Origin of the sequence: Bacillus sp. V2I10, assembly GCF_030817055.1 — a bacterium.
Lineage (GTDB): Bacteria > Bacillota > Bacilli > Bacillales > Bacillaceae > Bacillus_P.
This window is the reverse complement of sequence record NZ_JAUSYV010000001.1, coordinates 3,392,874-3,450,544: the sequence shown is the minus strand read 5'-3', so window position 1 is coordinate 3,450,544 and position 57,671 is coordinate 3,392,874. Positions and strand designations below refer to the sequence as shown.

The 57,671-nt window shown below is 36.9% G+C and carries 52 protein-coding genes and 6 pseudogenes (1 of these 58 only partly in view); 51 read left to right on the top strand and 7 right to left on the bottom strand.

Features of this window, described 5'->3' with window-relative positions:
• Nucleotides 1-51: 51 nt before the first annotated feature.
• Nucleotides 52-192, bottom strand: coding sequence for a hypothetical protein (locus tag QFZ72_RS17440; protein WP_307435646.1), 141 nt, complete (start codon nucleotides 190-192; stop codon nucleotides 52-54).
• A 465-nt stretch (nucleotides 193-657) separates the two neighbouring features.
• On the opposite strand from QFZ72_RS17440, the gene QFZ72_RS17435 reads away from it, so the two are divergent.
• A complete protein-coding gene (locus QFZ72_RS17435) occupies nucleotides 658-936 on the top strand; it encodes a hypothetical protein (RefSeq protein WP_307435643.1) in 279 nt (92 codons plus the stop codon).
• A 680-nt stretch (nucleotides 937-1,616) separates the two neighbouring features.
• On the opposite strand, the gene QFZ72_RS17430 is transcribed toward QFZ72_RS17435, so the two are convergent.
• Complete coding sequence (locus tag QFZ72_RS17430) at nucleotides 1,617-2,756, bottom strand: helix-turn-helix domain-containing protein (RefSeq protein WP_307435640.1); 1,140 nt, start codon at nucleotides 2,754-2,756, stop codon at nucleotides 1,617-1,619.
• 728 nt (nucleotides 2,757-3,484) lie between these two features.
• On the opposite strand from QFZ72_RS17430, the gene QFZ72_RS17425 reads away from it, so the two are divergent.
• From QFZ72_RS17425 to QFZ72_RS17355, 15 genes and pseudogenes are all read left to right on the top strand, one after another.
• Nucleotides 3,485-5,140 carry an FAD-binding dehydrogenase gene (locus tag QFZ72_RS17425; protein WP_307435638.1) on the top strand — a complete coding sequence of 552 codons (1,656 nt, stop codon included), beginning with the start codon at nucleotides 3,485-3,487 and terminating at the stop codon, nucleotides 5,138-5,140.
• A 51-nt stretch (nucleotides 5,141-5,191) separates the two neighbouring features.
• Nucleotides 5,192-6,589 carry an MFS transporter gene (locus tag QFZ72_RS17420; protein WP_307435635.1) on the top strand — a complete coding sequence of 466 codons (1,398 nt, stop codon included), beginning with the start codon at nucleotides 5,192-5,194 and terminating at the stop codon, nucleotides 6,587-6,589.
• 149 nt (nucleotides 6,590-6,738) lie between these two features.
• Nucleotides 6,739-9,036 carry a beta-glucosidase gene (locus QFZ72_RS17415; protein ID WP_307435632.1) on the top strand — a complete coding sequence of 766 codons (2,298 nt, stop codon included), beginning with the start codon at nucleotides 6,739-6,741 and terminating at the stop codon, nucleotides 9,034-9,036.
• 853 nt (nucleotides 9,037-9,889) lie between these two features.
• The gene (locus QFZ72_RS17410) at nucleotides 9,890-10,351 is read left to right on the top strand and encodes a MarR family winged helix-turn-helix transcriptional regulator (protein WP_307435629.1); all 462 of its coding nucleotides are present in this window, start codon (nucleotides 9,890-9,892) and stop codon (nucleotides 10,349-10,351) included.
• 1 nt (nucleotide 10,352) lies between these two features.
• Nucleotides 10,353-10,685 (top strand): luciferase domain-containing protein, encoded by a 333-nt coding sequence (locus QFZ72_RS17405; RefSeq protein ID WP_307435626.1) that lies wholly within the window; start codon nucleotides 10,353-10,355, stop codon nucleotides 10,683-10,685.
• Nucleotides 10,678-11,553, top strand: coding sequence for a haloalkane dehalogenase (locus tag QFZ72_RS17400; protein WP_307435623.1), 876 nt, complete (start codon nucleotides 10,678-10,680; stop codon nucleotides 11,551-11,553). The genes QFZ72_RS17405 and QFZ72_RS17400 overlap by 8 nt, the downstream gene beginning before the upstream one ends.
• A gap of 503 nt (nucleotides 11,554-12,056) precedes the next feature.
• Nucleotides 12,057-12,569, top strand: a complete 513-nt coding sequence (locus QFZ72_RS17395; RefSeq protein ID WP_307435621.1) for a hypothetical protein — start codon at nucleotides 12,057-12,059, stop codon at nucleotides 12,567-12,569.
• A 205-nt stretch (nucleotides 12,570-12,774) separates the two neighbouring features.
• A pseudogene (locus tag QFZ72_RS17390) lies at nucleotides 12,775-12,912 on the top strand (DUF6262 family protein); the annotation flags it as partial.
• Between the two features lie 272 nt (nucleotides 12,913-13,184).
• Nucleotides 13,185-13,517 (top strand): ArsR/SmtB family transcription factor, encoded by a 333-nt coding sequence (locus QFZ72_RS17385; protein ID WP_307435297.1) that lies wholly within the window; start codon nucleotides 13,185-13,187, stop codon nucleotides 13,515-13,517.
• Nucleotides 13,518-13,565: 48 nt separating this feature from the next.
• Nucleotides 13,566-14,021, top strand: coding sequence for a DoxX family protein (locus tag QFZ72_RS17380; protein WP_307435618.1), 456 nt, complete (start codon nucleotides 13,566-13,568; stop codon nucleotides 14,019-14,021).
• Between the two features lie 30 nt (nucleotides 14,022-14,051).
• The gene (locus QFZ72_RS17375) at nucleotides 14,052-14,531 is read left to right on the top strand and encodes an SRPBCC family protein (RefSeq protein WP_307435292.1); all 480 of its coding nucleotides are present in this window, start codon (nucleotides 14,052-14,054) and stop codon (nucleotides 14,529-14,531) included.
• Nucleotides 14,532-14,683: 152 nt separating this feature from the next.
• Nucleotides 14,684-15,193 (top strand): annotated as a pseudogene (locus tag QFZ72_RS17370) (SRPBCC domain-containing protein); the annotation flags it as partial.
• Nucleotides 15,194-15,226: 33 nt separating this feature from the next.
• Nucleotides 15,227-15,700, top strand: a complete 474-nt coding sequence (locus tag QFZ72_RS17365; RefSeq protein ID WP_307439822.1) for an SRPBCC family protein — start codon at nucleotides 15,227-15,229, stop codon at nucleotides 15,698-15,700.
• A gap of 54 nt (nucleotides 15,701-15,754) precedes the next feature.
• Entirely contained in the window at nucleotides 15,755-15,883 is a 129-nt protein-coding gene (locus QFZ72_RS17360; protein ID WP_307435615.1) for a hypothetical protein, read from the top strand.
• Nucleotides 15,871-16,143 (top strand): annotated as a pseudogene (locus QFZ72_RS17355) (VOC family protein); the annotation flags it as partial. The gene QFZ72_RS17360 and the pseudogene QFZ72_RS17355, both read left to right, overlap by 13 nt.
• Nucleotides 16,144-16,500: 357 nt before the next feature.
• Here the strand turns inward: QFZ72_RS17355 and QFZ72_RS17350 are convergent.
• Complete coding sequence (locus QFZ72_RS17350) at nucleotides 16,501-17,016, bottom strand: DUF2269 family protein (RefSeq protein WP_307435611.1); 516 nt, start codon at nucleotides 17,014-17,016, stop codon at nucleotides 16,501-16,503.
• Nucleotides 17,017-17,119: 103 nt separating this feature from the next.
• On the opposite strand from QFZ72_RS17350, the gene QFZ72_RS17345 reads away from it, so the two are divergent.
• Nucleotides 17,120-17,794, top strand: coding sequence for a TetR/AcrR family transcriptional regulator (locus tag QFZ72_RS17345; RefSeq protein ID WP_307435285.1), 675 nt, complete (start codon nucleotides 17,120-17,122; stop codon nucleotides 17,792-17,794).
• 356 nt (nucleotides 17,795-18,150) lie between these two features.
• On the opposite strand, the gene QFZ72_RS17340 is transcribed toward QFZ72_RS17345, so the two are convergent.
• Nucleotides 18,151-18,570, bottom strand: a complete 420-nt coding sequence (locus tag QFZ72_RS17340) for a hypothetical protein (protein ID WP_307435608.1) — start codon at nucleotides 18,568-18,570, stop codon at nucleotides 18,151-18,153.
• 358 nt (nucleotides 18,571-18,928) lie between these two features.
• Between QFZ72_RS17340 and QFZ72_RS17335 the strand changes: the two are divergent.
• Nucleotides 18,929-19,149 (top strand): annotated as a pseudogene (locus QFZ72_RS17335) (radical SAM protein); the annotation flags it as partial.
• A gap of 158 nt (nucleotides 19,150-19,307) precedes the next feature.
• Here the strand turns inward: QFZ72_RS17335 and QFZ72_RS17330 are convergent.
• Nucleotides 19,308-20,759, bottom strand: a complete 1,452-nt coding sequence (locus QFZ72_RS17330) for a YfcC family protein (protein ID WP_307435605.1) — start codon at nucleotides 20,757-20,759, stop codon at nucleotides 19,308-19,310.
• A 522-nt stretch (nucleotides 20,760-21,281) separates the two neighbouring features.
• Here QFZ72_RS17330 and QFZ72_RS17325 point away from each other — a divergent pair.
• The 21 genes and pseudogenes from QFZ72_RS17325 (at nucleotide 21,282) to QFZ72_RS17225 (ending at nucleotide 41,190) form a co-directional block, all read left to right on the top strand.
• Nucleotides 21,282-21,428, top strand: a complete 147-nt coding sequence (locus tag QFZ72_RS17325) for a hypothetical protein (protein ID WP_307435602.1) — start codon at nucleotides 21,282-21,284, stop codon at nucleotides 21,426-21,428.
• 205 nt (nucleotides 21,429-21,633) lie between these two features.
• Nucleotides 21,634-22,881 (top strand): MFS transporter, encoded by a 1,248-nt coding sequence (locus QFZ72_RS17320; protein WP_307435599.1) that lies wholly within the window; start codon nucleotides 21,634-21,636, stop codon nucleotides 22,879-22,881.
• Nucleotides 22,878-24,458 (top strand): gamma-glutamyltransferase, encoded by a 1,581-nt coding sequence (gene ggt / locus QFZ72_RS17315; RefSeq protein WP_307435597.1) that lies wholly within the window; start codon nucleotides 22,878-22,880, stop codon nucleotides 24,456-24,458. The genes QFZ72_RS17320 and ggt overlap by 4 nt, the downstream gene beginning before the upstream one ends.
• 100 nt (nucleotides 24,459-24,558) lie before the next feature.
• Nucleotides 24,559-25,008, top strand: a complete 450-nt coding sequence (locus QFZ72_RS17310) for an Lrp/AsnC family transcriptional regulator (RefSeq protein WP_307435594.1) — start codon at nucleotides 24,559-24,561, stop codon at nucleotides 25,006-25,008.
• 887 nt (nucleotides 25,009-25,895) lie between these two features.
• Nucleotides 25,896-26,471 (top strand): chromate transporter, encoded by a 576-nt coding sequence (locus tag QFZ72_RS17305; protein WP_307435591.1) that lies wholly within the window; start codon nucleotides 25,896-25,898, stop codon nucleotides 26,469-26,471.
• Nucleotides 26,468-26,998, top strand: a complete 531-nt coding sequence (locus QFZ72_RS17300) for a chromate transporter (RefSeq protein WP_307435589.1) — start codon at nucleotides 26,468-26,470, stop codon at nucleotides 26,996-26,998. The genes QFZ72_RS17305 and QFZ72_RS17300 overlap by 4 nt, the downstream gene beginning before the upstream one ends.
• Nucleotides 26,999-27,089: 91 nt before the next feature.
• Nucleotides 27,090-27,842, top strand: a pseudogene (locus QFZ72_RS17295) (type I restriction endonuclease subunit R, EcoR124 family); the annotation flags it as partial.
• 386 nt (nucleotides 27,843-28,228) lie between these two features.
• Nucleotides 28,229-28,414: pseudogene (locus QFZ72_RS17290) on the top strand (ATP-binding cassette domain-containing protein); the annotation flags it as partial.
• A 143-nt stretch (nucleotides 28,415-28,557) separates the two neighbouring features.
• Nucleotides 28,558-28,899: a Na-translocating system protein MpsC family protein gene (locus tag QFZ72_RS17285; protein ID WP_307435586.1), complete on the top strand. Its 342-nt coding sequence runs from the start codon at nucleotides 28,558-28,560 to the stop codon at nucleotides 28,897-28,899.
• A gap of 221 nt (nucleotides 28,900-29,120) precedes the next feature.
• Nucleotides 29,121-30,173 carry an aromatic ring-hydroxylating oxygenase subunit alpha gene (locus QFZ72_RS17280; protein WP_307435583.1) on the top strand — a complete coding sequence of 351 codons (1,053 nt, stop codon included), beginning with the start codon at nucleotides 29,121-29,123 and terminating at the stop codon, nucleotides 30,171-30,173.
• Between the two features lie 73 nt (nucleotides 30,174-30,246).
• Nucleotides 30,247-31,242, top strand: a complete 996-nt coding sequence (locus QFZ72_RS17275; RefSeq protein ID WP_307435580.1) for an NAD(P)/FAD-dependent oxidoreductase — start codon at nucleotides 30,247-30,249, stop codon at nucleotides 31,240-31,242.
• Nucleotides 31,243-31,268: 26 nt separating this feature from the next.
• Entirely contained in the window at nucleotides 31,269-31,517 is a 249-nt protein-coding gene (locus tag QFZ72_RS17270; RefSeq protein WP_307435577.1) for a ferredoxin, read from the top strand.
• A 253-nt stretch (nucleotides 31,518-31,770) separates the two neighbouring features.
• Nucleotides 31,771-32,595 (top strand): creatininase family protein, encoded by an 825-nt coding sequence (locus tag QFZ72_RS17265; RefSeq protein ID WP_307435575.1) that lies wholly within the window; start codon nucleotides 31,771-31,773, stop codon nucleotides 32,593-32,595.
• A gap of 78 nt (nucleotides 32,596-32,673) precedes the next feature.
• A complete protein-coding gene (locus tag QFZ72_RS17260) occupies nucleotides 32,674-33,411 on the top strand; it encodes an ABC transporter ATP-binding protein (RefSeq protein WP_307439835.1) in 738 nt (245 codons plus the stop codon).
• A gap of 14 nt (nucleotides 33,412-33,425) precedes the next feature.
• Entirely contained in the window at nucleotides 33,426-34,760 is a 1,335-nt protein-coding gene (locus QFZ72_RS17255; RefSeq protein ID WP_307435572.1) for an FAD-binding oxidoreductase, read from the top strand.
• A gap of 18 nt (nucleotides 34,761-34,778) precedes the next feature.
• Nucleotides 34,779-35,621 (top strand): ABC transporter permease, encoded by an 843-nt coding sequence (locus QFZ72_RS17250; RefSeq protein WP_307435569.1) that lies wholly within the window; start codon nucleotides 34,779-34,781, stop codon nucleotides 35,619-35,621.
• A gap of 25 nt (nucleotides 35,622-35,646) precedes the next feature.
• Complete coding sequence (locus QFZ72_RS17245) at nucleotides 35,647-36,657, top strand: ABC transporter substrate-binding protein (protein ID WP_307435567.1); 1,011 nt, start codon at nucleotides 35,647-35,649, stop codon at nucleotides 36,655-36,657.
• Nucleotides 36,658-36,661: 4 nt separating this feature from the next.
• On the top strand, nucleotides 36,662-37,984 hold the full coding sequence (locus QFZ72_RS17240; protein WP_307435564.1) for an amidohydrolase family protein: 1,323 nt from the start codon (nucleotides 36,662-36,664) through the stop codon (nucleotides 37,982-37,984).
• Nucleotides 37,985-38,006: 22 nt separating this feature from the next.
• Nucleotides 38,007-39,266: an amidohydrolase family protein gene (locus QFZ72_RS17235; RefSeq protein WP_307435563.1), complete on the top strand. Its 1,260-nt coding sequence runs from the start codon at nucleotides 38,007-38,009 to the stop codon at nucleotides 39,264-39,266.
• Between the two features lie 286 nt (nucleotides 39,267-39,552).
• Nucleotides 39,553-40,209 (top strand): GntR family transcriptional regulator, encoded by a 657-nt coding sequence (locus QFZ72_RS17230; RefSeq protein WP_307435560.1) that lies wholly within the window; start codon nucleotides 39,553-39,555, stop codon nucleotides 40,207-40,209.
• 6 nt (nucleotides 40,210-40,215) lie between these two features.
• Nucleotides 40,216-41,190, top strand: coding sequence for a DMT family transporter (locus QFZ72_RS17225; RefSeq protein WP_307435557.1), 975 nt, complete (start codon nucleotides 40,216-40,218; stop codon nucleotides 41,188-41,190).
• A 351-nt stretch (nucleotides 41,191-41,541) separates the two neighbouring features.
• Here the strand turns inward: QFZ72_RS17225 and QFZ72_RS17220 are convergent, their stop codons facing one another.
• Nucleotides 41,542-42,408 carry a LysR family transcriptional regulator gene (locus tag QFZ72_RS17220; RefSeq protein ID WP_307435554.1) on the bottom strand — a complete coding sequence of 289 codons (867 nt, stop codon included), beginning with the start codon at nucleotides 42,406-42,408 and terminating at the stop codon, nucleotides 41,542-41,544.
• 157 nt (nucleotides 42,409-42,565) lie between these two features.
• Here QFZ72_RS17220 and QFZ72_RS17215 point away from each other — a divergent pair, with 157 nt between their 5' ends.
• Both QFZ72_RS17215 and QFZ72_RS17210 read left to right on the top strand, forming a co-directional pair.
• A complete protein-coding gene (locus tag QFZ72_RS17215) occupies nucleotides 42,566-43,657 on the top strand; it encodes an oxidoreductase (RefSeq protein ID WP_307435551.1) in 1,092 nt (363 codons plus the stop codon).
• 293 nt (nucleotides 43,658-43,950) lie between these two features.
• Entirely contained in the window at nucleotides 43,951-44,856 is a 906-nt protein-coding gene (locus tag QFZ72_RS17210; protein ID WP_307435548.1) for an aminoglycoside phosphotransferase family protein, read from the top strand.
• An 878-nt stretch (nucleotides 44,857-45,734) separates the two neighbouring features.
• Here the strand turns inward: QFZ72_RS17210 and QFZ72_RS17205 are convergent.
• On the bottom strand, nucleotides 45,735-46,979 hold the full coding sequence (locus QFZ72_RS17205; RefSeq protein ID WP_307435546.1) for a glutamate-5-semialdehyde dehydrogenase: 1,245 nt from the start codon (nucleotides 46,977-46,979) through the stop codon (nucleotides 45,735-45,737).
• A gap of 131 nt (nucleotides 46,980-47,110) precedes the next feature.
• On the opposite strand from QFZ72_RS17205, the gene QFZ72_RS17200 reads away from it, so the two are divergent.
• The 10 genes from QFZ72_RS17200 to QFZ72_RS17150 form a co-directional block, all read left to right on the top strand.
• Nucleotides 47,111-47,707, top strand: coding sequence for a TetR/AcrR family transcriptional regulator (locus QFZ72_RS17200; protein WP_307435543.1), 597 nt, complete (start codon nucleotides 47,111-47,113; stop codon nucleotides 47,705-47,707).
• Between the two features lie 308 nt (nucleotides 47,708-48,015).
• Nucleotides 48,016-48,798 carry an SDR family oxidoreductase gene (locus QFZ72_RS17195; RefSeq protein WP_307435540.1) on the top strand — a complete coding sequence of 261 codons (783 nt, stop codon included), beginning with the start codon at nucleotides 48,016-48,018 and terminating at the stop codon, nucleotides 48,796-48,798.
• 66 nt (nucleotides 48,799-48,864) lie between these two features.
• Nucleotides 48,865-49,290, top strand: coding sequence for a TetR family transcriptional regulator C-terminal domain-containing protein (locus QFZ72_RS17190; protein WP_307435538.1), 426 nt, complete (start codon nucleotides 48,865-48,867; stop codon nucleotides 49,288-49,290).
• Entirely contained in the window at nucleotides 49,274-50,557 is a 1,284-nt protein-coding gene (locus QFZ72_RS17185) for an MFS transporter (protein WP_307435536.1), read from the top strand. Before QFZ72_RS17190 ends, QFZ72_RS17185 begins: the two co-directional genes overlap by 17 nt.
• A 29-nt stretch (nucleotides 50,558-50,586) precedes the next feature.
• On the top strand, nucleotides 50,587-51,015 hold the full coding sequence (locus QFZ72_RS17180; protein WP_307435534.1) for a PaaI family thioesterase: 429 nt from the start codon (nucleotides 50,587-50,589) through the stop codon (nucleotides 51,013-51,015).
• Nucleotides 51,016-51,547: 532 nt separating this feature from the next.
• Nucleotides 51,548-52,783, top strand: a complete 1,236-nt coding sequence (gene fabF / locus QFZ72_RS17170) for a beta-ketoacyl-ACP synthase II (RefSeq protein ID WP_307435531.1) — start codon at nucleotides 51,548-51,550, stop codon at nucleotides 52,781-52,783.
• Between the two features lie 1,060 nt (nucleotides 52,784-53,843).
• Entirely contained in the window at nucleotides 53,844-54,365 is a 522-nt protein-coding gene (locus QFZ72_RS17165; RefSeq protein ID WP_307435528.1) for a sigma-70 family RNA polymerase sigma factor, read from the top strand.
• Complete coding sequence (locus QFZ72_RS17160; protein WP_307435526.1) at nucleotides 54,362-55,261, top strand: hypothetical protein; 900 nt, start codon at nucleotides 54,362-54,364, stop codon at nucleotides 55,259-55,261. Before QFZ72_RS17165 ends, QFZ72_RS17160 begins: the two co-directional genes overlap by 4 nt.
• A gap of 535 nt (nucleotides 55,262-55,796) precedes the next feature.
• On the top strand, nucleotides 55,797-56,960 hold the full coding sequence (locus QFZ72_RS17155; protein ID WP_307435523.1) for an MFS transporter: 1,164 nt from the start codon (nucleotides 55,797-55,799) through the stop codon (nucleotides 56,958-56,960).
• Between the two features lie 244 nt (nucleotides 56,961-57,204).
• Nucleotides 57,205-57,671: the 5' end (the start) of an MFS transporter gene (locus tag QFZ72_RS17150; protein ID WP_307435519.1), read on the top strand. It continues 787 nt past the right edge of the window; 467 of the gene's 1,254 nt are visible here — the first part of the coding sequence; its start codon is at nucleotides 57,205-57,207; its stop codon lies beyond the right edge, outside the window.

Sequence of the window (57,671 nt, the reverse complement as noted above, 5' to 3'; positions counted from 1 at the left end):
TTCCTGGTTATATGCATTTGAATTACTATGATTGATCTTTTTAATAATTTACTACTCGTTTTCTTGGTTTTGTTCTTCAGAATGTTCTTCAGTTGGATCTGGTTCATCTTCATCAACGCCATTACATCCAAATAGAAATCCTAGGGATAAAACAGAAGACATTAGTAAAAGTAAGTATTTTTTTCTTTTCAAAGTTTATTTCTCCCTTCAAGTAATATATTCTTTTTTCAGTATCTACCTGATCAAAAAAATTATTCCCTTTTTAAGGTGATAACAACAATGATGTTAAGAATTTGTGGGTCATTCCCGAAAGTTTAGAAAGGGAAGGATTTAAGTTTAAATTTGACAAAACTGAAAAAGCTCTTCAGTAAATTCTAGTAAACTAAAATTCATTTCATGCGGTGGAACATCATAATTCCATAATCGGGGGGCGTTTCTCCAATATCTGCTCATCACAGATATTGGAGAACGATCTTCCATTATCGGGCGCAATACACAAATAGTGGATCGTGTCCTTTATTCAACAATCGGGGGCTTTAGCTGAAGATTGGAGCTGCCTTTAAGGCAGCATTTTCTTTATGTAACTAGCTGGCAAGTTAATTGAATAAAGATGAGTTATAATTAGGGTACGATACTTAGAGGAGATAACGGTGAACTATGTTTAGTATTATATTTGAATTAATTGCAGGATTATTCGGCAGCATTGGATATAGTGACACTTTAAACACGAAAAAAATTGATCAAAATATTGAACGGTTAAATCAACACGATTGGTTTAATAAGATATTCGAAGATGAAAAATATCATCGTTTGTTTTTTGTAAATAAACGCATAAGACGTTATTTGCAAAGTACAATTCGAGTTAGAAAAATTATTCGTAGTAAAGAAGCACAAAGAAAGTTACTGCTCCTTATTGAGAAACAAATAAAATCGTAATTTCGATTTTGAACGAACGCAATTTTAGGACAGAGGCCATATTGTAGTAGTTATTCTATTAAAGGGGGCTTTAATGGAATAAGAAAAGGAGCCTTACAGTATAAACCGCAGATCCCATGCGAAATCCAACCTTGCTTGAAGGTAACAATTTATTATAAAATAAAAATCTTCATTATCTGCTAGTTTGCATGGAGAGCATAAAGTAGTTAATGAATCTTGACTGACCTACTTGCCATGGGTCAGTTTTTTTGTCAATATTGCTTACCTCAAGAATAGGGTAGGAAATTTACATTGGTATAACTTGGAGAAAATAAAGAGCTCGAAAGTAAAATGAAGAACCTACTACATAGTTATTGAAAATCTGTACTTACCATTATGACACACTATCTTCAACTATCAGGGGCTTATCAGGAATAACTGGTAAGCCTCTTAAGTATTAATTGATCTTCCGCAATCGGGCCAGTTAATTGAATAAGGCTTATTGAGATAAAAGGCAGGTTAATGGTGGAAGAAGGAATGAAATTTTTATTCATTTTTCCTAAGTCCTATAAAACGCCAAAATCACAGGGGGTAAAATTATTAGGATCAATATGAACTTTCCAAAGTATCATACTACATTGCCATTGAGTAAAACCTTTATTCTCTTATAGAGGGGTCTCGCCAGCAAATCGGAAAGCGTACTACGAAACGGTGTGCTTGTTTCGGAAGTGTTTTGGAGTAACTCCTGTAAACTTTTTAAAAATCTTGGTGAAATAACTTTGGTCATTAAAATTTAACCATGAACAAATATCTGATAAGGAATAGTTCGTTAAGGTTAATAAATTCTTGGCCTCTTCAATTTTTGCCCGTTGGATATATTCACTTAAAGAGGTGCCAACTTCCTTTTTAAATAATACAGACAAATAACTTGGATTCATATCTACAAGGTTAGAGAGTTGCGATAGAGTAATTTCTTCGTAAAGATGTTTAAAAATATAGTTTTGACAGGTCGTGATAGACTTTGAGTATTTTTGTTCCCTGACTTTGTACACCCGGTCTGCAAAAGAACAAAAAACCTCGTCTCTTAAACTTTCAATAGCTTTTATGTCATTTAATTTTTCAAGGTTTTGAATGTATAGATCACTGAGGGTATAAGCAACTTCTGGATGAAGGCCACCTTCCACAGCGAATCTGGTAGCAAGGGTAATACCCGCAATTAATAAATTTTTTTGGCTTCTTATATGACTGGTTTTTGATAAGACACCAAACTTTTCTTGGGGAAGGGCATCCAAATACTTGATTACCTCCTCTTTGCGACCTTCTTTTACACCTTGAAGTAACTTATTTACCATTATAGGATCCTGACGAGAAGTGATATTTTGGAGTCGCTTTGAAATATTTAAATCGACATTCTCAACTTGGAGGGTAGTATATCTTAACTGGTTGTTCTTTTTGCGTACAGCATCTATGTCCAACTTCTTATTATAGAGTGTATAGTAAAGCAGTATACCTATATTCATTAACTTAACTTTATTAATGATTGGCATCGACTGGTAGTAGTAGGTAATCTCCTCTTTCTTATTCCTGAACAAATGAAAATCGTTCATAACCCCATTGATCATTTCTTCAGATAGTTCTGAGTAAATAGAAGGCCCGACGATAATTGTTCCTTGAAGGTTATTTTCCTCCCTAAAACAAATAGAAATATAGTTTTCCTGATAGTCAGATGATCTGAAAATTGGAAAATTATGAGGGTCATCCTTATGATATAGCTCGCCAAATTGTTCCTTCCGGGAAGAATAAAAAGGATTAGGGACATAGACAGATGTATATTCAAGCACGATATCTCCATTTCTGTCTAAGAAAAATACAGACATGTTGGATATCTGGAATAACAGATTACAGATGTATTCAATATCAACAAATTTGGAAGATATATTCATATAATTGACCTCTCAACTTTGAAATGGATTTTGTTGTCCTATATAGGGTGAACTTTTTACCTGCTCGAATACTGTTTTTTGAACTGTTTTTCATGAACCCGATAACAAAAAATGAATGCGATTACATTTTTTTAATAGAACAATAAAAAATACTAAATTTCAATAAATAATAACATAATTACAGTCTGAAAATAAATACTATTTAGATAACAAATGATAGTAATTTCTTTGGACTTATATAATAAGGGTGCGAAGCATGAAACAACCTAATATCTTTTAATTACAACAGATTCCTAAAGATGGGATACATTAGCATGCATGAGGAGTTCTTTTGCAATTTCAGCAAATATAGACAGATTGGCTCAAGAAAGTATCTTATTTGAACAAGGTTACTTCCAGAAACAACCATTTATTAGAAATATAGAATTTAGGGGTTCTAGGCAAGAATTGATCATCATTGCTTGGACAAACTGATCTTTTGATTATGTTTGGTATGAAACCGACATTATATTATCTGAATTTTACAAATACATTAAAGATAATTAGCAATTTTCAGTATTTAGTTATATTTAAGAATAATGTAATAGAAGAAATAAAGACATTAGTTACAGAATAGGGGATGTATTATGGAGTACGATGTAATCGTAGTTGGGGCGGGGCTTGCCGGTCTAGTAGCAACAGCGGAAATTGCAGATGCTGGTAAAAAAGTATTGCTTCTTGATCAAGAACCAGAATCCTCTTTAGGGGGACAAGCGTGGTGGTCTTTCGGCGGTTTATTTCTAGTCAATTCACCCGAGCAGCGAAGGCTGGGAATTAAGGATTCTAAAGAATTGGCTTGGCAAGATTGGCTGGGAGCAGCTGGTTTTGACAGGGATGAAGATGAAGATTATTGGGGGCGCAAATGGGCAGAAGCATATGTAGACTTTGCTGCTGGTGAGAAACGAAAGTGGTTATACGACATGGGGGTTCGCTTTTTTCCAGTAGTAGGGTGGGCAGAAAGAGGTGGGTATCTAGCTGAAGGACATGGCAACTCAGTTCCACGATTTCATGTTGTTTGGGGAACAGGTCCCGGTATTGTTGCTCCATTTGAACGAAGAGTCCGGGAGCATATACGAAATGGATTGGTCGAGTACCGTCCTCGTCACCGTGTAGACAATCTTATTACTAGTAATGGTGCCATTGTTGGTGTAAGAGGCTCTGTTCTTGCGCCAAGTTCTGCTCTACGTGGGGAAGATAGCAATAGAGAGGTGATAGGGGACTTTGAAATTCGGGGACAAGCTGTATTAGTATCCAGCGGAGGTATAGGGGCCAACCATGATATGATCCGCAAAAATTGGCCCAGCAGGCTTGGGCAGCCTCCGAAACAAATGATTTCAGGCGTACCTGCACACGTGGATGGAAGGATGCTCGCTATTACTGAAGAAGCAGGAGGGCGAATTGTGAATCGGGATCGGATGTGGCACTACACCGAAGGAATAAAAAATTGGAACCCTGTATGGAAAAACCATGGCATTAGGATATTGCCAGGACCTTCATCTGTTTGGCTGGATGCAAAAGGAAAGCGTTTTCCTATCCCCAATTTTCCCGGTTTTGACACATTGGGTACACTAGAGGCGATCCAAAAGTCAGGATACGATTATTCTTGGTTTATCTTGACTCAAAAAATCATTGAAAAAGAATTCGCATTGTCTGGTTCTGAACAAAATCCCGATCTTACGGGTAAAAGTATTCGGAAAGTTTTGGGAAGAGCTTTACCTGGGGCCCCTGGCCCTGTACAGGCATTTATGGACAAAGGGGAAGACTTCATCATTGCGGATAATTTGCCTGACCTTGTAGCGGGAATGAACAACTTGACAGGGGAAAACTTATTAAACCTAGCAGATATAGAACGTCAAATACAAGCACGGGATCGTGAAATAAATAATAAATTCACGAAGGATCTTCAAATAACTGCGATCCGCGGGGCCCGTAACTACATTGGCGATAAATTAATCAGGGTCGCTCCTCCGCATAAAATCCTTGATCCCCAAAATGGCCCGCTTATTGCGGTTCGTTTAAATATTGTTAGCCGAAAAACGTTGGGCGGATTACAAACCGATATGTCTGGACGGGTACTTAATTCTGCAGGGGATGTGGTTCCTGGTCTCTATTCGGCTGGAGAAGCCTCTGGATTTGGCGGGGGTGGGGTACATGGATATCGAGCGCTTGAAGGTACATTTGTTGGCGGATGTCTTTTTACTGGACGTGTAGCAGGACGCGCTATAGCTTTAGAGCTAAGTTAAGTAAAGGTTCTTATTTAAGTACGTTAAGAAAATAATTAAAGGAGGGTAATAATGTCCTATCAAGTTCAGGCAAATGAAACTTCTTCTGCTACACAATCATCTTCTTTAGTTCAAGATATCAAGTTAGGAGAAAAAATTGGGTATGGTTTTGGAGATTTAGCGAGTAACCTTGTCTGGAGTTCCATGTCAATGTTTATTGTTTTCTTTTATACGGATGTAATTGGTATCGGTGCGAGTATCATTGGAACCATTATGCTATTTTCACGCTTCTTTGATGGTATTACAGATCTCGTGATGGGGGCGGTGATTGATAAAACAAAATCAAAGCACGGGAAAGCTCGACCTTGGATTCTATGGACAGCGGTTCCATTTGCGATTACTACAGCGCTTTTGTATGCAGTTCCAGATATAGGAGAAGTGGGGCAAATTGTTTATATTGTTTTGACGTATAATTTACTGACTTTATTGTATACAGCTATAAACATTCCATATGGGGTGTTAAATTCTTTAATTACACAGGATCAATATCAGCGTTCCTTATTAAACGTTTTTAGAACGATATTTGCGATGATTGGCGTAATCATTGTCAGTACGGTGACGATGCCGCTTGTTAATTTACTCGGAGGGGGACAATCCGGGTGGGTGTATACGTTTGTCATCTACGGTGCGTTAGGAGCCCTTTTATTTCTAATTACATTTAATAAAACAAAAGAAAGGGTAAAACCGGCAGTAACAAGTGGCCCCAATAGTAAAGTACCCTTGAAAAAGGGACTTAAGGCCTTATTGAAAAATAAATATTGGTTTGTTGCTTTGGTTTTCTTCCTTACAACTTATCTAGGAACGGCTCTATTTCAGGGCAGTACGATATATTTTGCGCAATATATACTTGGATCTCCAGAATTAGTGGGATTACTAACAGTGGCTAGTATAGTACCTACATTGGTTGGACTGTTAATGGTTGCTCCATTAATTAAGAAGTTTGGAAAACGAAATTCGATGGTAGGCGGATTAATTTTAACAGTAGTTGGGTCGCTGATTATAGTACTTGACCCTAATAGCCTGTTGATGGTAGTGATCGGTTCTATTATGAGAGGGATTGGAACAGCGCCAGTTTTAGGAAGTAAATTTGCAATGTTAGCGGATACGATTGAATATGGAGAATGGAAATCTGGTATAAGAACAGAAGGATTAGTTTATAGCGCCGGGAGTATGGGTTCGAAAGTAGGTACAGGGTTAGGTGTAGCGTTAATTGGGTGGACATTAGCTTGGGGAGGATATATGGGAGGGGAAGCGGTGCAAACTGACTCCGCCTTATTCTCTATTTACGTGTTATTTATTTACCTCCCGATCCTTATTAGTGTTATCCAAATTATGTTGCTAGGTTTGTATAAACTAGATAAGCAATATCCACAAATCGTAAAAGAACTTCATGAGCGAGCAAATGAGTGAAATTTTCAGACTGACTAAGAGGGTACTATTACATAAAAAAACGGTAAAAAACGCAGTCATCATAGTATTTTATAGCATGAATGCATCGGCCTTTATGAGAGAATTAAAATGGTTAAAGCTTAATAACTTTAATTCTAGGAGAGTTAGATATGAACAGAGATATTAAAACAATTGTTTCTCAGATGACTTTAGAAGAAAAAGCAGGAATGTGTTCAGGATTTGACTATTGGCATACCAAAGCTGTCGAGAGGCTTGGAATACCGTCTATTATGTTGTCGGACGGACCGCATGGACTCAGAAAACAGGAAAATGCAGCAGACCATTTGGGATTGAACAGAAGTATTCCGGCCACTTGTTTCCCACCAGCTGTCAATACAGCTTCCTCCTGGGACCGTAAACTGATTGAGAGAGTAGGAAATGCATTGGGTGTGGAGTGTCAGGCAGAGGGCATAGCCATTCTTCTTGGTCCTGGAACAAATCTGAAGCGTTCACCATTGGGTGGACGGAATTTTGAGTACTTTTCTGAGGATCCATATTTCTCTACCGAGATGGCTGCCAATTATATTAAAGGGATACAAAGCCAGGGAGTAGGAGCATCCCTGAAGCATTTTGCTGCCAATAACCAGGAGCATAACCGTTTCCTTATAGATGTTGAAGTTGATGAAAGGACACTCAGGGAACTCTACCTGGCAAGTTTTGAAGGGGCAGTAAAGCAGTCACAGCCATGGACGGTAATGTGTGCCTACAATAAGCTAAATGGTTACTATTGCTCGGAAAATAAATACCTACTGAGTGATATTTTAAAAGAGGAATGGGGATATGACGGTATTGTGGTCTCAGATTGGGGTGCTGTAAATGAAAGGGCAGAAGGGCTAGCTGCAGGAATGGAGTTGGAAATGCCTCCTGGCATCTTGGAAGGGGACAAAAAGATCATAGCTGCTGTAAATAATGGAACACTTTCCGAAGATTTACTTGATAAAGCAGTAGAAAGATTGTTGAAGGTCATATTCAAGGCAGCAGACAGTAAAAAGGAAAAGGTCGTCCGTGACATGGAGGCTCATCATAATCTGGCAAGGGACATTGCGAGAGAAAGTATGGTCCTGCTGAAAAATGAAAACAATATACTGCCGTTGAGGAAGGAAGGAACACTTGCAGTCATAGGTGCATTTGCAGAAAATCCCAGGTATCAAGGTGGAGGAAGCTCTTATATAATTCCAACAAGAATAGATATTCCATTAAAAGAGATTGAAAAGCTTGCCGGTCCGGAAATGAAGGTTGTTTATGCAGAAGGCTACAGGAAAGACAATTTGACAGGCAGGTACTCCAAACATCCGTTAAAATCTTCCAGTGATCAACCGGATATGGAACTGATAGAAGAAGCCAGGAAAGCTGCTGAGAAGGCTGATGTAGCAATTGTATTTGCAGGACTGCCTGAAACTTATGAATCTGAAGGGACTGACAGGAAACATATTGGAATTCCCGAAGGGCAGAGAAAATTAATCGAAGCAGTGGCAGAAGTGCAGAAAAATACCGTGGTGGTACTTAGTAACGGATCACCCATTGAGATGCCGTGGCTAGACAGTGTAAAGGGTGTCCTTGAGGCTTATTTGGGTGGACAGGCCACCGGCGGGGCCATTGCAGATATCCTGTTCGGAATAGCCAACCCATGTGGAAAGCTTGCAGAAACCTTCCCTAAGAAGCTCAGTGACAATCCGTCTTTTCTAAACTTTCCAGGGGACGAAGGAAGGGTTGAGTACAGGGAAGGATTATTCATCGGTTACAGGTATTATGATGCCATGGAAATTGAGCCTTTGTTCCCGTTTGGTTTTGGACTGAGCTATACAAGCTTTGAATATACCTGGATTTCTGTAGATAAAAAGGAAATGTACGATAATGATCTTGTGACTGTAAGGGTTAAAGTGAAGAATACCGGTACGATAACCGGAAAGGAAATTGTCCAGTTGTATGTAAAAGATGTTGAAAGCAGTGTAATCAGACCATACAAAGAGTTAAAGGGCTTTGAAAAGGTGGAGCTTTCTCCGGGAGAAGAAAAGACCATAGAATTCACACTGGAAAAAAGGGCTTTTGCATATTACAATACCGATATTAAGGACTGGTATGTGGAAAGTGGAGAATTTGAAATTCTGGTTGGGAAATCTTCTAAAGAAATTTCCCTTAAGGAAACCATCCGTGTCAAATCAACTACTGTAATTAAAAAGAGATTTACAAGGAATTCCACCCTTCTTGATTGTATGTCCGACCCGATACAGGCAGAAATCATAAAACCACTGTTGGAAAGTATTGTAGAAAAGTTCGGTCTTCAGGGAAATTCCGAAAGGCAGACAAATTTTTTGAAAGGCATGCCGCTTAGGCTGCTTATTTCATTTCAGCCAATACCGTTTACGGAGGCTGATTTGGACTATTTACTGCAAAAATTGAATGAGTAATTGTAATCAGGAAGAATAACAAAAAATTTTCTGCGTTGGGTTTGTAGTGAAGGCATGTTTTAATTTTGCTGTAATTGCTTTTGGGTTAGGGAGTGGTACAGACTTTATCGATGGTAGACTTGCGCTTGACCCTAGCATTGAATAGATGGGAAGGTTAAAATCTTTAGAATAAAACATACGATCAATGGATGCATTCGTGGAACAATTAACAAAGAAAGTTAAGCATTAAACAAATGATTGAGGACATTTAAGGGGTCTTTAATTCGTTACTCAAAGGTTAGAGTTAACTAGACATACGATGTATATTATTCAATTAAAGGGCGCTTTAATGGAACAACTTTTTCTTATTTTATCGTAGTAAACCTTAATGTTGTTGTAGTAAATGAGGTTATATGTAGAACAAAGAAGGATAGATAAAGCAAGTTTTATCTATCCTTCTTTGTTGTCTTATATAATGTGCAACATTATATAATTCTTCTCTTTTATCAACTCATTAATAAAATATATTGACTTTTAATAAAAAACCACGGTCTGTACGGCTAGCGCCTACAGGCCGTAGGTTCCTGTTCCATTTACGGCAAGCCGCCATACCGAACGAGCCGAAAATCTAAAGGTCAAAAGTGTTCGATAAAAATAAAGTATTAGACTGAGAAATAAAGTGTTAGACAGAGAAAATAAAGTATTAGACTCATGCGGCGGTATTGAACGGGCAGTTTTGTGTAACGAAACCAGACCGTTCGATAGCATATTTTTTGACTATCTGGGTAATTCTCACAAAAATTAGTTGCAATAACATTCTATTCGGTGTATCATGAAATTAGTTGCAATAACATCCTATTAAAGGAGGGATAATGTGAGCGAGCATTGGAGGCAGAATGACAAGGGCGCAGCGGAATCGCACGGTCAATACATCTCAGCCATCTACCGACACATGCAGGTATTGATCTCAGCCGAGTTGGCACCATATCGAATCGGAAGCGGACAGTATATTTTTCTGATGGCGATTGCGTTTCAGCAACCAATCACTCAGAAGGAGCTAAGTAAGAAACTGCTCATTGACAAAACGACTACCGCCAAAGCAATTACCAAGCTGGAAGCAGAAGGTTACGTACGGAGGGAAGCCGATCCCGCCGACAACCGCTATCATCTGCTCTATTTGACGGACTCGGGACGTGAGGTGGTACCTAAGGTGCAGGAAGCGCTGGCCCGCGTTAAGAACAAAACACGGAAAGGTATTACCGATGAAGAGTATGACTTGTTAGTAAGCTTGCTGAAAATCGTGCTTCGCAATCTGACCGAGCAGGAGGAGACGTAAGATGAGCAGGTACGGGAGAACAGACTTGACGGAAGAGCTGTTAGCTTGGGCTGACGTTACAAAGCAACCTCATCGGTTCGGAGGGGTGGAATTTCAGCTAAACGAAACGGAAATCGGGCATCTTCACGGCAACCGCTCGTTCGACTTGCTTTTGTCGAAATCCGAACGCGATCGGTGGATTGAAGAAGGGAAGGCAAGTCCTCATCATATGTATCCCGATTCAGGCTGGGTATCCGTTTATTTGAATACCGAGCAAGATATTGCTTGTGCCATTGAAATCGCGCGTTCTAAATATGATCAAATAAAATTGAAAGGTGAGATGATAAATGATTAACGAGGCATTCCCCTATGAGAAAAAGCGAAATCAAGTATTCGGGTTAGAGATGGCATATGTAGAGAAAGGAAGCGGTGACCCGATCGTCTTCCTACACGGCAATCCAACATCCTCCTATCTCTGGCGTAACATTATTCCTTATGCCCAGAAGTTTGGCCGCTGCATTGCGCCTGATCTCATTGGAATGGGTGATTCCGCAAAGCTTCCGGACAGTGGGCCTCGCGCGTACACCTTTGCCCAACACAGCCGCTATCTTGACGAGCTGCTCGATCAGCTTGGCGTTGGCGAGCGTGTAACTTTCGTGGTGCACGACTGGGGATCGGCACTGGGTTTCGACTGGAGTAGGCGCCATCCCGACGCGGTCAAAGGCATCGTTTATACGGAAGCGATCATCAAACCGAGTAGCTGGAGCGAGATTTCAGAACAAGGGCGTAAGATCTTTCAGGCATTGCAATCTCCAGAAGGAGAAAAGATGGTACTGGAACAAAACTCCTTTCTCAATGTCAATCTTCCCGTTAATATTTTACGTGAGTTGACGGAGGAAGAGGTGGTGCAGTATCACCGTCCCTTTATCGAACCAGGCGAGGGGCGTCGTCCGATGTTATCTTGGGCGCGACAACTTCCTTTTGATAGCGATTCAGCGGTGACTGAAATTATCACAGCTTATGGAAATTGGTTAGCACAAAGTCCCATTCCAAAACTATTCATCCATACAGAACATGGAAGAACTCCACAATCCCACATCGATTTCTGCCGTACATGGCCATCGCAGACCGAAGTTACTGTGCCAGGCCGCCACTATCCCCAAGAAGACGCACCCGATGAAGTTGGCGAAGCGCTTGCCTTATGGCTGAAAGATTTGGCTTAACGGTTACGTTTAACGAATTTATAGGGTGGACAAACGCCGCCCCTCTAAGCTATCTCATTAGAAGTTCTATTATCACACCCAATAAATATCGAGGCACAAACTTCAAAAGGCGTTGTTCCGCTAACGGATAACGATAGTTGAATAATCAGCGGCAGTCTAGAACTTTATTTTCGTGTGGATTTAAAATTAAGTTTGATAATTTGTAAAAAAGTTCGATAATTTAAAATTTAGTTTGATAAAAACCCTGTATAGGGTTTTTCTTTTGACCCTTAAACTCAAGATGTATTGTTCAATTAAAGGGCCATTTTCTTGAGTATCAGTTTTAAAGGAAATTGAATATCTTTGTTAAAGTTTAGAAGAGATTGTGAAGAATTGTACTTAAATGTAGTGTAGTTCTTTAATAAATACATAAATCATGAAAATGGAATAAAAAACCATTATATACGTTTTTTGGTGTATAATGACAAAGGTAATATCAATTTAAAAAAGTGGAGGAATGCGAAATGAAAAGAATGAGTTTTTTTTTCTTTATCCTGTTAGGAGTGGTTATCGCTCCCTTATCGTCAGCTTTTGCAAATGAATCAAAAGAAGAAGTCACAGTAGATATCGTTCCGATAAATGAATTAAAAGCTAGTGGAGAAATAACAGCAATGGCAGGCAATGGAGGTTGGGACGATGTAGGATATTCGGCGATATTACAATATTCTTCCAATACTGGTTTTGATAACATCACTGATTACAAATATTCCACTGGTGGAGACTTTATGTTTTGTATTAACAACTCAGCATGGGATAAAAATCAAAGGATTGGATATCAATTGTTTGAGTATGACCCAAACAGTCTAACTTCTGTTGGAGGTGTAATAGATGTAAAAGAAGGATATTGCGCCATATATAGAGATATTAATTCTCGTGTTGATGGTAGTAATAAAAAAGCAGAATTTGCTGTAGGTCGAGAAAATCGTAAAAGTGAGAATTATAATCATGTTTATGTAAATATTGATTTTTATGATTAATCTCATCTAATCACGCCGAATAGTAGATATAATCTACTATCGAGTAGGGATCTAGGTTTCAGGTTGACCGATTGAGTTCTATGACGTTTTTTTCTTTGTTTAAATAACAAGTTCATAAGGTTTTTCACCCTGATTCCCCTTGCATAAGTGACACAGAATAATAGATCTACGCCACTTTATTACTTTGCGGTCTACAACATTTACCCAGCGAGAAATGAATGAGAGCAACAAGGATGCTCTTATTGAATCACTGAAACGGAAGGTCAAGAAATTAGAAGATGATAACAAACAACTTAGAGAGCAATTGAAAGTGGCTTACGCAGAGGTGTATAAAAAGTTTTAGTATTGATTGGAGAAAGGTGCACTTCCTGTTCGTCTTTTTATTCAACAAACGGGCCATATTCTTGAATAACGGATAACCCCAAGATATCTGTAATCTCTACATTTAAACCTTAGCGGAAATAATAAAATCCTTTTTTGTTAGAGGACATTAGAACCTTTAATTCCTGGTGTTAATGTCCTCTATCCTTTTTTATCGAACATCAGAAAACCGTTGCTAAAAAATATTTTCAATATTCCTTGACGGGAATATTCCTTTTAAGGTATATTGAATTCATGAAAACAACTTTGAATGCTCTTGCTGAGCCTAACCGACTACACATTGTCGAACTCTTACGTAACGGCCCTCTCACGGTAGGGGAGATTGCCGATCGACTTGAGCTCAGTCAGCCACAAACTTCCAAACATCTTCGTGTACTTAGTAATGCAGGGCTCGTCGAGGTGAATGCAATCGCCAATCGACGGATCTACAAGCTGAGGGCCGAGCCGTTCAAAGAGCTTGATTCCTGGCTAGAGTCCTACCGCCACATTTGGAACGAGAGATTCGACCGCTTGGACGATTACCTGCAGGACCTACAAAGAAAGGATGTGAACCATGACGACAAGTAGGAGTCCTGCCAAAGATTATTAAAAAAACGATATTGGAGGAATGAGGTCATGGCAAACCTTTTGACGTCTGTAGAAGATCGGAAACTTATTAGGAATGACCAAACCAAAGAAGGAAATAAGGTATCTCTGAAGAAAATAACAATCGGATACTGGTTTTTTACGGGGCTGTTTATAGCATTAATGCTTTTAGGTTCTATTGGTGATATAATGTCCGCCCCTGAAGCAGTTGCTTTATTCAAACATTTAGGGTACCCCGCATACCTTCTTCCCTTTATTGGCGTTGCCAAATTGTTAGGTGTAATAGCGATACTGATGCCCGGCTTTCCGCGAATTAAGGAATGGGCGTATGCCGGATTTGTCATCGATTTGACGGGTGCCATGTATTCAACTATAGCAGTAGGCGATCCTTGGGTATTTTTCATTATTGGGTACATTTTGATTGCTGGATCCTATGTTTTCTACCATAGAAAACGAAAAGCCGTTTCATTAAGTCATGCGAAATAATTTAACAAAAATTGATTAGGAGGAATGGAAATGTCAAAGGAAACTGCAACAAACAGCATTACAATGAACACCGAGAAATGTGAATTGGTTATCACGCGTACCTTCAATGCACCACGTGAGCTTGTGTTCAAGGCGTGGACCGAGGCTGAGCATCTAAAGCACTGGTGGGGGCCGAAAGGCTTTACAATTACGGTTCAAGAAATAAATGTAAAGCCAGGCGGTGTATGGACTTACGTCATGCATGGACCCGATGGTGTCGATTATAACAATAAAATTGACTTCATAGAGGTCGTGAGTCCTGAGCGACTCGTTTACTCCCATGGCGACGGAAAGGAGGAACATTTTCGAGTAACGGTAACATTTTCCGATCAAGGAGATAAGACCGAACTCACTATGTGGATGCTCTTTAAGTCAGCAGAGGAACTTGACAAAGCGGTTAAGGAGTATGGAGCCATTGAGGGTGCAAAATCAACGCTTGATCGACTTGAGGAAGAATTAGCTAAGATTTGAGGGGCACAACATATACAAAAAGGAAATGGGAATGGACGGATGCAACTGCCGCGTCTGGGAAGAAAGATTCGACAACCTGATCGAATACTTGTAGGAACTGCAAAACAAAGAAAAATCTTAAGATCTATCATTTATCTGAGGAGGAATTAGAAATGTCCAACAACGCAATGATTTCGAGGGTAGAGAACGATCGGATACTCGTGCTGGAGCGTATTTTCGACGCGCCGCGCGACCTCGTGTTCAAGATGTTTAAAGAGCCCGAGCATCTCAAACACTGGTGGGGTCCCAAAGGGTGGGAGCTTCCAGTCTGCAACGTCGATTTCCGGCCGGGCGGCGTTTGGCACTACTGCATGAAGTGCGTCGACCAAAACCAAGGTGACTTTTACGGTATGGAATCTTGGGGCAAAGGGGTTTATAAGGAGATCATCGAGCCGGAGAAGATAGTATACGTCGATTTCTTCTCGGATGCTGAAGGAAATACGAATGACGCCATGCCATCGACTGATGTTACATTGGAATTCATTGATCTCGGCGGCAAGACGAAGCTGATTAACCGTGGTGAATATGCGTCAGCGGAGGGCCTCAAGACTGTCATGGATATGGGCATGCTGCAAGGAATCACCGAAACTTGGGACCGCCTAGAAGAAATTCTCAAGCAGCTGAACGTCAGTCAACATAAAAAAAGAGAATTCATAATGTCTTCCGAGGTTACGACAAATAATAATTCTGAAGCGATCTCAGACCGCGAGATCGTCAATACGCGCATCTTTAATGCGTCGCGTGAACACATGTTCAAAGCGTTCAGCGATCCGGATCACCTGGTGCATTGGTGGGGGCCTAAGGGCTTTACGAACACGTTTCATGAGTTCGATATGCGGCCGGAGGGTATCTGGCGCTACGTCATGCACGGACCCAATGGCGTCGACTACGAGAATAAGAGCGTATTTGTCGAGGTGGTGAAACCTGAACGGATCGTCCTCCGTCATCTGGAGCCGATCCACGAATTTTTGCTGACCGTCACCTTTACCGAGCTAGGAGGCAAGACCGAGCTTACTTGGCGCATGCTTCACGAGTCGGCCGCTGAATGCGACAAGGTGAGGAGATTCGCCGTCGAGGCAAACGAACAGAACTTCGATCGTCTTGAGGCGCAACTGGCAAAAATGGTCTGATACCTGAATTCTATCAATCATAAAATAAGATGAACATATGGAGGGGAAATAGTTATGACAAACGATAAACTACAACAACAAGTAAATTCATTACCGATTCCGAATTCTGATCTTAAAGCCCTAAATCGATTAGTTGGAACTTGGGAAATCAGTGGAGGAGCAGAAGGTACGGTCAAGGAATGAGATGGATTGAAATGGCTCCAACAAAGGACGCAGAAACAAGCATCATTCTGCACAATAAGGAATTCGTTGCTAAAATGTCACCTGGATTAAATCTTGGTACACCTTCGTTAATGTTTTTCTCGGAAAACTTTGATGAATTATATACCGATTTATCCAATAAAAATATCAAAGTCGGTGAAATTGTAAATATGCCTTCTGGTAGGGTATTTAACTTTGCCGATAATGAAGAAAATTACTTTGCAGTCATGGAAAAAAAGTAAACCACAATGAAAAAATAATAAAGTAATTCATACACCGTTCATTGTTGGACGGTGTTTTGGATTTATAGTAATAAAGTTAAACTAATCCTATATATTATTTTTCTATCCTCCTAAATTAATATTAAGCCTCTTATTTTTTATTGAACAAGCGGGGGCTTTTCAGGAATAAAAGTACAGTCAACATACAGTAAAACGATCTTCCGCAATCGGGCGCATTTCTATAGGAAAGTTACTTTTTACTTTTGGGTTATATTGAAATAAAGACCCTTCATTATTGATTAATTGTAAACCTCGTTGAATCTCAACGAGGTTTTTGACACTTTAGCTGTATTTGTTAATAAGCAATAATTTATGAGTTTACCGAATTTGTTTTTCCCTTCCGTTTGGCTTCAAAACAGAAATAACAATGACAAAAACCAATAATGAGGTCTGAATGGCGGCACTGATTATTAGCATATTTCGGTCATGAAGATATATTGGATCATCCAGCGCATTTAATCCTTTTTCAGTAGTAATTTTAATTGAACCTTGAACCCAGATATTTAAAATACTACCTATCCCTATAGTAATTAAAGTTATGATTTCTTTAGTAATAATCCAGTAATGTTTAAAAAATCCCCAGTGTGTCTTGAGAGACAGGAATATACCAGTAATAATGACTCCTAAAAGACCAGGTATTATCAATGATAGGTCCACAATATGCATTAGATGATGAGAAACCTTTAAAACATCAGGCGTATTTGTTGTTAAAGCTGAAATCAAAAGAATCCATTGAGTAAAGCTGCCTCCAACAAATAGAACGGTTGAAATTAAATGAAAAATTAGTAACCAATTTCTTTGATTTAATTTGTTTTTCTTATTATTCCCTTTCAATATTTAATCACCCCATTAATTTAACACTGTTAATTTTTTGTTTAACAGTGTTAAGTTTAAGGCATAAATGTTAATATTGTCAATGGGTATAGGAGGTATACAAATGGCTAGAAAAAAACAAAATTCAGAATATGAATCGCTGGATCAAAGTAAAATTATTCAAACAGCGATCGACTTGATTAATAAAGATGGCTTAAAAAAACTGTCTATGAGAAATGTGGCGAACGCCCTTAATACAAGTGCTGCATCTCTATATTGGCACATCGAAAATAAATATGAATTATTACAGTTATTATCTGAGCAGATCTCTAAAAATATCTCATTTCCTGATTCGTCTAAAGAATGGTATGAGCAGCTCATTGAACTTGGGAATGAGTTTCGACAAGCATTGTTGTCTATTCGGGATTCAGTAGAAATAATGACCGAAACAGTACCAATGACTCCTGATCGACTTCAATTAATTGAGAATATATACCGAATTCTTATTAATGCTGGTTTTAGGTCAGAGGATGTTCCAGCTACGGCTAGTTTATTTAATAATTATGTTCTTTCATTTGTAAGAGATGAAATGATACAGGTTCAAATAGCTAAAATCCAAGGATTAGAGGTTAATGAAGCTTTTGAACAGGCAAGAAATATGTTTCAGTCTTTACCTGTTAGTAAATATCCGTCTTTAGTTGAACTTGCTGATTATTCAGTATCCATAAATAGTGACAAACAATTTGAATTTGGTCTTCAAGTTTTATTAGATGGACTTAATAAACGATTACAGCAATAGCTAATTGAAGCTCTTCTGTTATTCCAGAATCGGGCGCGATTGTTGAACAACATAGGTAGAAAATGATCAAACTGTTTGGGGTGTGGTAAACCTGTCAACTCCTTAAATTCCTTCCACTCTGTTCCAGTCAGACATTTACCGTTGACAGGGGCGTTTATTTGGCTCTCTAATGTATTTTTAAGTTTCAAGTATCACATGAATACTATATACAAAACTAGTTAACATAATGTAAATTATCGGCAACAAAAAGGGTTGGGTATCCAAAAGGGTCCCAACCCTTTTTGTTGTTACTATAACAACCGTTCTAGGAAGCATTCTAATGGCCAATTATCCTAATCCTCTTTGACTAGTATAAATCAATCCCAGGCTGTTACAGTGGAATTTCCGCCAGAATATTTCGCAAGATAAAATTCGGCTTGATCACCATCGACATATCCACCGATATTTCTGAAGATATGACAGCCATTTGAATCGAAATCATTACTACCTGCTGTTTTAAAGTGGAGACCTACAATACCATTAGATAATACTTTATCATCTTCATTATACGGATCTTCTTCAAATAACTGATAATAACCTGATTGACTATCAGAACTGAGACAAATTTTAAAATCGCCCCCACCTGATAGAAAGATTTCACTTTGGTTGGTAAATTCATCGCTCCCTTGATTATCCCAATCTCCTTCTCCTGCTGTTACTGCTGCTAAAGCAGAAAAGGGGGAACTGACAATCATAATTAATGTTAAAATCCATGCTCCAATCTTTATTTTCCTCATATTTTAACCTCCTTTTTTTAACTAACATTCAAAATTTTAACATATTATTCTTGTTTTTTAATGAAGGATTATACCTGTTTATTCTTCCGTTGTTGTTGTAATAAAGTTTTGTTATTTTTGGATTTTGGTTACCCTGGCATTTAGGTCCAGTGACAGGGTTCCTCCGATAGACCGCAAAGTGGATTTCTGAATTATATAAACAATTTCCCTAATTCTAATTGCCTTCTTTGTAAGAAATCATTAGAATCAAAATAATTACCAAAAAAAGGGGGAAAGTTTATGAAACGAAATTGGAATCCAGATGAGTTACTGGAGCATTTTGGATTAGTTCCGATTGAAAAAGAACTGATTGGCAATAGTTATGGTAGAAGATCCTCCTGACTTCTTATTAGTACAGACGAGAAGCCCACTTGTAAGTAGAGATATTGATTTACTACAGCACTTAAAAGGAAGAGTCAGGGTAACATGACAATTGAGACAGATTCGGAAACAATACGGAAACATTTTACTCCAGAAGCACCTCCTATTCTGGCACGCTTTAAAACATTACAAAAATTAGCAGATGCAGGAATATCGACTCTTTTCCACTTATCATTTATGACGGAGTTTCAAGCAAATAATTTAACTGGTACGAAAACCAAGTAACTTTTCTTAAATCCCTTTTTAAGAAAGAATAGATCCACCGTTCTCACAAACAACATTTATCTTCATATCTTCATATCTTCATATTTTCATATTCAACCATTCCATTGAATAACTTGAGCTGTAATAAGGAAAACAATAGCAAGCACAAGCCATACAAGAAACAACGGCAAGTAGAAGCGAACCCATTTTTGCCAAGGAACACCAGCTAGTGCAAGTGTTGCCAAGAAGTATCCCGATGTTGGAAATAATATATTTCCAAGACCATCGCCAAATTGATAGGCTAATACGGCAGTTTGTCTTGTTACTCCAATCAAATCTGAAAGTGGTGCCAAAATTGGCATGGTAACCAACGCTTGTCCACTTCCTGACGGAACTAAGAAGCTAAACAACATTTGCACCAAAAACATTCCAATAGCGCTAAATACTGCAGGAAATTCACCAACAACAGTACTTAAGCTATTGACAATCGTGTCCATCACTTGACCGTCCTCCATGACAACAGCAACCGCTCTGGCTATACCAATTATGATTGCACCAACCAATACCTCACGAAACCCTTCATTAAACCCTTCACAAATATCTGTTAGCTTTAAATCTGCAATCATTCCAACCACAATTCCCATGGTGATGAACAGCCCTGCCATCTCTAACATAAACCAACCTTTAGCTAATACCCCATAAACAAGTAAAGCAAAAAAGACTAAAAGTACAACAGAAGCTATCTTTTGACGCGTTGTTGCAAGACGTTTGTCCACTGCCGTTTTATTTAAATAGGCCGTTCTTTTATTCAAATCTTCTTCATAAACCAGGCTAGCCTCTGGATTTCTTTTTACCTTTTGAGCGTAGCGAATGATATAAATAATTCCCGCTAAAACAAACACAACAAAAGCTATCATTCTTAACTCGATCCCCGAGAACACCGGAAGCCCCGAAATCTTTTGACCTAACCCCGTATTAATTGGATTAAGAAATCCTGTCATAAATCCTGCTGTCGTTGCAACTAAAGCTACTGCAGCAGCCACCACTGAATCATATCCTAAAGCAATCATTAATGGCAGAATAACCGGAACATATACTAAACTTAATTCCTGAGTGCCAATCAAACTACAAACAGTAGCAAACACAACCATTAATACTGGTATTAATGCAACACTTTTTGTCGCATATTTCCTCGTCAACCTATCTACCCCTATTTCAATAAGACCAGTTTTTCGAATCACCGCAAAAATACCACCGATAATAAATGTAAAAAACACAACTTCACCAGCTGCTACCAACCCCCTCGGTATAGCTGTGATAAATTCCGTTAAACTAACAGGTGTCTGCTCAACTCGTTGATATGAATTCGGCTCAATCGTTGTTCTCCCTTCCGGACCCGGGATTCTTTCGTATACACCAGCCGGAACGAGATAAGTAGCAACCCCAGCAAGTACAATAAATAAAAATAAAATGACGTAAATATGCGGCATCGCGAACCTCTTTTTAACTAATTGAGGTTCTTCATGAATATCATAAGAAACCTTCTCGATTTTTTTTAATGCCAAATTTATTCCTCCCTCTAAGTAGACAGTTTCTGTTCTTAACTTTCGTTGTCATGTAAAACAACACCTCATGTTAAAAAACCTAACATTCTAATTTATTAATAGTTTAAACTATCTATTTTTAAGATTCATTAGAAGATATGTGAATTTTCCGATATTTCTTTGTGCTTTTTAACCAAAAGGAAAGAGAACTCAAGGATAAGGAATAATTATTTTATATTTTATGAATACAAAAATACCAATGGTAAGTATCGTGAACGATCCTAAATTTTATTTGGGTAAGAACTGAAAATCTACAAAGTCAAGCGCTTGTCAAAAAATGCTTGACTTGTCTCTATTATGTCATTTCCCCCCGAGCAGAACTTAGGGGGAGAAAGAGGGGAATCAATATGAAAAACATAACAACAGCATCCCGACACCAATTGTATTTGGTCCTGAGCTATGCAATGCACTTCAAAGATAATGAAACAGTCAAACTGATCTTAGTTGAGGTTAAACAAAGAAACGCCTTAGGGAGGAAATAGGATGTTCTTTAAACAAAAAACGGAGACGATTGACTTTAAAACGTTCCTGGCCGGGAATTTTTGTCTATTAAAAGATATAGTGGTTTATTGCTCGCTTTTTGTAGCAAGCTCAAGTAAAGGAACGGTGAAGCTAAATCTGACATACTAGATCTTTATCACTAATTTGATTGAAATGATTTTTTCATTTCGAAACAAATAATTGAAAATTAACTACGAAACGAATGAAAAATAGCCAAGAGGATTTCGAAATGTCAAAAAAACCATGTAAGAATATGTGACAATAACTCCCTTCTCTGAAAAAATAGTTGCTATAATGATCCCAATATTCCAGATAATAGAAGGGAGTTTTATTAATGAGAAAAACACATCCTGCTTTTGTCATTTTTCTGTTCTTTTTAGGTTGGGTCTTTATGTATGCAGATCGAAATATACTTTCTCCAGTTATGGGGAGTATTGGTGAAGAGTGGGGGTTAGACAATGCTCAGCTAGGTTTAATGTCAACAGTGTTTTTCGCTGCTTATGCTTTCATGCAGATACCAACCGGGTTTTTAGCAGATAAGTTTGGAAGAGTAAAAGTTTTAGTAGTTGGATATCTTTTATTTGGAATTGCAACATACATGAGTGGATTAGCTGCAAGCTTTGGTCTTTTCTTATTGATGCGAGCTATGACTGGTCTTGGTGAAGGTACATATTATGGTTCACAATATGGAATATCTTCGAGCATCACTCCTAAAAAATATAGAGGGCTAGTCTCGGCTCTTATTAATAGTGGAATGGCGTTCGGTATTTCTCTTGGTTTTATCTCATCTAGTTATTTTACTTACACATTAAATAAAGGATGGCAATTTCCATTTTACGTTTTTGCAGTACCAACTATCATTGTCGCCATTTTAATTGGAATATTTGTCCAAGACAATCGGCATAAAGAGCCGAAACAAGGAAAGGAAATACAGGAAAAAGGAAGCATCAAACAGCTATTTACCAAGAATCATATTTTAGTTTATATATTAATCTTTTGTTCATTATATGGATTTTTTGGAATGCTGACATGGCTTCCTTACTACTTGCAAACGGCGCGTGGAGTTGAAGCTTCGCAAACTGGAGTCATTGCATCATTAGTACCATGGGCATCTATACCAGGTGCAATTATCTTTGGGTTCTTGTCAGACAAAATAAAAAGCAAAAAGCCACTAATTATTGTATTAGCATTTGCTGGAGCGTTGTGTCAATTTGCCATTCCATATATAGAAAACTATTCTTTACTTCTTGTAGGATTATCCCTTTATGGATTACTGGGGAAATTAGCACTTGATCCAGTATTAATATCATATATGGCTGATATTACACCATCTTCAATGTATTCAAGAGTATATGGATTTTTTAACTTTAGTGGTATGCTTTCTTCCATTTTTGCACCATATATTACAGGATATTTTGCTGATCAAACTGGAAGTCTAGAATTCGGTTTTTACCTTTCAGGAGGACTATTGATCATTGGGGCAATTATGTTTATCTTTACTGACAATAAAGTAAAGGCAACAACCAATTTTAAAACAAAAGTAATAAAAAGTAACTTAGTTACGGAGGAGAAAATAGGATGAATAAAGCAATTGTAGGGAGTAAGACAATGGTGGTGAGTCCCCATTATTTAGCATCACAAGCTGGAAATACAATTCTTCAAAAAGGTGGGAATGCCTTTGATGCTGCAGTAGCCGTTAGTGCATGTCTTGCTGTGGTTTATCCACATATGACAGGTCTTGGAGGTGACTCGTTTTGGCTTACTTATAGTGTAAACGATCAAAAGGTCCGTGCTTATAATGGAAGTGGTCGTTCGGGTTCTAAAGTAACACGTAACGTATATAAAGGGAAAAGTTCTATTCCAAATCGGGGGATAGAAAGTATCATAACCGTACCAGGAATGGTAGATAGTTGGGATGCTGTCCTGAAAGAGTATGGAAGATTATCATTAGGGGAAGTATTAGAACCAGCTATAGAGTATGCATTGTCAGGGTTTCCTTTTTCAATAGATCAGCATGAAAATACAGTGAAAAATATAGATATACTGAAAAAAGATATAGATTCAGCTGCAATTTTCTTACCAAATGAAACAGTTCCTAATATAAATGGGAAATTTGTCCAAAAAGATTTAGGCAACTCTTTGAAAGATCTTGCAGTAAGTGGAAGAGATGGTTTTTATAAAGGAAAGTTGGGAAATCGAATTATTTCAAGTTTAAAAGAAAAAGGTGGATTACTCACTGAAGAGGATTTTGCTGAACATCAGGGTATATGGATTGAACCGATTTCAACGACATATCGAGGTTATCATATGTATCAGGTTCCGCCTAATTCTCAAGGCTTCGTGGGATTAATGGCTCTTAATATAATAGAAAACTTTGATCTTGCATCTATACAGGAAGGTTCTTACGAATATTATCATTTATTAGTAGAATCATTAAAAAGAAGCTTTCAAGATCGAAATCAATTTTTAACTGATCCTGAGTTTCACTCTATCCCATTAGATAGATTACTAAGCAAATCCTATGCCCAAGAAATGGCCAACTCAATTCAATTTGATAAGGCAAAGGATATTCAAACTCAATCTGTAGGAAGTGATACTGCGCATGCAGCTGTAATTGATGATGAAGGCAACTCTGTTTCCTTTATTCAAAGTTTATACTTTGAATTTGGATCAGGGGTTGTAGCAGGTGATACAGGGATCATTATGCAAAATAGAGGATCATACTTTTCTCTTGATTCATCACGTGCTAATTGTCTTGAACCTAAAAAGAGAACCTTCCATACACTAATGCCAGCGATGGCTTTTAAAGATGGACGACCTCGGATACTTTATGGTACACAGGGTGGTGAAGGCCAACCGCAAACACAAACAGTAATGATTACAAGGATGATCGACTATGGTATGAATCCTCAGCAGGCGATCAGTGAGCCTAGATTTGTCTGGGGAAGAACCTGGGGTGAAGAAACACAAGAACTTAAAATTGAAGGGCGAGTTAGCCTAGAGGTAATCGAGCAACTAATGAAATCTGGACATATTGTAAAAAGAGTAAATGAACTAGATGGTATTATGGGACATGCAAATGCAATCTTAATAGATGATCAAGGCTTTGTACACGGTGGTGTTGATCCCAGAAGTGATGGTGCAGCTGTTGGAAGGTAAAACTAAACGATATTTTTAAACATGATATTTTTGGAAGGCTTTCATCATTTACCTGTTAATATTATACTCATACTATATATTCTTAAAGGATGGGTCTAATTTGAAAATAGATAATATTGACAGGAAAATACTTGAGCTACTTACTGCTAATGGAAGAATGTCTTACTCAGATATAGGGAAAGTGCTAGATTTATCCAGAGTATCTGTTCGTGAACGTGTTAATCAATTAATAAAAAATGATGTCATTGAGAAGTTTAGTGTTGTTATTAATTCAGAGAAAATGGGAAAGAATGTTTCAGCCTTCTTTGAAGTTGATTGTGAACCTTCATTCTTAGTGGAAGTTGCCCAAAAGCTTGCTGATAATCCTTGTGTATCAAGTTGTTATCAAATGACAGGTCCGAGTACATTGCATATGCACGTTTTAGTTGATGACTTTGTTGCATTAGAAAAGTTTATAAATAATGAGTTGTATTCACTTGAAGGAATCACTAGGGTAGAAAGTCATATATTGCTTCGTCGCTTCAAAAGTAGAAGTGGAATGAAATTATAAAAAAATGCTTCTTTAATCATGTAAAGATTGACTTAAAGCTGGGTGCTAGATCCCTCTAATTTTCCTGTTTTGTATAGGAGATAAGTTGGAAAGGGATTATGTGCTATGTGCCTATGAGTCAATCTTATTTTTTTCTTCTGAAAATGCTATATAGATCATTACTCTCGACTTGAAACTTTTAATTTTCTAGTTGAGCTTAAAAATAATAAATAATTATTCAGTAATTCTATAGAAAATCACTTATATTTACTATATAATCAAAAATAATTAGTTTTACCTTACTTTGTTAGTGTATTTGGGTAATATAATTAACAAACGGAAATATAATGATCGTAGATGTGAATTCATACCATGTGTAGCAGATTGTTAAACATTTTATCCAAAGAATTAAGAGGTGAAAAAGAATTGGGTGAATAATAATGATGTTTAAATCTTGGTAAAGCAATGATGAATTTAGTTACTTATGATAAATAACTGCCTTCGTTTTTTTAAAAATGATTATACCACTAGCACTGAGTAAGTAATTGTCTTTGTTGATGCAACATAATGTTACTAAGGTTGGATACTTTTTTGCTGCAAAACCAGTCAAGGTTTTTCCATTAATGTTGGGGACGCCCCCCATTTTCAGATAAAGTGGATGTCCCTTTTTGGTTTAAGGAAAACCCTACTAATCTGCCTTTGGATGGGCGCGCCAAGGAACAAGCTTCTTCTGTCGAAGACTGTTATTGAAGAAATCAAACTCATTTGTTGGTATTTGCATTTTAAGCACCATTTCAAGAACAATGTTAGTCGCACTTTTTACGAACGTATGTTCATAAAAAGTTATTCTGAGTTGAAAGGATACTCATATTTAAAATAAAAATACAAAAATATTAAAGGGGGATATTATGAAGCATCTACAATTATTTTTAGCCTTTTTTCGTGTGGGAATTTTAGGGTACGGTGGAGGACCATCATCTATACCTCTTGTTCATAAAGAAGTAGTGGATAAATATAGATGGATGAATGACGATGAGTTCGCAGACGTACTAGCATTAGGTAATACGCTACCAGGTCCAATTGCAACAAAGATGGCTGGTTATATCGGCTACAGAGTAGCAGGGATATTGGGACTAATTAATGCGACCCTTTCAACTATCGTACCTACAATTATTTTAATGATTGTCTTGTTGACAACAATCTCTTCAGTAAAAGACTATCCTTGGGTGCAGGGAATGACAGCAGCAGTAGTACCGGTAGTAGGTGTCATGTTGGCTACATTAACATGGGACTTTTTAAAAAAATCCCAGAAATCCTTAGGATGGTTAAAGTCATCGATACTCATAGTTATTAGTTTCTTCTTAATGGAGATCTTTGGATTACATCCTGCTATTTTAATTGGTGGGCTTTTACTCGCAGCTATCATAAAGAAGGATAAAGATCCTAAAACAGAACGTAAGATAGAAAGGGGAAATGCTTCGTGATTTATTGGGAAATCTTTCTCGCCTTTTTTATCCCTGGAATTATTGGATATGGTGGTGGACCAGCTTCAATTCCTTTAGTTGAAAATGAAGTTGTCGATCGCTATGGATGGATGAATGTTAATGAATTTAGTGAAGTGCTTGCATTAGGGAATGCTCTTCCAGGCCCAATTGCAACAAAGATGGCGGCGTATATTGGGTATCAACAAGGTGGTATTCTTGGTGGAGTAGTAGGGATTTTTGCAACTGTAGCTCCGTCACTAATCTTAATGATTTTGCTATTAGGCTTTTTATATAAATTTAAAGATTCTCCAAAGGTTAAAAGAATGACCACTTTTATTAGGCCGACCATTGCTGTTCTACTTGGGGTCATGGCCTTTAGTTTCTTTTCTACTTCTTACATGGATTCAGGTTTATGGCAATCTCTCTTTTTAATTATTATCAGTTTTTTATTATTAGAGAAGTGGAAGGTGCACCCAGCTCTAGTTATTGTTGGGGCGATGGGATATGGAGCATTTTTTATTACGTAAGATGAATCCACGACATTTCAAATATAAATAGCAAAAAAATCTAACAAACTCTTTTTAGTAGACTTTGTTAGATTTTTTTAGTCAGACCTTTCCTAATCCAACAGATATTAATGAGCATTCTTCACTTGAAACTTGAATTGAATTTGTGAAAGCTTTTCAAGAGCTAAACAACGCCTACGAAGCTTTAGTTACGTATGATGATTACAACGATGAGATGGAGAAATCAAAAGTACTTCAAGAACAGGTGAAGACCTTAGAAGAATATATTGGTGTGTACAACACAGTTAAGGGATCGCTAGTCGATGAAGGGGGTGACGGACCAGGACCAGATTTCTCAGGCATTGAATTCTATGGAGAAAATGCGATTAAGATCTATGATATTGATTCAACATATATAGACCAATTATTAGGAACGTATTCTGCAAACAATCAGAATATCCGATCAGAAATTGAAAAAGCACTTCAAAAGTTGAAAAAATCAGAGATTGTTAAAGAGGTCTACCGATCCATCTTAAACGCTATTGATAACAAAGAAATAGAAGCAGAGGAAGATATTCTTGTCGTCAAACGGCGTTATTTTACGCAATCCTATAATAAAGCGATAGAAGATTTCGCGAGTACGTGGTTTGTGGAAGAAAGAGAGCTCTATGCATCTGCTGTTCAATATGAGATAGGAACAGACCCTATTCCGAATATTGGGGGAGTCATCAACAGCAAGCAAATTGATAAGTATAAAGCCGTACATTCAGATGCAAAACCATTGAAATACGGACCAGAAATGAAGCGTCAGTGGAGAAAGACATTAGATGAAGTTATTGTACCTTTGGATGACGAGTTGAGATAAAATCATTTTGAAATAAATAAACAAAATCTATCTAGTTATAGGCCAACTGCGAAGCTGTAGTTTGCCTATACTGTTTATCGGAAGGAAAGAGCCGTGAAGATAGAAGAAGTTTCTTCTACCTTCACGGCTCTTTTTATTGAAAATAATGATCGCTAGACAGAGTTCGTATTTTCAAACTATTATACCGACATATTTATGATAAAAAAACCATGTAATAAAACCTCACATGAATGTAGGCTTATAGATAATCTAGTAGTAATATAAAATTACTTAAAGCGATAAGAAAAAGGTGAAACTCAATGGCTACTATCTCTAAGAAGCAAATAGCCCAACTTTACAATCAAATTTTTCAAGAAATTTTCAGTATAGGTTCCCATGATCAAAGAAATGTCCTCATCCCGTTAGAGCTCCGAGGGGGCGATAAACGGAACCATAAAGAAAGGGCTAAGAGAGTTTTAGAAATGGTTGGATTAATAGATTATATGAAATCTTACCCAAGACAATTATCGGGCGGTATGAAAATGAGAGTTTCAATCGCCCGCGCTTTAGCAGCAAGACCGAAAATCCTCCTTTAACGATCTATAAATTATTAGTACGAATAAACTTTTATTACACAAAAAAATACTATGTTAGAAAATATTGCAAATAAATAGATGTGTTTATTTTTAAAGATTACTATAATAATAACTTATTTTTTGGTGAAAGGTGAATACATATGGGGTATATTTCAAAAAAACAATTAGCTGCCCTTTATAATGAGATTAGCAAAGAAATCTTTAGTATAGGTGTACATGATCAAAAGATTGATATTATTGATAATAAAGCATTTATCTTTGCAAGCTCAAAGCGTATACCTGCATTGGATGCACTAAAAGATGAATATAGCGAGCTCGTCTTTTCGCTAGATTCCGCTTTATCATCAAGGTATAAAAAGCTGTTAAAAGAGAGATTAGAAAAATCATTAAATGTAAATATAAGTTCTGTTTTTAGAGATTACGATCCAGTTCAGAGAACAGCGTGTACGGTTATTTGTTTTGAGAATTCGATAATTAGATAAATAAAAGAATTGATGAAAACACATTAAAATGTTTTTTCTTCAATCATTAAAATAAAGTTACGGATGCTTAACCTCTGTTTACGGAAGGAAAGAGCCGTGAAAACAAAAGATGAATCTTCATCCTTTGTTTTCACGGCTCATTTCTTTAAATCATGCTTTAAAGAGGGGGATATTCTGAAAAATAACTAAATAAATAATTTCTAAAGGAAGGATGAAATGATATGAAAGAAAATACAACAATACAAAAAAATAAAAAAAACTCTGAGTATCCTCGAGACTGCACCTTTACATTGGAAGATTGGAATGTTTTAAGTAAATATTGGTTCCCTATTGCCAGATCAGAGGAAGTTACCGATAAACCATTAGCTGTTAAGCTCCTTGATGTAAACTTGGTGACTTATCGTACCAAAAATAAAATTGTTGTTGCACGTGACCTTTGTGTACATCGTGGTGTTCCTCTTAGTATGGGTTGGGTAGAAGGAGAAGAAATTGTTTGTCCTTATCATGGATTTCGGTATACAACAGATGGGAAATGTACAGCTATTCCAGCTCATCCAGATGCAAAGATATCCCCACGTTTATGCATGAAAGTTTATCCAGTAGTAGAAAACTTCGGATTAGTCTGGACCTCAATTACAGGAGAGATTAATAATCTTCCATCATTCTCTGCGTGGGATGATTCAAACTTTCAACAGATTGTCTGCCCATCTTTTGATATTAATGGTTCATCTGGAAGGCAAGTGGAAGGATTTTTAGATGTCGCTCACTTTGCATGGGTGCATACAGAATCATTTGCAGATCGTAATAATGCTATCGTTCCAAAATACCAAGTAGACACTAAGGAGTATGGCTTGCATGTGGAATATTTAAGCTCGGTAAGTAATTATCCAAAGGCGTTTCAGCATCGCAATCCAGAAGGTTTTGAATGGCTGCGTGTCTTTGATGTATATCCTCCTTTTACAGCTACCTTAAAGGTTTACTTTCCGAACGGTGGAGAATTATGGATTATGAATGCAGCAAGTCCAATCTCTGCTAGTGAAACTAGATTATTTGCACCAATTGCACGTAATTTTGATAAGGAGTCTCCAATTGAAGATGTGTATACATTTAATCTTCAAATTTTTATGGAAGATAGAGAAATGGTTGAAAATCAAAAGCCCGAAGATTTACCATTGGACCTTCAAATGGAGGCTCATATTAATGCAGATAAAACATCTATTGCTTATAGGAAACTTCTAAAACAAATAGGTCTTGGAGATCTATATACAAGTTAAGGTGTATCTTTTTATAAACTAAATTTTTAATAATAAAAAAATCAATAAGAATTGGAATATAGGAGGATTTAGATTGAAAAAAGATTCGAAGATATATGACATTACAATTATTGGCGGAGGTCCAACAGGGCTCTTTGCATCCTTCTACGGAGGAATGCGAAATTCATCTGTGAAAATTATCGAAAGTTTACCTCAGCTTGGGGGCCCGCTTTCAACTCTTTATCCTGAAAAATATATTTATGATGTAGCTGGTTTTCCAAAAATAAGAGCACTAGAGTTAGTTAATAGACTTATAGAACAAATGAACCAATTCAATCCAACGATTTGTTTAGAACAAGTCGCGAAAGATCTTGAAATTCAGGAAAATGGTCTAATTAAACTTACTACCGATATTGAAGAACATATAACAAAAACCATAATTATTACTGCTGGAAATGGTGCATTTCAACCAAGAAAGATGGAGCTTGAAGGAGCCGAAGAATATGAAGGAACAAACCTTCATTATTTTATTAATGATTTGGAAAGATTTAGAAACAAAAAAGTTATGGTTTGTGGGGGAGGAGATTCTGCTGTTGATTGGGCACTGATGCTTGAATCAATCGCGGAAAAAGTAACTCTCGTTCATCGAAGGGAAAAATTTCGAGCACATGAACATAGTGTTGAGCAACTACAGGATTCAAACGTTACAATAAAAACTCCCTATGTACCACTAGAAATAATAGGAAATAACAATCGAATTAACGCTGTAGTCCTTGAAAAGGTCAATGGGCGCACGACAGAAAAAATTGAAGTGGATGATGTGATTGTTAATTATGGTTTTGTATCTTCACTTGGCTCTATAAAAGACTGGGGATTAGAGATTGATAGGAATTCCATTTTGGTCAATTCAAGAATGGAAACGAATATTCCAGGAGTTTATGCTGCTGGTGATGTCTGTACATTTAATGGAAAAGTAAAATTGATTGCAACAGGTTTTGGAGAAGCACCAACGGCTGTAAATAATGCAAAATCCTATTTGGATCCAAAAGCAAAAGTACAGCCGCTACATAGTACGTCTGTTTTTGCTTAATGTAGAAAGGGGATAAGATATATTAAATGGCTAAATTTACGATTGTTGATAAAGAAACTTGTATCGCTTGTGGAGCATGTGGCGCAGCTGCTCCTGATGTTTTTGATTATGATGATGAAGGATTGGCTGAAGTTATACTTGATAACAATACAGGGATAGTAGCTGTAGATGAAGATTTATATGAGGATTTATTAGACGCTTGTGATGGTTGTCCAACAGAGTCAATTAAGGTGGCAGACACTCCTTTTCGCACAAATATACAATTGATTAAATGATAACATTTGATAACTTTTAAATAATAATATTATGACTGGAGGGAACAACATAATGATAAAAGAACATGTATTAGTAAAATAATGGCAAGCAGCTGCTTATTCTCATGAGTTGAAAGATAAGCAATGTAAGTATTTATCCTTGAAAAAAGAGTTGTGCTGTTCAGAACAAGAAAAGGAATCAATGCTTTCAGAACAGTGTATGGAGTGGTATAAACATTTCGGGAAAGAATTCCAATAGGAAAGGTTGATAGATATGCTAAACGAAAGATACAAGGGTATTGCATTTGAAAAAAGATTTCTACCTCGTCTGACGACAGAAGAGGTGAAAGAATTAAGAAAGGATGATGCATTAATTATTCTCCCCATTGGAGCGATTGAACAGCATGGTCCTCATTTACCTATTTATACTGATACTTTAATTGGAGAAGGGTTGTTAAATCAGGCATTTGAATTGCTAGATGAAAATGAGAATATTTGGATTTTACCACCTTTACCTTATGGAAAAAGCACCGAACACGCTGGCATGCCGGGTACAATGACCCTATCAGCCTCAACGTTACAATCAGTTGTTATGGATATTGCAAAAAGTGTTCATGTAAGTGGATTTAAAAGACTTCTCTTGTTTAATACGCATGGGGGCAACCATGATTTATTAAATATGATTTCAAGAGAAATTAGAATCGAAACAGGAATGATGGTATTTCGATTAAATCCTGGCTCATCAAAAACAAATTCACTGATCACTGAACAAGAGCAAAAGTATGGAATACATGGGGGAGACGTAGAAACCTCTATGGTACTTCATTATAAAAACAACTGGGTTCATCCTGAAAAATGTCCAACTGAATTTATAAGTTTACCAGAGAATACTAAGCATCTTTATTTAAAAGGAACTAGCTATTTTGCATGGGTAATCAATGATATTTCTACTTCAGGTGTAGCTGGAGATGCTAAAAAAGCAACATTAGAGAAAGGAATAGAAATTAATAGATTTGTTTCTGAATCACTTGCAGAAGCATTAAAAGAAATGTGTAATTTTGATATTGATGAAATTAGTAACAAAATGGTGAAACAGTAAGGGGGACTTAGATTGAGTCAAAATATATCAACATTATCTGAGGAGAATCAACAAGTTTTAGAACATCCAGTTGTTTATATGGATAATGTGAGCAAAGTATATCCAAATGGAAAAATAGCTGTTCAGAATGTCAGCTTAGACATTCATCAAGGAGAGTTTATTTCCTTTGTTGGTCCTTCTGGATGTGGAAAGTCAACCATCTTTAATATGATATCTGGAATTATTGATCATTCTGCAGGAAACCTAGAAATCTTAGGTACAACACCCAGGCTTGCTCAACAACAAAGCACCGATGTGTCATTTGTTTTCCAAGAACCAACTCTACTACCATGGCGTTCTGTTTTAGATAATGTCATGCTTCCTTTAGAATTCCGCAACTTTACGAAACAGGAAAAAAATGAAAAAGCACGTCACGTCCTTGACATGGTTGGATTATCAGACTATACAAAAGCATTACCTCGTGAGCTTTCAGGCGGGATGAAAATGCGTGTATCAATTGCACGGGCCCTTGTTGCAAAGCCTAAATTATTATTAATGGATGAACCATTTGGAGCTTTAGATGAGATTACGAGACAAAATTTACAATCAGAGCTCCTAAGAATTTGGGAAGCTGAAAAAATGACTGTTTTATTTATTACTCATAATGTATTTGAAGCAGTATATTTGTCAACCAAAATAGCCGTTATGACACCTAGTCCAGGGAAAATTGAATCGATAGTAGAGGTACCCCTACCATTTCCTCGGAAAGAAGATTTTAGAACAACACATGATTTTAGTGATATAGCGGCAAAAGTATCTCGAGATTTAAAGTTTTAATAGGAGGGAATCATATGTGGGTTAAACAATTAATTGATTTATTAGGTGAAGATAAAGTATTAATCTCAGAATCTGTTAAAGAGCGCTTATCTAAAGATTATTACTGGTATTCCCCGGTAATATATAAACAGCTGAAAGATAAGGTAGCTGACTGTGCTGTTCAACCAGACACAATTGATGAAGTAAAAATGGTTGTGGCCTTTGCTGTAAAAAATCGTGTTCCAATAACAGTTAGGGGAGCTGGAACAGGTAATTATGGGCAAGCGATACCTTTAGAAGGTGGGATTATTTTAGATGTGACGAAGCTAGACAGCATCATGAAAATAAACTCAACAACAGCGCATGTTCAAGCGGGTGTTAAACTTGGAGTACTAGAAAAAAATCTTAGACAACAAGGGAAGGAATTAAGAATCTTCCCGAGCACCTATATGAAAGCGACAGTAGGAGGCTTTTTATGTGGTGGATCAGGAGGAATTGGTTCTATTAGATGGGGAGATTTGTGGGATGGTAATATTCAATCGATTACGGTTATGACGATAGAAGAGGAGCCTCAAATACTAACTATAAGTGGTGAAAACATGGAGGCATATATTCATAACTACGGAACAACTGGCATTGTTATTGAAGCAACATTATTCGTAGAACCAAAAGTAAATTGGGTCCAACATATTGTCTCATTTCCTACATTTCAGTCAGCCGTAGAATTTAGTGATGCTCTTGCTCACAATGAAGGGATTATTAAGCGCCTAGTTTCAGTTTGTGAATGGCCAATTCCATCACATTTTCAAGGATTAAAAAAATTCCTTCAGGATGATAAATCAATTGTGATGCTAGAAATAGAAGAAGAGGCCGAAGAAAAACTAGAGCAACTTTCCAAAGAATATGAAGGAGAGCTAACGTTTAAAATTCCTGCAGAAAAGTATCAAAAAGGCTTAAAGCTATCTGATTTTACTTGGAATCATGCCACGCTATGGGCTCATAAGCATGGAGAGAATATGACGTATTTGCAAGCTAGGTTTGACAAACATAGGATATTCGAGCAGATGAATGCCATTCGTGCGAAATACGGTTATGAAGTACAGTTTCATTTTGAATTTATAAAAATCAAAGGTGAGATTACACCAGCATCACTTCCAGTTCTAATCTATCAATCAGAGGAACGCTTAAATGAGATTATCGACTTTTTTGAAAGTGTAGGCGTGCAAATAAATAATCCCCACACCTATTTACTAGGTTTTGGAGGATATAACTTAAGAATGCGTGAAATTGAAAATTTGAAGAAAAAAAACGATCCTTACGGTTTATTGAACCCTGGAAAAATCCCTAGTAATAAAGAGATATTTCAATAGAATAGGAGGTAGGTTTAGATGGAGCATACTCATCTAGAGGTTGCTAAGGTTCCGATAAAAGAGAGTAAGAGGAAAAGTCTGAAGATTTCGAATAATATTATACCACCAATTGCAGTATTCGTTTTCTTTCTTTCTTTTTGGCAGTTTGGTGCACAACTATTTCAAATCCCTAACTATTTATTACCAAAGCCGACTGATATTTTTCAAGCGGCGGTTAGTAATTGGGAAAACCTTAGTACAGCTGTTTTTACTACAATTACAGAAGCGGTTATAGGATTTGTTTTTAGTGTAATTGGAGGGGTTTTAGGCGCGATCTTAATGGCGAGTTCTAAGTTATTGGAAAAAAGCTTATATCCTTATGCGATCCTTTTACAAACCATTCCTATCGTTGCAATTGCTCCAATTATTGTCATTTGGTTTGGTTCAGGTATGAATGCTATTGTTATTATTGCTTTTACGATTGGATTTTTCCCTATGCTATCCAATACATTAATCGGCCTAAATTCAACTAGTAGTGGAATGATTCACTTATTAAAACTGTATCAAGCTTCAAAATGGCAAATCATGTGGAAGGTTAGAATTCCAGCAGCACTACCATACATTATGGCAGGGTTAAAGATATCTTGTACATTGGCTGTTATTGGTGCAATTGTAGGTGAATATATCGCTGGAATTGGAGGCGGTGCAGGCGGAATTGGATATGCAATCACAGTTGCTTCATCAAGGTTGGAGACAGCTTATCTCTTTGCCTGTGGAATTTCAGCAGCCATTCTAGGCATCGTATTTTTCCTTATTGTTAACTTGATTTCCAAGCTGTTATTAGGGTCTTGGCATGAATCAGAAATGAAAAAACAAAATTAAATGATGCAGGGTAGGGGGTTAAAAGATGAAACGTAAATTCATAACTAAGTTTGGTGTGTTAATTAGTATTCTGTCTTTAATAATTCTAGCAGCTTGTGGAAGTTCAGAATCGTCTAGTTCTAGTAGTGGAGAAAAGGAAACTGAAAGCAAAGAACTAACCAAAGCAAAACTCGTAACAAACTGGTTTGCTCAACCAGAGCATGGAGGAAATTACGCAGCTTTACAACAAGAATTTTATAAAGAAGAAGGGTTGGATATGACCGTTGAGCCTGGTGGACCTCAAGTTTCTGCTACCCAAATTGTTGCATCGGGAGAAGCTCAATTTGGTTATACACAAGCGGAGGATTTATTAATCGCTCGAGATAAAGGGATTCCATTAGTAGCTATCGGTGCAATATTTCAAAAAAGCCCTCAAGTTTTAATTACTCATGAAGGAACCGTAACAGAGTTTGAAGATCTAAATGGAAAAACAGTTTATACTGCTCCAGGTAGTGGATATTGGGAATATATTAAATCTACTTATAATCTCACAGAAGTAAAGGAAATGTCTTACACAGGTTCGCTTGCCACATTCATTGAAGATAAAAATGCAGTTACTCAAGGTTATGTTACATCTGAGCCATATTCATTAGATGAGCAAGGTGTAAAAAATGATTACCTCTTTATCCATGATTCGGGGTTTGAAACATATGGTAACATTATTTTTACAACGGAGAAGGTAATTAAAGAAAATCCAGAGCTTGTTCATTCTTTTATGGACGCAACTGTAAAAGGATGGAATTATTATCGAGAAAACTGGGAAGAGGTCAATCCAATTATTCGAGAGTCTAACCCAGAATTAACTTTAGAGAAAATGGAATATGCAGCTAAAACAGAGGAAGAGCTTATTTTTGGTGGGGATGCAGAAGAGTATGGCTTCGGTTATATGTCAGAAGAACGTTGGTCAATGCTTCAAGACGAACTTTTAAAATTAGAAATAATTAAAAATAAAGAAGATATTACAAATGCCTTTACTGTCGAATTTTTGGAGAATTAGTATGATGGAAAATAAAATAATACAGCTTTATAATGTTCGTCTTCCAGAGGCAGTACCTGAACAATTGTTTCAAATAACCATTAAAAATGGTGTATATGAAACAATTAAAAAACAGAATAAATCTACTAAGTCTGAAGGATCAGCTCTATCAGAAATCATGATGAACCAACTATCTGAACATACTGTTTTTGATGTAGAAGGAAGATATCTTCTTCCTTCTTTTGTTGATATCCACACACATCTTGATAAGGCATTTTCATTAGCTTCTGTACCTAATAAGTCTGGAACATTGCAAGAAGCGATTATAAATTATAGCAGGAAAGCATCCTCTTTCTCTACTAATGAAATAAAAGAAAGGGTTAGACGAGCTGCGCTTCAGTCTCTAAGCTATGGAACCACTCATGTTAGAACACATGTTAACTTTGAAATGGATGTTGATGAGAACCTTGCACTTAGTCAGTTACAAGCTGTCCTTGAAGTAAGGGAAGAGTTGAGTTCACTTATGTCATTACAAATTGTCCCTATGTTTTCTTATTTATCATCTCGTCCTAAAAAACAGTTGGAGATTATAGAAGAAGCTATTTCATATGGTATTGATGGAATTGGCGGGGCTCCGCATTTATCCTTAAATTCAAAGGAAGACATTGATTTTTTATTTCAACTCGCTGTAAAAAATGGAAAGTTTGTCGATCTACATGTTGATGAACAAGACGATCCAAATGTATGTACAATTGAACAAATTATAAAAAAAACACAGGAGTACAATTATCAAGGAAAAGTGATAGCAGGCCACCTTTGTTCTCTTTCTGCAATAGAGGAAAGAAAGGCTGCATCGATTATAGAAGGGATGGCAACTGCAAAAATAGGTGCCGTTACATTGCCGGGAGCAAATTTGTACCTGCAAGGGAGAGGGGACAAAGGGATTGTCCGAAGAGGGATTACTAGAGTAAAAGAGTTAATAAATCAAGGAGTTGACATTGCAACAGCATCAGATAATGTGAATGATCCATTTCATCCATTCGGTAGATGTGATTTACTACAAATTGGGCTATTAACAGCCTATTCAGCACATTTAGGAAGTGAAAATGATCTACATCATCTTCTAAAAATGATAACAGAGATTCCTGCTGCTTTTTATGGATTGGAGAACCATTGTGTCCAGGAAAAAGCAAAGGCAAGCTTTGTTCTTGTTGAAGGATTAGATATTTACCAGTTATTTGCAAACCTTTCACCATCAAGATTTGTCTATCATAACAATCAATGGATGTGTGCGATAAAATCAGAGACACAACTGCTTTTTCCTCAAAAAGCAGTAGGTGTAGAGTAAATAATGTATTGGAGGGGAATGGGTGTATCAAGCAGTTGTTAAACATGTAAAACTTATAGAAGAAGATTCCTTGTTTCATATAGGAATGAATAATGGGAGAATCTCAGCCATTACAACAGAAGACATCCATGGTGAAACAGAATGGGAAGCAAATGGAGGAATTGCTCTCCCGCCTTTTGTTGAAATGCATACACATTTAGATACTGTATTAACAGCTGGTAAATCTCTGAAGAATCTTTCTGGAACCTTGTTGGAAGGAATTGAACGTTGGCAAGCGCGAAAAGCAAGGCTAACATGTGAAGATGTTATGGAACGCGCGGAAAACGCCATTTATCTCCTTATCCAGCATGGAGTGCTTTATGTTCGTGCAGCAGTAGATATATCTGACCCTGAATTAACAGCATTAAAAGCGATAGTTAAACTGCGCGATAAGTTACAGCACCTTATTGATATTCAAATTATTGCTTTTCCACAAGATGGAATTATCTCGTGCATAGAAAACAAAGAACGTTTAATAAGGGCAATTGAATTAGGGGCAGATGCAGTCAGTGCTGTTCCACATCTTGAGCATACTCGCGAAAACGGAATTCAGTCATTAAAAGAGTGTTTTTTTATAGCGAAAGAATACAATTCATTCGTCCACATTTTTTCAGATGAAATAGACGATGAGCAATCACGCTATTTGGAAGTGATTGCAGATTTAACGATAAGCCAAAGGATGGATGGAAAGGTCACAGTCAGCCATGCAAATGCATTGGCGTATTATGCTGATAGCTATGCAGCAAAGGTGATTGCCCTTGTAAAACAAGCGAAATTATCTGTTGTGTCATGTCCATTAATAAATTGTACAATGCAAGGACGTTATGATCACTATCCAAAAGGAAGAGGGATAACGAGAATAAAAGAGCTGAATGCTTCAAAGGTGAATGTATGTATTGCTCATGATGATATTCAAACACCTTTTTATCCATTCGGTAATGGAAATATTCTACAGGCAGCTCATATGGGGGCACATTTATCTCATATGAATGGAGAAAATGAAATAGCTCAAATCATTCAAATGATAACCTATAATGGAGCAAAAGCTTTTGGGATACGAGAAGAATATGGTATTGAAGTTGGAAATAAAGCTAATTTTATTGTATTACCGGTAGATAAAATCGTTGACATGGTAACCAAGCAGCCTGCTTGTCGCTTTGTTTTTAGGGAAGGAAAATTAGTTGTGGAAACGAAGCCAACTGAACCAATATGGTATTCCGATTTATTAAACCAGTCAAGGTGAAGAGTAGTGTGGATTTAAAATAAAGTCGCGACGTTTATAAAAATGTTGCGATGCTCTACCCCTTTAGATGGTTATCTAAAGGGGTGTTTTTATAGTGAAAAGGAAAAGAACATCTGAATTGAAAGATCGATTAAGGGACTGTTGAGTAACAATAAGTTGTTCCGTCAAAGGCCATTTAATGGAATAAGACTTTCTAACAAAATTGGATATTTATGTTATATGTTAGTATGAGATTTGTAAAGAAATGTACTTAAACTAAAGTGGAGTTGAAGAAGATAAATAATATTTGCCAATAAAACCAATTAAACGTTTGTTATTTAGAGATGAAGTATATCAAACTTTAAAAAAGTCGATTGTCACCTTGGAATTACAACCAGAAGAACGCTTAAATGACAAAGAACTAGCAGAGAAGTTTGGAATTAGTCGTACCCCTGTTAGGGAAGCACTTAAACGACTTGAAGACGAAGGACTTGTTGAGTCACTTCCAGGGTCATCTACTCGTGTAGCACCATTAAAATTAGAGGAGGCGAAACATGCTTTTACTGTTGTAGCAGTTTTACATGCTTTAGCTGCTCGACTTGCATGTCCTTTATTAAAGGAAACTGATATTGAAGAATTAGAGTTTAGTAATAAGAATTTGCGACTTTCAATTGAAAAAGGTGATGTTATTAAGGCGATTGAGGCAGATGGAACTTTTCACAAGGTTTTCTTAGACGTGTCTGGGAACCCTGAAATAGTATTCGCATTAGAACGTAGTCTACCTAAAATTCAACGATTAGAGATTTCACAATTTACTACGCTAAAAGGGTTAAATTCGATTGAGCAGCATAATCAAATTATATCAGCTTGTAAAAATCGGGAATACGAAACAGTTGTCCGTCTTGTGGAGGAAAACTGGCTAAGTCTTGGCGAACTACTCACACAACAAACGGAGCCGAGGTGAGTTCAGTTGCAACCAATTTTAATAGGTATTTATGCAGCCTTCTTTTTTGCTTTTACATTTGTTCTCAATGCATCTATGGAGTTGTCTGGTGGTAGTTGGATTTGGAGTGCTTCGCTCCGATATATCTTTATGGTTCCATTTCTCTTGTGTATTGTAATAATTAGAAAAAATTTACGACCACTCTTAAACGAAATGAGAAAACAACCAGGAACATGGGTTATATGGAGTTTTGTTGGTTTTGGATTATTCTATGCTCCCTTATGTTTTGCATCTGCTTATTCACCTGGTTGGCTTATCGCTGGAACATGGCAAATTACTATTATTTCAGGTGCTTTACTTGCACCGTTATTTTTTGAAACGATATACACAAAGAATGGGCCATTACAGTTAAGACAGAAAATTCCCTTTAAAGGTCTTACAATGTCACTTATCATTCTGTTAGGTATTGTTCTAATGCAAATTGAACATGCTAAACACCTTTCTTTAGAAAGTCTATTACTGGGAGTTGTCCCCGTTCTAATAGCATCATTTGCATATCCTTTTGGGAATCGTAAAATGATGGATGTGTGTGAAGGGCGTTTAGATGCGTATCAACGAGTATTAGGAATGACACTGGCAAGTCTTCCATTCTGGTTTTTACTTTCCTTGTATAGCTTTTATACCGTAGGATTACCAAGTAATGGTCAGAGTCTTCAATCTTTATTGGTGGCACTTTGTTCTGGAGTCATTGCTACTGTCTTATTTTTTAAAGCAACAGATATGGTGAGAGGAAATATGCAAAAGTTAGCTTCTGTTGAAGCAACACAATCAATGGAAGTGCTTTTTGCATTAGCTGGGGAACTAATATTTTTGTCGATACCAATTCCTTCTCCATTATCTTGGTGCGGTATTTTTATCGTCATTCTTGGCATGATTTTGCATAGTTATGTTTCAAATAGAAAAAAGGAAAGTCATTTTAAACAATCAGTGAACTTAAACTAAACGAAAGGGTGCGATTGGAAGAAGGCATCGCTTTTTTACTAATGGGTGCTAAAGTTCAATAAGCGTGAGCCAGCTTCAATAGCTTATAATACGATAGGGCGCTTTTCTGTAATAAGAATTGTGCTCTTTTTGTATTATAGGGCCATTTAATTGAGTAAGAGTACCATAAAATTCAACTTTTTTATACAGCCACCTGGTGCTTGGTCGTACGTACAACGATGTATAAAAACCTGTATTAACGATAAAAAATAAACAAAAGCCTATCCCTTGAACTGCATGGGATTGGCTTTTTTGCTAACTTCATATAATAAATTTTTATGTTAACTAAAAATGCATATTAGATAATTTCAATCAAATTCCCGTCTCTCTGACACAGTCTGCAAATGCAGCGAACGTTTTGCTATGAAACTGTTCTTTTCGGGAAACCAGTCGCGTTGTTGCGAATCGGTACTGTTCCGGAACCGGATGAGCCCGTACGCGATCATCGCTCACAGCAACGGCCGATTTGGTTAGAAGCGTGTACCCGATTCCTGCTCGTACGCAGTTCAGCATCGTCTCCAGCGTGCTGATCTCAACGATGTTCGTGGGGGTTGCACCGACGCCGTGAAGCCAATCTTCGATGGTTGCACGTAAAGGACAGCCCTTCGAAAACACAACCCATGCTGCATTCTCAACGTCCGGAAAAATTGAAGGTTCATTTCCATCAGCGGCAGTCAGAAGGACGACTTCTTCTCGAATCTCATAGGCGACTTGCAACTGGGAAAAGTCAAATTCGCCCGTAAAGAAAGCGCCATCCAACTGGCCGTTCAACACTTTCTCGTAATTAAGCGGCGACGTCCCAGTGATCAGTGATAACGCAACTTCGGGGTATTTGCTTTGAAACTTGGATAACGCGCGAATAAATGGTCCAGAGGAAGCGACCGTCTCCACAACACCGATCACAAGCGGTCCGCATGGGTAATCTGGTTCTTTTACAGCCCTCATGGCCTCCTCCATCTTAAGCAAAATATTCGAGGCATAATTGCTGAAGACGAGCCCCTTCTCAGTTGGTATTACGCCTTTCGGATTTCTCTGAAAAAGCTGGGTGCCAAGCTCCGACTCCATCTTGCGAACCCGCATTGTAATGTTCGACTGAACGTAGCCCAGTTTCTCTGCCGCGCGGGTTATGCTGCCCTCTTCTATGATCGCCATAAACACTTTTAAATCGGTTAACTCCATAGAAAACCCTCCAATTACACATCAATAATTTTGATGGATATATCATTATTAATCATTTTATTATATGGAGTTGATAGAATACAATAATATTAATAAAACAAATCGCGTCGGTGGCAAAAAATTGCGCTGCCACGGTAAACTATAGGAGGAATTCAATATGAGTAAATATTCCAATCTTTTTTCTACATTCCAATTAGAGTCCCTGAAATTGCCGAATCGGGTGGTATTATCGCCAATGACCCGAACAAGTGCAGAACCGTCCGGGCTCGCAAATGAACGTATGGTCCGTTATTATACCCGTTTTGCGAAAGGTGGTTTCGGTCTCATTATCACGGAAGGCATCTATCCCGATACAGTGAACAGCCAAAGTTATGAGAACCAACCCGGCATAGCCAATGATGCACAAGCTGAGTCGTGGAGACCTGTCGTTCAGGCGGTTCAACGCGAAGGAGGAAAAATTGTCGCACAGTTAATGCATGCGGGTGCACTTGTTCAGCATGACAGATTTACGCCAATCGCTCCGTCAGCAGTAAAACCTGTGGGTAAGATGCTCGAAGATCATGGAGGGAGCGGAGAGTTCGCTGTTCCGAAAGAGATGACCCAAGAGGAAATCCACAAAGCAATCGACAGCTTCGCACAAGCTGCTCTCCGTGCTAAGCAGATTGGCTTCGATGGGGTGGAAGTCCATGCAGCGAATGGCTACCTGCTCGATCAATTCATCACCGATTATACGAACCATCGAACAGATGAATATGGCGGTTCAACGGAGAGACGAATCCGCATCGTCGTGGAAGTGCTGGAAGCCATTCGTGCTGTCGTCGGCCCAGATTACATGGTAGGTGTTCGTATCTCACAAGGGAAAGTAAACGATTTTCATCACAAATGGGCAAACGGAGAGACGGATGCGAAGATTATTTTTGAACAATTAGCGGCTGCATCCCCAAGTTACATCCATACGACCGAATATAAGGCGTTTGTCCCGGCTTTCGTGGAGAACGGACCGACGCTTGCCAAGCTAGCTAAGCGATACAGTGGCCTTCCCGTCATCGCCAATGGCAAATTAGGAGAACCGGAGGCAGCAAAGCTCCTCATTGAGTCGGGAGATGCTGACCTAATCGCAATCGGAACGAGTGCATTGGTCAATCCGGACTGGGTGAACAAAGTACAAGAAGGTAAAAAGTTAATCCCTTTCGACCATTATTTCTTGCACCCTATAGCGACACTGAAAGAAGAAGAAGTTATAGTCTGAGAACTTCCAGTCAATAAAGTCTGATCGTTTATAAAAAAGTTTAATCAAAATCCTGTATAAATTAATACAGGATTTTTCTTTTTTACTCTTGTTGATGTTGTAAACCTCCAGTCATGTTACTCCATTAAAGGGCCATATTCTTGAATAAGAGAAGAAGATATTAGAATGTGAATCGAAGCTCTAAGTTATTTAAGTAACGGGCATTAAAAGGAGGAAATATAATCCATTAATAGAATTATACAAGTTTGAGATTATTGATTTGTTCTTCAATATTTAATAACGGAGGTGAGGAAATGATCGAAACGATAACAAAACAGATTCCTTTAATAAGTAATTGTAGGGATGTCGTTCAAATTAAAAAGGGGTTTTCTTCAGATGAAAAATATCTAATACATATGTATGATGATAGCAACAAGTTACTTCTTCGGTTGTTTAACCTAGGCGAGTTTGAATCAAAAAAGACAGAATATTCTATTTTAGAAAGGATGCAGGATTATAATGTTACTTGCTCACAACCGATTTCTATTGGTGAGGTAGGAAATCGAGGGTATATAATCACATCCTACATAGAGGGTAAAGATGCAGAAGATGAAATCCCAAAATACTCAGATCAAGAACAATTTAATATTGGTATTGAGGCTGGGAAGGAATTAAGGAAAATGCATCAATATGCTGCTCCAAACCATGTCCCTTCGTGGTATTCAAGGAAAGTGGAAAAACATAAGAAATATATAGATGCTTACCTAGCATGTGATGTTAAAGTGAAAGATGATCAAAAAATAATGAATTTTATTGAAGAGAACATTCAGCTTATGAAGCAACGCCCAAACTTATTCCAACATGATGATTTCCATGTTGGAAATATCATTGTTAATAACAAAAAATTCTCTGGAGTAATTGACTTTAACAGGTATGATTGGGGCGATCCAATTCATGAATTTCTTAAAATTGGAATTTTTAGCCGAGAAGTAAGTATTCCTTTTTCAATAGGGCAAATCAGAGGGTATTTTAATAATACTGACCCCGATCAATATTTTTGGAAGTTGTATTCACTTTACTTAGCTATGTGCGTTTTCTCTACTGTAATATGGACTTTAAAAACTATTCCAGACAACATGAATGACATGTTAGATAAAGTGTACATGTTTTTAGAAGATCATGATTACTTCAGTAAATTAAAGCCTAAGTGGTATATATAGAAAATAATAGTGAGAAGCTTAGGTGTTATTCCATAAAAGGGAGCTTATATGGAGTATGAATATTGAACGTATTCATCGTAAATAACGAAACATAAACAGCCTATTTTCTAACTTTGATTACTTATTATATTTAGTAAGTAATTATAGTTTTCAATGTAAACAACGATAGGACTTTACTTGGAGAGGTGGGTATGATAGGCTTGCCTGATGAAACCTTAGCTTCAGCCTTTCAAGACAAATCGTACCAACAGAGGCTCCAAGTCAAGTCCTTAAACGCCTATTCTATGAATACATGTAAACAATGATAAAGGGTGCACCATATCAATGTTTTGTTACTGATACTATATATAACTGCTCTTTAATTGAATAAGGATTACAAAAATGATGAAACTTTTTTATAAAAAACTGATCCAATTGAATATATTAAGGGCTTGTTTTGAACTATCTTTTTTTCAAAACAAGCTCTTTCCTTTTGTTCGTTTATCAAGGTTATTAGTATCAATTTGATCAAACTTTGTTTTAAAGCCACATCCAGGGAGGGAACCTATAAGAAGGGAAAGGGCTAATTTTAAATTAGGCCTTTTAGTTTTTTATATTTGTTCATTTTGGGTATACCCTAGATAAACATTTAGAAATGTTGTAACTATGACTGATAATTTGCGTTGGTTTTAAGCGTTATTTTGCACATGGTATAGCGTCTACCTTCATCGAAAATAAAAGGCGGCTAGAAATAGTTCTTAGCTGCCTTTTATCTATTTAGAAATTCCGTTCAAATTATCATTATCCTTAAGAAAACAATAAAATATCTTTTTTAAATAGTTTATGTTTATATACTCTGTAAAAATTGGCAATACATATTTCTCTTTATAAACTTCTGGTTACCGAGTTTGTCCGTTTCCGTAAATAATGTATTTCGTAGTTGTTAATTCTTTTAACCCCATTGGGCCCCTAGCATGTATTTTTTGAGTACTAATACCAATCTCAGCTCCAAACCCGAACTCTTCTCCGTCAGTAAAACGAGTCGATGCATTAACATACACAGCTGAGGAATTCACAAATTTTAGAAAGTGTTGAGCATGATTATAATCGTTTGTGATAATCGCTTCTGAATGGCTTGAGCTATAGTTATTAATATGTGAAATAGCTTCATCAATATCTTCTACTACTTTAATAGCTAAGATGTAATCTAAGTATTCTTGTTTCCAGTCCTCTTCCGTTGCCAATCTTATATTTGGACAGATTTCAGCAACTCTTTTATCTCCACGTATCTCAACATTTTCTTCAATTAATGCTTGAGAGATGATTGGTAAGAATTTCTCAGCTATATTTTTATTTATAAGTACTTTTTCAACTGCATTGCATGCAGAAGGACGAGATGTTTTTGCATTAATAATAATTGATTTCGCCATTTCAATATTACAAGATTCATCTACATAAATGTGACAGTTACCAGTACCAGTTTCGATTACTGGTACTGTTGCATTCTTAACGACGTTCTGAATTAACCCTGAACCTCCACGAGGAATAAGCACATCTACATATTCATTAAGTTGCATTAATGATATTGCAGTTTCACGTCGAGTATCTTCAATTAATTGAAGAGCGCCTGAAGGTAAATTTGCATCAGAAATTGCTTTTGATAATATATTTACAATAGCTATATTAGAGTATATTGCTTCACTGCCACCTCGTAATATAGCTGCATTACCAGATTTTAAACATAATCCGGCTGCATCACAAGTTACATTTGGACGAGCTTCATAAATGATTCCTATAACTCCTAATGGCACACTTTGCTGTCCAATTTGTAAACCATTTGGACGTACAGACATATTCTTTATTTCACCAATAGGATCTGGTAAAGTAGCGATTTGTCGTAAACCGTTTGCCATTTCTTCAATACGATTTTCATTTAACAATAGACGATCTAACATTGTTTTTGATGTTCCATTTTCCAAAGCATTGTTTAAATCTATTTGATTTGCCTTTAAGATATCTTGCTTATATTTAAGTAAATAATCAGCCATTTTAAATAGAGCATCTTGTTTGCATTTGCTACTTATATTTGCTAGGACGTAGGATGCCTGTTTTGCTTGTCTTCCTTTTATCTGTAATTCAGTCAATGTGATGTAATCCCCCTATAATCAAAAATTTTTCCTATTATTTTTTGCACTTTACAAAGATACTACCTAATTGTACAATAAAAAAAGACCGAATGGTCTTATAAATTTTTCAAACGGAGGCAAATAGATTCATGGTTAATCGCAAGGGAGAACAGACTAAAGCCCTGATCTTAGAAAAAGCATCGAAACTTTTTAATAGCCAAGGATATAGGGCATCTTCTATATCCGACATCATGCACGAGACTGGTCTTCAAAAAGGAGGGATTTATAACCATTTCGAAAATAAAGAGGAAATAATGTTGAGAGCTTTTTCCTTTTCCATTGACACGATGAGTCATTTTTTCTCTGAAGCAATGGCAGGTAAACAAGGATGCATGGAACGTCTTCTTTCCATTATTTCCGTATTCGAGGGGATTGCTGAAAGAGAATTGTTCCCGGGAGGTTGCCCAATTATGAATGCTGCCATTGAGGCAGATGACGCAGACCCATTGCTTCAAGAAAAAGTCCGTGAAGCAATGGATGCCTTGCTCGGAATGGTTCGTAATCTTGTTCAGGAGGGCATAAAGAAGGGTGAGGTTAAACAAGGAGTGGATCCCGAGTTTGTGGCGACCGTGTTTATCTCCACGCTGGAGGGGGCGCTAGCACTTAGCAAACTTTACAAGAACCAAGAGTACATGAAAAGAGCTGTGCATCATCTTAGATCGTTTCTTGCTCAGAACTGTGACTAGCAGTCAGGTTCTGGTGCAAAAACCTATTCCTAGAAACATAGAGGAACAGTTTCCTTTAAATTGCTAACTTATGAAGCTAATCCAAACAGTTGATGGATGAATTTATCGATATATTCATTCCATAGAGAATCCCCTTAAAAAGTTACCTCCCCTGCAAACGGAGGTAAGTGTCCAAAATTAACAAACATCCCACAGTTGTGCGGAATGAATGTTCTCAAAAACATGCTTATGCTCTTTGAGAATCTTGTTGCTCAATAAAGCAAGTAAAGCCACTATATAAATCATTTATAGAGAAAGGATTGATTTTTATGAAAATGGATTCCAACACAATTCTCATAACGGGGGGAACATCCGGGATTGGATTCGAGCTTGCTACTCAGCTCCTTCAGCTTGGGAACACCGTAATTATTACCGGGCGGGATCAGTCCAAACTGGACTTAGCCAAAAAGAAACTGCCAAACGTTCACACATTTCAGTGTGATGTAAGCGATCCAAAGGCCATTTCTGACCTTTTTGAAAAAGTAATCAGTCAATTTCCAGAACTGAATGTTCTGATCAATAACGCTGGGGTTATGCGTAAATTGAACTTTCATACCAAAGAGGTTGATTTAGAGGATTTCAGTAGCGAGATTGAAATTAACCTCAGCGGTTCGATCCGCATGGTGAACCAATTCTTATCGCATTTAAAGGCGAAGAAATCCGCTGCGATTATGAATGTCTCATCTGCACTTGCATTTGTTCCTTATCCGGCATTGCCGGTATATTGTGCGACGAAAGCCGGTATTCATTCATTTACACAATCACTGCGAATACAGCTGAAAAATACTAATATTAAAGTGTTTGAATTGGCGCCTCCAGCTATTCAGACCCCTTTAGTTGAAGTTTTTGATGCCGACGAGATCAAAGTCGTAAAACCTATGGATGCCGGTAAGATGGTTAGGTACGCAATCGAGGGTTTGAAAAAGGATCGCTTTGAGATCCTGCCGGGCCAGAGCAGTGCGCTGAAGTTCATGAGTCGTGTTGCACCTCAGTTTATGTTAAATCAGATAAGTAAAACTGTTGACAATATGCTGACTCAAACCAAGAGTTAACTATACGGAACAGTGGTACATTAAACTCTTTGCGTTTAAAAAATATCCAATTCTATCTCTAAAATAATGGAGGTAACAGGATTAAAAAAAGGAAGAATATATAGACATTTAGATAGTAAGGACGAATTGGCCAAAGCTTCGTTTTCATACTTTTTAATCACTCTAAAAGAAAATTATTTACAAGCTATCAAATCCAAGGAAACAGCAAACGAACAATTTCAGGCTTTTGCTTCTATTTTTATGACTTTGAACAACAATGATATCTTAGTGGGTGGCTGTCCCTTAATGAATGCAACCATTGAAGTAGATGATTCAGAAATTTTGATTGAATTTGGTCAGGGTCAAAATGAAATTAACATGAATGTTGATTCTGAACAGATGACTGTATTCATTCTCTCTTCCATGGAGGGTGCATTGGCCCTCAGCAGATTGTATAAGGATAAGCGATATTTAGACATGGTCATCATGCAGATAAATGCTATTCTTTTCTAATTCTATTTTTTATTCTTTTTTTTTGAACAAAAAGAGACCGATTGGTTTTTTATTCGGGGGGGGGATTTATATTCAAGCACATAAAAAATGGTCTATGTGGTCACAACTTATTGCGGGTTTCTTGTTGGTTATTTCGACTACTGGCTTTGCAAGATTGGCTTATGGTGTGTTAATGCCTTTTATGCAAGCCGACTTAAATATGAACTACACACAGGCAGGATTATTAGCAACAACGATCTCGCTTGGCTTTCTTGCAATATCCCCCTTAGCTGGGTTATTAGCACTCAAGTTTGGAATGAAACAAGTCATTATGGCAGGTGGCTTTCTCGTCACAGTTAGCTTCCTTTTTCTTTCATTCTCGAACTCCTTTTATCTATACATGCTTATTATGTTTTTTTGCGGGGCAGGAAGTGCTTTAGCCTTTTCCCCCATAATGTCTTTACTAGTCATCCAATTCCAAAAGAAAAAGGGATTAGTACTCGGTGTCTTATTAAGTGGGGTGGGTTCAGGAATGCTTCTTAGTGGTCTCATAACCACCTATTTGATTAGGTATTTTCCGGTATGGGAATGGAGGGCTATTTGGCTAATTTTTTCCATTACCTCTATTTTATTCACACTACTCTCATGGATCGTATTGAAAGAACCAGGAAAGAGTGTGACTAACAAAGATGATAGGAATCAAGGAGTCGCTCATGCTTACAAAAACCGAAAAATCCTTAGGGTAGGTATTATTTACTTTTTAATTGGATCGGCTTATCTTATCCCAATCCTTTTCCAAACATCATTTATGATACACTCTGGGATCAGCGAAAGAGTGGCCGGTAGTTTATTTTCAATTTCTGGCTTATTTACAATTCTTGGAGGTCCGATTTGGGGAATCGTTTCAGATAAAGTAGGGAGAAAAAAATCTTTACTCGTTGCTTTGGCTTTGTGTGTCATGGGAGGTATTATTCCAGTCGTCAATGATCACATAATAAGTTTTATGACTTCGGCAATTTTATTTGGTTTTTCCATTGGAGGTCTCATGGTTCTTGTCCAAGCGATGGCAGTAGAACGCTCTCTTCCTTATCTAGTACCAGCCGTTTTGGGCTTCATAACCATTTTCTTTGCAACTGGTCAATTAGTAGGACCCTTTCTTGCAGGATCAATTATTGAGCATTTAGGGGGAGTTCGAGAGGCATATGTCTTTGCCATATTCATATTTTTTACTGCCCTTATACTCACTTGTTTTGTAAGTGAAAAGGAGAAAGTTGTATTGGAAACATAAAACACAAACAACGTAAAGGGGAATGGATGATGGAGAATACGATTAAACTAAATGCGAACAAGGAAATTTCAGTCCCACCTGTGGCAAAGTTAATTGGGTTTGATTTAGTAGAAGTTAAGAATGGAAAGTCCGTATTCACATTAAAGACAAAGGAAACGCATTTTAATCCGATGGGGACCGTACATGGTGGTATTCTATGTGATTTGGCAGATGCAGCAATGGGAGTGGCTTACGCTACATTGTTAGATGAAAGAGAAACGTTTACAACGATCGAGTTGAAAATTAACTATTTGAAACCCGTATGGAAAACGACCTTAAAAGCTAATGCCATTGTAGTGAAAAAGGGAAGTTCCATTGGCCTTATCGAATGCACTATTTTTGATGAGAATGAGTCATTGGTAGCGAAAGCTAGTTCAACTTGTATGACACTAAACGGAGAAAAGGCAATAAATAGATAGTTAAACTATCGTTAATTTTAATCACGGAGGGGTTTGCTATTCAACGCAGAGTCGTAATAACAGGCTATGGTGCCGTATCCTAATTAGGTAATAATGTGAAAATATTATTGAATAATATTAAGTGGAAAAATCCGGCATTAAAAAAGTCTACTTTAACTACCATGCCGTAGTTGGAAGATGAGCAGGCGGCCATGCAAAATGGGCAATCGACTTTGCCCGTGGCGTGAGGACATCGGAACTTTAGATAATCGCCGTTAGCGCAAATCACATCGAGCAGAAAGGCGTTTCGTACAACGACTAAGTCAAATGGAAATAGATTTTCTAACAGAACTGCTTAATGACGCCAAAAGGAAGGAGGTATTCAAAATACTGACGATCTGGCGGCATTAGCAGTTTTTCTCATCTCAAGCACCAAAGGCGGATTACAATATAAACGTGTATTAAGAGATGATTTTTTTTCTAAAATATTGGAACAACTTAAAGATCTTTTGAAGTAGTTATGTGAAAAAAGAATGACAGGGGAGTGTTGTTGATGGCACGAAGAGTTGTAGTGACAGGATATGGAGTCGTTTCACCGTTAGGAAATACAATTGAAGCGTTCTGGAAGAACATTAAAGAAGGTAACTCAGGCATTAAAAAAATTAAATCTGATGATTATAACAATATTAGCACCAAAATTGCAGGTTATATTACCGACTTTGAAGCAGAGCAATTTATTGATAAAAAAGAAAAGGAGAAATATGACTTATTCGTACAGTATGCTGTTGCTGCTGCTCAACAAGCTTTGGAACAGGCGAATCTAGATTTGCAAAATGTTAATAAGGAGCGATTAGGGGTTTATATTGGTTCCGGTATTGGAGGAATTAATACTACATTAGATAATCATAAAGCTTTGCTTGAAAGAGGACCAAGAAAAGTTTCTCCATTTATGGTTCCAATGATGATCAGTAATATGGCGTCAGGAATAATATCTATAAAAACGGGTTTTAAGGGGCCTAGCTTTTCACCTGTTTCTGCTTGTGCAACAGGGAATCAAGCTATTGGGGAGGCTTTTTTAAATATTCGACAAGGTTATTCTGATGGTATATTAGCTGGAGGGGCTGAAGCTCCTATTAATCCACTAGCTTTTGCTGGATTCTCAAGAATGAGAGCAATGTCTACTTTTAATGATTTTCCAGAAAAGGCAAGTCGCCCATTTGACAGAGGGCGTGATGGCTTTGTCATGTCTGAAGGAGCGGGTGTTTTATTCCTGGAAGAATATGAACATGCGAGAGAAAGAGGAGCGACAATTTTAGGAGAAATCATAGGTTATGGTTCCACAACAGATGCCTATCATATTACTTCCCCTGATTACAATGGGGCCGCAAATGCAATGAAATTGGCTTTAGATATGGGAAAGATTCGAATGACTGATGTGGATTATATAAATGCACATGGTACAAGTACCCCTGAAGGAGATAAATCAGAGACCAAAGCGATTAAAAGTGTTTTTGGTGCTCATGCTTATAACTTAAAGGTAAGTTCCACTAAATCGATGACTGGGCACCTTTTTGGAGCAGCAGGTGGGATTGAGGCTGTTATAACCCTTAAAAGTATCATGGAAGATATAGCTCCTCCAACTATTAATTATGATATACCGGATGAAGAGTGTGATTTAGATTATGTTCCAAACCATGCAGTTAACATGAAAATAAACTATGCTATTTCTAATGGTTTTGGTTTTGGAGGACATAATGCAGTATTGGCATTTAAGAAATTTTCGATATAGATAGGACTGAAGAAAAGGAATAATCGATAGGTTATATATTATTCTATTGATTAAATGCTCACGGACCCACGTCAAATTCAACTAAAGGTGCTTTAATAAAATACCTGAGGTTCCATTTTTGTAGCTTTTTCACATTTTCCATATTCAACAATCGGGCGCTTTAATTGAATAAGGATCACAGAAATTATCAAACTTTTTTATAAAAGACTGATTCAATTAAATATAGAAAGAGCATGTTTTTCAATCTTTTTTTCAAAACATGCTCTTTCTATTTGCTCTTTTATCAAGGTTTATAGAGTTAATTTAATTAAACTTTATTTCAAAGCTACATTATCTGATTTTAAAAGATTTAAATATGCATATTTTTATTCATTTTTTATAATTGAATATTTATATTAAAAAGTTAAAAACGTTGATTTATCAAGCATGTATAAAATATTGCATAATGATAAAAAACAGAATTTTTATAAAATGTTGATTTAAAAGGATTTATGAAGGGTTTTAAGTTTACATAATGTAGTATTTAGGAAGTTGACATGTATATGATATGCATGTAAAACGCTCTCTATTGAAATGAGTTAAGGAATAGGCATACCCTTAAAATCACTTTCTCAAACAGATTCACTTTTTTATATTACATATTATTGTTACATATTACGTAATAAGTTGACTTATTCATATTAAAATTGTTCCAGAAAAGGGCCATTTAATTGAATAAGACTTCCAAACGAAACTGGATATTTATGTTAATATTGGTATGAGATTGTGAAGAAATGTACATAAACTAAAGGGTGCTTGAGTTGGAGAGTGAGGGTTGCTACGGCAGCTCTTTTTATTATACGACTAACGGGCAGTTTAATAAGGAGTTATGTAATTTTAAGACTTATTTATATATTTTTATTGAAAGAAAATATCTCTATAACTTTATTGAATGATATTGTTAATTAGGGTAATTATCTAACCTCGTCCTCTTTAGACGAGGTTTTTTAAATCTTCTTATAATCGTGAAACCAAAATAGAACACTGTTAAGTCTAATATATAGTCGGAACAGGAGGGTATATGGAACAAAAAAATAAAGTTAAGAGAGCAAAAAATGGTGATGACCTGGCTTTTCAAGAACTAATAGAGCTACATAAGGATAAGCTTTACCGTATTGCTTATATGTATGTGAAGAATGAGAGTGATACATTAGATATTGTTCACGAGACAATTTACAAAGCGTTTATATCAATAAAAAAATTAAAAAGCGATGACTACTTCACTACTTGGATTACTCGTATCCTTATTAACTGTGCTTTAGATTACATTCGAAAGCAGAAAAAGTTAGTTTTTTTTGATGGAAGGAAAGAAACTGAATCAGAGGATAACCATTTTCCAGTAGAGGATAGAATAGTTTTATTTGATGCTATCGATCAGTTAGAGCAGAAATATAAGACTATTATCATTTTGAAATATTATAAAGATTTAACCTTACAGCAAATCGCCGAGGTTTTAGATTGTCCCATCGGCACAGCAAAAGTTAACTTACATCGAGCATTAAAAAAATTGCGAATCCATTTAAAGGAGGTACAAGCAAAATGAAAAACATTAAAGGAGAAATTGATAAAATTGAGGTACCAACAGAAAAGTTAGATTTTGTTATTGCTTCAGCGATTCAAAAAGGAAAAGAAAAAAAGCGTAGACAACATTGGGTTAAGAAACCAAAGTATATAATGAGTGCTGCTGTCGTTGTAGTTGGATTTTTGGTTAGTTCATCATTCGTTTCACCAGCTATGGCCAATGTAATAAGTAATATTCCTCTTATAAGTAATGTAATTGATAAAATGACAGAGGCTATCTTCAATTACGATACACTTGAAGCAACCTATGTTGAACGAGAGAATGGAAAAATAACAAAAACATATATGGCAATTGATTATAAAAATAATCAAGCATTCGGAAAGATTATGGATGAACAAGGCATTGCTCAATTAAAATATCTCATTAAAGATCAAAAATCTTTGGAATTTAAACCTAATGAAAATACTTACTATGAAGCCTCTGTCCTTGTTGAAACACGTGAAAAACCAGAAAAGCGTCGTTATGAGCTAGATAATAAGATGTATGTTCATTTATCAAATAATCCCTTACCAATGCCATTAGGACGAGTAAGTATTGCCATTGAACCGGAGCAGTACGCTCTAAGTTTGATGAGGTATAGCAAGGTTACATTAGAGGGAGAAACCACTTTTATAGATAGGGATGTGGAAGTTGTAAACATTGAATTACCTAGCGATTTACAACAGGAAACTAAATCAGATCGTATTGAATTTTTTATTGATAAACAAACAGGAGTGATTTTGAAATTTATTCAATACCAAGGAACCGAAGTTATTTATGAATTATATGCGACAGAATTTAAGGTTAATGACCAATTGAACGATGAACTTTTCAAGATAAACATTCCAGAGAGTGCAAAAAAGATTGAGGAATTCTAAATTGCTTTATATTGCTTATATTCCTATTAACTGATTTATTCTTAACATATTCACTATGTCTGTATAGCTTTACTGAACTAACTAACTGGGGTATTTCGTGGAACAAGAAAATAAAGGTATTTAAATTTATTGTCGAGAAATAAATTTAAAATATTGTTTATAAGGAGTAATTTGTAATGATAATCAGGCAAATAAAAACAAATGATGCAGAGGTTTTGTAAAGTTAATTAAGCAAGTTAAGTAAGTTCTAATCTACTTCAGCAGTTTTTTTGTTATTGCACTAAACCAGCTAATAGAAATTTTAGAGATCTTCCACAATCGGGCGCATTTCCGGATTAGCGTCCTTTTTGCATGAAAGGGCCATATTCTTGAATAAGAGAAGGAATTATTAGAAAGTGAATCGAAGCTCTAAGTTATTCAATTAACGGGCAGTATAACAAAAAAATAAAAAACCTTTAAAACTTACGTAAAGTCCTTTTTATGCCCCCTAGTTAATATACATGTAAAAATAATTTTATATGGGAGGTGTTTGGAGTTGCAAGGGAGGGTAAGTTTAAGCGTTGGTTGGATAACTTTGTTTCTAATGGGTACTGACTTGTTTGTGGTATCTCCGTTATTACCGTTCATTTCTAAAGCATATAAGGTTAGTCCAACGACGACTGGATGGATGGTAACTGTTTTTGCGGTTACATATGCTTTTTCGGCTCCTTTATTTGGGTGGCTTTCAGATAAAAAGGGACGAAGAACATTTATTACGTTTGGTTTATTGCTGTTTGCTATTTCTAACGCACTAACTGCTTTTGCTCCTTCATTTTTATGGCTAATTGTTAGCCGTATTTTAGCTGGTTTGTCCGTTGCTTCAATCACTCCTTTGATATACGCAATCATTGGAGATATTGCGCCACCAAATCGAAGAGGAGCGTGGCTTTCGATTGTTGTCTCAGGACACTTAACAGCTCTTTGGGCAGGAGCGCCATTCGGTACATTATTAGAGCATTTTCTTGGTTGGCGTTCAGTATTTGTTGTAATGGCGATCATAGGAGCCATATTGGTGGTAGTGAATTTTAAAATATGGGAATCTATTCCTAAAAGTGATTTAACAAGAAATCTATTAGAAGGAAATCTACTAAGAATACTTGGTTCCGTAAGTGTTACCACCATTTGGGCGATTTCAATGTATGCCCTTTATGTTTATTTAGGTGCAGCTCTTTACTCCGAAAATAGATTCTCATCATCAGAAATCGCCTTAGCTGTTACTTTTTATGGTGTCGGTGCTGTTTTAGGAAGCCTTACAAGTGGGCAATTAACAGATAAATTCGGAGAAAGGAAAATTTCGAAGGTTACGCTAATTTTCTTAACTCTAATACTCATTTGTTTAGGGATATTCTTCTCATCTGGCGATTGGGTTTATTTCTTTCTGTTTATATGGGCTTTGGTTGGGTATGCAGGATTTACATCATACCAAGCACGATTAGCGATGGAATATCCAAAAGAACGAGGAATTGTTATGGCATGGAATAATACGGCTCTGTATATTGGTATCACCATTGGTTCAATGATTGGAGGTTATGTCATATCTAATTGGGGATATTCTTTACTCCCATATGTTTGTAGCGTTGCAGCAATCGTAAGTCTTGTGCTTAGTACCCAAAAGGTACAAGAAGCCAAAAAAGAATCAGATTTTTCAACAGATACATGACCTCAGAACAAGGTCTATTTGTTTTGCTATCGGGTGCTTTTATTCAAGGAGAAGTCAGTAATTTATAACATATTGATGTAGATATGATCTTCCGCAATCGGGCGCAAGAATTGAACAACATGAATTATTTTTCTAAATGTTAATTAATGGAAATTTGTAGAAACCGTAAAAAGGTTTCTCATTTCTTGTGATCATCATCTTGCATTCTTTTAGGTAATTTAATAATCATTGAAAGGAGGATACTATGCTTTCCAAAGATTCATCCGAAAAAAAGGAACATTACAAATGGATAATTCTTTTAATTGCGACCTTTTCACAAATGTCCGCGACATTTGTAACGTATGGAATGGGTCCATTAGCCACTTTTTATCAAAAAGAGTATGGGTTAACACAACTTGAAACAGGGTTAATTGTGTCAACAGTCAATATCGGACCGATCTTTTCTATGATTATTTTCGGAAATCTGATGGATAAATATGGGGAAAAATGGGTTGTTGGGTTGGGCTCTATCCTTCTTGGATTAAACATCCTTGCCGCATACAAAACAGATAACTATATTCTGCTGCTGGTTATTCTTGCATTTGTTGGCATATGGTATGGAACGGCGCAGCCGGGAGGAAGTAGCGCGATTATAAAATGGTTTCCTAAAAAGAATAGAGGCCTGGCGATGGGAATACGTCAAACAGGTATCCCGATTGGCGGCGCTTTGGC

Bases quoted from the DNA above. Each gene is read 5' to 3' on its own strand.
- QFZ72_RS17435 (WP_307435643.1), top strand. From the start codon at position 658: ATGTTTAGTATTATATTTGAATTAATTGCAGGATTATTCGGCAGCATT.
- QFZ72_RS17425 (WP_307435638.1), top strand. From the start codon at position 3,485: ATGGAGTACGATGTAATCGTAGTTGGGGCGGGGCTTGCCGGTCTAGTA.
- QFZ72_RS17420 (WP_307435635.1), top strand. From the start codon at position 5,192: ATGTCCTATCAAGTTCAGGCAAATGAAACTTCTTCTGCTACACAATCA.
- QFZ72_RS17415 (WP_307435632.1), top strand. From the start codon at position 6,739: ATGAACAGAGATATTAAAACAATTGTTTCTCAGATGACTTTAGAAGAA.
- QFZ72_RS17405 (WP_307435626.1), top strand. From the start codon at position 10,353: ATGAGCAGGTACGGGAGAACAGACTTGACGGAAGAGCTGTTAGCTTGG.
- QFZ72_RS17400 (WP_307435623.1), top strand. From the start codon at position 10,678: ATGATTAACGAGGCATTCCCCTATGAGAAAAAGCGAAATCAAGTATTC.
- QFZ72_RS17395 (WP_307435621.1), top strand. From the start codon at position 12,057: ATGAAAAGAATGAGTTTTTTTTTCTTTATCCTGTTAGGAGTGGTTATC.
- QFZ72_RS17385 (WP_307435297.1), top strand. From the start codon at position 13,185: ATGAAAACAACTTTGAATGCTCTTGCTGAGCCTAACCGACTACACATT.
- QFZ72_RS17380 (WP_307435618.1), top strand. From the start codon at position 13,566: ATGGCAAACCTTTTGACGTCTGTAGAAGATCGGAAACTTATTAGGAAT.
- QFZ72_RS17375 (WP_307435292.1), top strand. From the start codon at position 14,052: ATGTCAAAGGAAACTGCAACAAACAGCATTACAATGAACACCGAGAAA.
- QFZ72_RS17365 (WP_307439822.1), top strand. From the start codon at position 15,227: ATGTCTTCCGAGGTTACGACAAATAATAATTCTGAAGCGATCTCAGAC.
- QFZ72_RS17360 (WP_307435615.1), top strand. From the start codon at position 15,755: ATGACAAACGATAAACTACAACAACAAGTAAATTCATTACCGATTCCG.
- QFZ72_RS17345 (WP_307435285.1), top strand. From the start codon at position 17,120: ATGGCTAGAAAAAAACAAAATTCAGAATATGAATCGCTGGATCAAAGT.
- QFZ72_RS17340 (WP_307435608.1), bottom strand. From the start codon at position 18,570: ATGAGGAAAATAAAGATTGGAGCATGGATTTTAACATTAATTATGATT.
- QFZ72_RS17325 (WP_307435602.1), top strand. From the start codon at position 21,282: ATGTTCTTTAAACAAAAAACGGAGACGATTGACTTTAAAACGTTCCTG.
- QFZ72_RS17320 (WP_307435599.1), top strand. From the start codon at position 21,634: ATGAGAAAAACACATCCTGCTTTTGTCATTTTTCTGTTCTTTTTAGGT.
- ggt (WP_307435597.1), top strand. From the start codon at position 22,878: ATGAATAAAGCAATTGTAGGGAGTAAGACAATGGTGGTGAGTCCCCAT.
- QFZ72_RS17305 (WP_307435591.1), top strand. From the start codon at position 25,896: ATGAAGCATCTACAATTATTTTTAGCCTTTTTTCGTGTGGGAATTTTA.
- QFZ72_RS17285 (WP_307435586.1), top strand. From the start codon at position 28,558: ATGGGGTATATTTCAAAAAAACAATTAGCTGCCCTTTATAATGAGATT.
- QFZ72_RS17280 (WP_307435583.1), top strand. From the start codon at position 29,121: ATGAAAGAAAATACAACAATACAAAAAAATAAAAAAAACTCTGAGTAT.
- QFZ72_RS17270 (WP_307435577.1), top strand. From the start codon at position 31,269: ATGGCTAAATTTACGATTGTTGATAAAGAAACTTGTATCGCTTGTGGA.
- QFZ72_RS17265 (WP_307435575.1), top strand. From the start codon at position 31,771: ATGCTAAACGAAAGATACAAGGGTATTGCATTTGAAAAAAGATTTCTA.
- QFZ72_RS17260 (WP_307439835.1), top strand. From the start codon at position 32,674: ATGGATAATGTGAGCAAAGTATATCCAAATGGAAAAATAGCTGTTCAG.
- QFZ72_RS17255 (WP_307435572.1), top strand. From the start codon at position 33,426: ATGTGGGTTAAACAATTAATTGATTTATTAGGTGAAGATAAAGTATTA.
- QFZ72_RS17250 (WP_307435569.1), top strand. From the start codon at position 34,779: ATGGAGCATACTCATCTAGAGGTTGCTAAGGTTCCGATAAAAGAGAGT.
- QFZ72_RS17245 (WP_307435567.1), top strand. From the start codon at position 35,647: ATGAAACGTAAATTCATAACTAAGTTTGGTGTGTTAATTAGTATTCTG.
- QFZ72_RS17240 (WP_307435564.1), top strand. From the start codon at position 36,662: ATGGAAAATAAAATAATACAGCTTTATAATGTTCGTCTTCCAGAGGCA.
- QFZ72_RS17220 (WP_307435554.1), bottom strand. From the start codon at position 42,408: ATGGAGTTAACCGATTTAAAAGTGTTTATGGCGATCATAGAAGAGGGC.
- QFZ72_RS17215 (WP_307435551.1), top strand. From the start codon at position 42,566: ATGAGTAAATATTCCAATCTTTTTTCTACATTCCAATTAGAGTCCCTG.
- QFZ72_RS17210 (WP_307435548.1), top strand. From the start codon at position 43,951: ATGATCGAAACGATAACAAAACAGATTCCTTTAATAAGTAATTGTAGG.
- QFZ72_RS17200 (WP_307435543.1), top strand. From the start codon at position 47,111: ATGGTTAATCGCAAGGGAGAACAGACTAAAGCCCTGATCTTAGAAAAA.
- QFZ72_RS17195 (WP_307435540.1), top strand. From the start codon at position 48,016: ATGAAAATGGATTCCAACACAATTCTCATAACGGGGGGAACATCCGGG.
- QFZ72_RS17190 (WP_307435538.1), top strand. From the start codon at position 48,865: ATGGAGGTAACAGGATTAAAAAAAGGAAGAATATATAGACATTTAGAT.
- QFZ72_RS17185 (WP_307435536.1), top strand. From the start codon at position 49,274: ATGCTATTCTTTTCTAATTCTATTTTTTATTCTTTTTTTTTGAACAAA.
- QFZ72_RS17180 (WP_307435534.1), top strand. From the start codon at position 50,587: ATGGAGAATACGATTAAACTAAATGCGAACAAGGAAATTTCAGTCCCA.
- fabF (WP_307435531.1), top strand. From the start codon at position 51,548: ATGGCACGAAGAGTTGTAGTGACAGGATATGGAGTCGTTTCACCGTTA.
- QFZ72_RS17165 (WP_307435528.1), top strand. From the start codon at position 53,844: ATGGAACAAAAAAATAAAGTTAAGAGAGCAAAAAATGGTGATGACCTG.
- QFZ72_RS17160 (WP_307435526.1), top strand. From the start codon at position 54,362: ATGAAAAACATTAAAGGAGAAATTGATAAAATTGAGGTACCAACAGAA.